The 56339-nt window shown below is 67.7% G+C and carries 49 protein-coding genes and 1 pseudogene (2 of these 50 running past the window's edge); 22 read left to right on the plus strand and 28 right to left on the minus strand.

The features are described from left to right. Positions 1-468, minus strand: partial view of a sodium-extruding oxaloacetate decarboxylase subunit alpha gene (gene oadA, locus PHLH3_RS29885; protein WP_213627338.1) — the 5' end (the start) only. 1353 nt of this gene lie to the left of the window's left edge; 468 of the gene's 1821 nt are visible here — the first part of the coding sequence; its start codon is at positions 466-468; the stop codon falls past the left edge of the window. Between the two features lie 16 nt (positions 469-484). Beyond that, entirely contained in the window at positions 485-1900 is a 1416-nt protein-coding gene (locus PHLH3_RS29890; RefSeq protein ID WP_213627339.1) for an acetyl-CoA carboxylase biotin carboxylase subunit, read from the minus strand. Positions 1901-2101: 201 nt separating this feature from the next. Between PHLH3_RS29890 and PHLH3_RS29895 the strand changes: the two genes are divergently transcribed. Further along, complete coding sequence (locus tag PHLH3_RS29895; protein WP_111259375.1) at positions 2102-3049, plus strand: LysR family transcriptional regulator; 948 nt, start codon at positions 2102-2104, stop codon at positions 3047-3049. On the opposite strand, the gene PHLH3_RS29900 is transcribed toward PHLH3_RS29895, so the two are convergent. The 5 genes from PHLH3_RS29900 to PHLH3_RS29920 form a co-directional block, all read right to left on the minus strand. Then, the gene (locus PHLH3_RS29900; RefSeq protein ID WP_173178172.1) at positions 2991-3215 is read right to left on the minus strand and encodes a transcriptional regulator; all 225 of its coding nucleotides are present in this window, start codon (positions 3213-3215) and stop codon (positions 2991-2993) included. The two genes, PHLH3_RS29895 and PHLH3_RS29900, sit on opposite strands and share 59 nt — an antisense overlap. A gap of 112 nt (positions 3216-3327) precedes the next feature. Continuing rightward, the gene (locus PHLH3_RS29905; RefSeq protein WP_213627341.1) at positions 3328-4617 is read right to left on the minus strand and encodes an FAD-dependent oxidoreductase; all 1290 of its coding nucleotides are present in this window, start codon (positions 4615-4617) and stop codon (positions 3328-3330) included. Continuing rightward, positions 4614-5357: an amino acid ABC transporter ATP-binding protein gene (locus tag PHLH3_RS29910; protein ID WP_213627343.1), complete on the minus strand. Its 744-nt coding sequence runs from the start codon at positions 5355-5357 to the stop codon at positions 4614-4616. Before PHLH3_RS29910 ends, PHLH3_RS29905 begins: the two co-directional genes overlap by 4 nt. After that, a complete protein-coding gene (locus PHLH3_RS29915) occupies positions 5354-6010 on the minus strand; it encodes an amino acid ABC transporter permease (protein WP_213627345.1) in 657 nt (218 codons plus the stop codon). Before PHLH3_RS29915 ends, PHLH3_RS29910 begins: the two co-directional genes overlap by 4 nt. Before the next feature lie 61 nt (positions 6011-6071). Beyond that, complete coding sequence (locus PHLH3_RS29920) at positions 6072-6830, minus strand: ABC transporter substrate-binding protein (protein WP_213627346.1); 759 nt, start codon at positions 6828-6830, stop codon at positions 6072-6074. A gap of 172 nt (positions 6831-7002) precedes the next feature. Between PHLH3_RS29920 and PHLH3_RS29925 the strand changes: the two genes are divergently transcribed. Further along, positions 7003-7779: an IclR family transcriptional regulator gene (locus PHLH3_RS29925; RefSeq protein ID WP_213627347.1), complete on the plus strand. Its 777-nt coding sequence runs from the start codon at positions 7003-7005 to the stop codon at positions 7777-7779. 33 nt (positions 7780-7812) lie between these two features. Here PHLH3_RS29925 and hexR read toward each other — a convergent pair whose 3' ends face one another. After that, positions 7813-8679, minus strand: coding sequence for a transcriptional regulator HexR (gene hexR, locus PHLH3_RS29930; RefSeq protein WP_111259177.1), 867 nt, complete (start codon positions 8677-8679; stop codon positions 7813-7815). A 173-nt stretch (positions 8680-8852) separates the two neighbouring features. Between hexR and zwf the strand changes: the two genes are divergently transcribed. Then, positions 8853-10274, plus strand: coding sequence for a glucose-6-phosphate dehydrogenase (gene zwf / locus PHLH3_RS29935; protein ID WP_244863108.1), 1422 nt, complete (start codon positions 8853-8855; stop codon positions 10272-10274). A 390-nt stretch (positions 10275-10664) separates the two neighbouring features. Further along, on the plus strand, positions 10665-12023 hold the full coding sequence (gene yegQ, locus PHLH3_RS29940) for a tRNA 5-hydroxyuridine modification protein YegQ (protein ID WP_213627349.1): 1359 nt from the start codon (positions 10665-10667) through the stop codon (positions 12021-12023). Here yegQ and PHLH3_RS29945 read toward each other — a convergent pair. Next, entirely contained in the window at positions 11992-14877 is a 2886-nt protein-coding gene (locus tag PHLH3_RS29945) for an EAL domain-containing protein (protein ID WP_213627350.1), read from the minus strand. The genes yegQ and PHLH3_RS29945 overlap by 32 nt on opposite strands. 199 nt (positions 14878-15076) lie before the next feature. On the opposite strand from PHLH3_RS29945, the gene uvrD reads away from it, so the two are divergent. The 3 genes from uvrD to PHLH3_RS29960 all read left to right on the plus strand — a co-directional run bounded on the left by uvrD (position 15077) and on the right by PHLH3_RS29960 (position 20224). Continuing rightward, complete coding sequence (gene uvrD / locus PHLH3_RS29950; RefSeq protein ID WP_173178163.1) at positions 15077-17260, plus strand: DNA helicase II; 2184 nt, start codon at positions 15077-15079, stop codon at positions 17258-17260. Positions 17261-17369: 109 nt separating this feature from the next. Further along, positions 17370-19157, plus strand: coding sequence for a hypothetical protein (locus PHLH3_RS29955; RefSeq protein WP_213627351.1), 1788 nt, complete (start codon positions 17370-17372; stop codon positions 19155-19157). A 224-nt stretch (positions 19158-19381) separates the two neighbouring features. Continuing rightward, the gene (locus PHLH3_RS29960; protein ID WP_213627352.1) at positions 19382-20224 is read left to right on the plus strand and encodes a TIM44-like domain-containing protein; all 843 of its coding nucleotides are present in this window, start codon (positions 19382-19384) and stop codon (positions 20222-20224) included. A gap of 238 nt (positions 20225-20462) precedes the next feature. Here the strand turns inward: PHLH3_RS29960 and PHLH3_RS29965 are convergent, their stop codons facing one another. Continuing rightward, the gene (locus PHLH3_RS29965) at positions 20463-20921 is read right to left on the minus strand and encodes a GNAT family N-acetyltransferase (protein WP_213627353.1); all 459 of its coding nucleotides are present in this window, start codon (positions 20919-20921) and stop codon (positions 20463-20465) included. Between the two features lie 136 nt (positions 20922-21057). On the opposite strand from PHLH3_RS29965, the gene PHLH3_RS29970 reads away from it, so the two are divergent. Continuing rightward, positions 21058-21465: an SMI1/KNR4 family protein gene (locus PHLH3_RS29970; protein ID WP_111259185.1), complete on the plus strand. Its 408-nt coding sequence runs from the start codon at positions 21058-21060 to the stop codon at positions 21463-21465. 15 nt (positions 21466-21480) lie between these two features. Here PHLH3_RS29970 and PHLH3_RS29975 read toward each other — a convergent pair whose 3' ends face one another. Both PHLH3_RS29975 and PHLH3_RS29980 read right to left on the minus strand, forming a co-directional pair. Beyond that, positions 21481-23244: a cation:proton antiporter gene (locus PHLH3_RS29975; protein ID WP_213627354.1), complete on the minus strand. Its 1764-nt coding sequence runs from the start codon at positions 23242-23244 to the stop codon at positions 21481-21483. A 215-nt stretch (positions 23245-23459) separates the two neighbouring features. Continuing rightward, positions 23460-24125, minus strand: a complete 666-nt coding sequence (locus PHLH3_RS29980; RefSeq protein ID WP_213627355.1) for a GntR family transcriptional regulator — start codon at positions 24123-24125, stop codon at positions 23460-23462. A 282-nt stretch (positions 24126-24407) separates the two neighbouring features. On the opposite strand from PHLH3_RS29980, the gene PHLH3_RS29985 reads away from it, so the two are divergent. The 4 genes from PHLH3_RS29985 to ybaL all read left to right on the plus strand — a co-directional run bounded on the left by PHLH3_RS29985 (position 24408) and on the right by ybaL (position 29820). Beyond that, positions 24408-25799, plus strand: coding sequence for an aspartate aminotransferase family protein (locus tag PHLH3_RS29985; RefSeq protein ID WP_213627356.1), 1392 nt, complete (start codon positions 24408-24410; stop codon positions 25797-25799). 14 nt (positions 25800-25813) lie between these two features. Beyond that, positions 25814-27181: a glutamine synthetase family protein gene (locus PHLH3_RS29990; RefSeq protein ID WP_213627357.1), complete on the plus strand. Its 1368-nt coding sequence runs from the start codon at positions 25814-25816 to the stop codon at positions 27179-27181. 268 nt (positions 27182-27449) lie between these two features. Beyond that, positions 27450-27959, plus strand: a complete 510-nt coding sequence (locus tag PHLH3_RS29995; RefSeq protein WP_213627358.1) for an acyl-CoA thioesterase — start codon at positions 27450-27452, stop codon at positions 27957-27959. A gap of 169 nt (positions 27960-28128) precedes the next feature. Continuing rightward, complete coding sequence (gene ybaL, locus PHLH3_RS30000) at positions 28129-29820, plus strand: YbaL family putative K(+) efflux transporter (protein WP_213627359.1); 1692 nt, start codon at positions 28129-28131, stop codon at positions 29818-29820. Positions 29821-29835: 15 nt separating this feature from the next. Here the strand turns inward: ybaL and PHLH3_RS30005 are convergent, their stop codons facing one another. The 4 genes from PHLH3_RS30005 to pdxY all read right to left on the minus strand — a co-directional run bounded on the left by PHLH3_RS30005 (position 29836) and on the right by pdxY (position 33292). Beyond that, on the minus strand, positions 29836-30348 hold the full coding sequence (locus PHLH3_RS30005; protein WP_213627360.1) for a copper chaperone PCu(A)C: 513 nt from the start codon (positions 30346-30348) through the stop codon (positions 29836-29838). Positions 30349-30419: 71 nt separating this feature from the next. Continuing rightward, positions 30420-31799 carry a PepSY domain-containing protein gene (locus PHLH3_RS30010; RefSeq protein WP_213627361.1) on the minus strand — a complete coding sequence of 460 codons (1380 nt, stop codon included), beginning with the start codon at positions 31797-31799 and terminating at the stop codon, positions 30420-30422. 121 nt (positions 31800-31920) lie between these two features. Further along, the gene (locus PHLH3_RS30015; protein ID WP_244862959.1) at positions 31921-32304 is read right to left on the minus strand and encodes a DUF2946 domain-containing protein; all 384 of its coding nucleotides are present in this window, start codon (positions 32302-32304) and stop codon (positions 31921-31923) included. A 118-nt stretch (positions 32305-32422) separates the two neighbouring features. Beyond that, on the minus strand, positions 32423-33292 hold the full coding sequence (gene pdxY / locus PHLH3_RS30020) for a pyridoxal kinase PdxY (protein ID WP_213627363.1): 870 nt from the start codon (positions 33290-33292) through the stop codon (positions 32423-32425). 105 nt (positions 33293-33397) lie between these two features. Here pdxY and PHLH3_RS30025 point away from each other — a divergent pair, with 105 nt between their 5' ends. Both PHLH3_RS30025 and PHLH3_RS30030 read left to right on the plus strand, forming a co-directional pair. Then, positions 33398-34936: a sensor domain-containing diguanylate cyclase gene (locus PHLH3_RS30025; RefSeq protein WP_213627364.1), complete on the plus strand. Its 1539-nt coding sequence runs from the start codon at positions 33398-33400 to the stop codon at positions 34934-34936. A gap of 47 nt (positions 34937-34983) precedes the next feature. Next, positions 34984-35388 carry a DUF3301 domain-containing protein gene (locus tag PHLH3_RS30030; RefSeq protein WP_111259376.1) on the plus strand — a complete coding sequence of 135 codons (405 nt, stop codon included), beginning with the start codon at positions 34984-34986 and terminating at the stop codon, positions 35386-35388. Between the two features lie 44 nt (positions 35389-35432). On the opposite strand, the gene PHLH3_RS30035 is transcribed toward PHLH3_RS30030, so the two are convergent. The 3 genes from PHLH3_RS30035 to PHLH3_RS30045 form a co-directional block, all read right to left on the minus strand. Then, positions 35433-35795 carry a hypothetical protein gene (locus PHLH3_RS30035; RefSeq protein ID WP_213627365.1) on the minus strand — a complete coding sequence of 121 codons (363 nt, stop codon included), beginning with the start codon at positions 35793-35795 and terminating at the stop codon, positions 35433-35435. Beyond that, positions 35792-36667 carry an alpha/beta hydrolase gene (locus tag PHLH3_RS30040; RefSeq protein ID WP_213627366.1) on the minus strand — a complete coding sequence of 292 codons (876 nt, stop codon included), beginning with the start codon at positions 36665-36667 and terminating at the stop codon, positions 35792-35794. Before PHLH3_RS30040 ends, PHLH3_RS30035 begins: the two co-directional genes overlap by 4 nt. Before the next feature lie 67 nt (positions 36668-36734). Continuing rightward, positions 36735-37526 (minus strand): alpha/beta fold hydrolase, encoded by a 792-nt coding sequence (locus PHLH3_RS30045; RefSeq protein WP_213627367.1) that lies wholly within the window; start codon positions 37524-37526, stop codon positions 36735-36737. A gap of 184 nt (positions 37527-37710) precedes the next feature. Here PHLH3_RS30045 and PHLH3_RS30050 point away from each other — a divergent pair, with 184 nt between their 5' ends. Continuing rightward, on the plus strand, positions 37711-38358 hold the full coding sequence (locus tag PHLH3_RS30050) for a TetR/AcrR family transcriptional regulator (RefSeq protein ID WP_213627368.1): 648 nt from the start codon (positions 37711-37713) through the stop codon (positions 38356-38358). Here the strand turns inward: PHLH3_RS30050 and PHLH3_RS30055 are convergent. The 3 genes and pseudogenes from PHLH3_RS30055 to PHLH3_RS30780 form a co-directional block, all read right to left on the minus strand. Continuing rightward, positions 38321-39682, minus strand: coding sequence for a DUF1329 domain-containing protein (locus PHLH3_RS30055; protein ID WP_213627369.1), 1362 nt, complete (start codon positions 39680-39682; stop codon positions 38321-38323). The two genes, PHLH3_RS30050 and PHLH3_RS30055, sit on opposite strands and share 38 nt — an antisense overlap. Positions 39683-39698: 16 nt before the next feature. Next, positions 39699-40760: a DUF1302 family protein gene (locus tag PHLH3_RS30775; protein WP_348529853.1), complete on the minus strand. Its 1062-nt coding sequence runs from the start codon at positions 40758-40760 to the stop codon at positions 39699-39701. Then, positions 40643-41446 (minus strand): annotated as a pseudogene (locus tag PHLH3_RS30780) (DUF1302 family protein); the annotation flags it as partial. The gene PHLH3_RS30775 and the pseudogene PHLH3_RS30780, both read right to left, overlap by 118 nt. A 327-nt stretch (positions 41447-41773) precedes the next feature. On the opposite strand from PHLH3_RS30780, the gene PHLH3_RS30070 reads away from it, so the two are divergent. The 4 genes from PHLH3_RS30070 to PHLH3_RS30085 all read left to right on the plus strand — a co-directional run bounded on the left by PHLH3_RS30070 (position 41774) and on the right by PHLH3_RS30085 (position 48502). After that, positions 41774-42610 carry a plasmid partitioning protein gene (locus tag PHLH3_RS30070; RefSeq protein ID WP_213627371.1) on the plus strand — a complete coding sequence of 279 codons (837 nt, stop codon included), beginning with the start codon at positions 41774-41776 and terminating at the stop codon, positions 42608-42610. A gap of 70 nt (positions 42611-42680) precedes the next feature. Beyond that, on the plus strand, positions 42681-44441 hold the full coding sequence (locus tag PHLH3_RS30075) for an ATP-binding protein (RefSeq protein WP_244862960.1): 1761 nt from the start codon (positions 42681-42683) through the stop codon (positions 44439-44441). Continuing rightward, on the plus strand, positions 44438-45778 hold the full coding sequence (locus PHLH3_RS30080) for a sigma-54 dependent transcriptional regulator (RefSeq protein WP_213627372.1): 1341 nt from the start codon (positions 44438-44440) through the stop codon (positions 45776-45778). Before PHLH3_RS30075 ends, PHLH3_RS30080 begins: the two co-directional genes overlap by 4 nt. Positions 45779-47194: 1416 nt before the next feature. Further along, positions 47195-48502 carry an MFS transporter gene (locus PHLH3_RS30085; protein ID WP_173178140.1) on the plus strand — a complete coding sequence of 436 codons (1308 nt, stop codon included), beginning with the start codon at positions 47195-47197 and terminating at the stop codon, positions 48500-48502. Positions 48503-48592: 90 nt separating this feature from the next. On the opposite strand, the gene PHLH3_RS30090 is transcribed toward PHLH3_RS30085, so the two are convergent. After that, positions 48593-49558 (minus strand): CobW-like GTP-binding protein, encoded by a 966-nt coding sequence (locus tag PHLH3_RS30090; protein WP_213627373.1) that lies wholly within the window; start codon positions 49556-49558, stop codon positions 48593-48595. A gap of 82 nt (positions 49559-49640) precedes the next feature. Between PHLH3_RS30090 and PHLH3_RS30095 the strand changes: the two genes are divergently transcribed. Further along, positions 49641-50027: an NADH:ubiquinone oxidoreductase gene (locus PHLH3_RS30095; RefSeq protein WP_213627374.1), complete on the plus strand. Its 387-nt coding sequence runs from the start codon at positions 49641-49643 to the stop codon at positions 50025-50027. Between the two features lie 123 nt (positions 50028-50150). On the opposite strand, the gene PHLH3_RS30100 is transcribed toward PHLH3_RS30095, so the two are convergent. The 3 genes from PHLH3_RS30100 to dksA are packed head-to-tail and all read right to left on the minus strand — an operon-like array spanning position 50151 to position 52468. Further along, positions 50151-50795 (minus strand): DUF1826 domain-containing protein, encoded by a 645-nt coding sequence (locus PHLH3_RS30100; RefSeq protein ID WP_213627375.1) that lies wholly within the window; start codon positions 50793-50795, stop codon positions 50151-50153. Beyond that, positions 50795-52000, minus strand: a complete 1206-nt coding sequence (zigA, locus tag PHLH3_RS30105) for a zinc metallochaperone GTPase ZigA (RefSeq protein WP_213627376.1) — start codon at positions 51998-52000, stop codon at positions 50795-50797. Before zigA ends, PHLH3_RS30100 begins: the two co-directional genes overlap by 1 nt. A gap of 48 nt (positions 52001-52048) precedes the next feature. Continuing rightward, positions 52049-52468 carry an RNA polymerase-binding protein DksA gene (dksA, locus tag PHLH3_RS30110; RefSeq protein ID WP_213627377.1) on the minus strand — a complete coding sequence of 140 codons (420 nt, stop codon included), beginning with the start codon at positions 52466-52468 and terminating at the stop codon, positions 52049-52051. Between the two features lie 70 nt (positions 52469-52538). Here dksA and folE2 point away from each other — a divergent pair, with 70 nt between their 5' ends. Next, positions 52539-53426: a GTP cyclohydrolase FolE2 gene (gene folE2 / locus PHLH3_RS30115; protein WP_213627378.1), complete on the plus strand. Its 888-nt coding sequence runs from the start codon at positions 52539-52541 to the stop codon at positions 53424-53426. Between the two features lie 10 nt (positions 53427-53436). Further along, positions 53437-54090, plus strand: coding sequence for a hypothetical protein (locus PHLH3_RS30120; RefSeq protein WP_213627379.1), 654 nt, complete (start codon positions 53437-53439; stop codon positions 54088-54090). A 146-nt stretch (positions 54091-54236) separates the two neighbouring features. Here the strand turns inward: PHLH3_RS30120 and glmS are convergent, their stop codons facing one another. Continuing rightward, the gene (gene glmS / locus PHLH3_RS30125) at positions 54237-56069 is read right to left on the minus strand and encodes a glutamine--fructose-6-phosphate transaminase (isomerizing) (protein ID WP_213627380.1); all 1833 of its coding nucleotides are present in this window, start codon (positions 56067-56069) and stop codon (positions 54237-54239) included. Positions 56070-56081: 12 nt separating this feature from the next. Beyond that, on the minus strand, positions 56082-56339 hold the end of the coding sequence (locus PHLH3_RS30130; protein ID WP_213627382.1) for a DeoR family transcriptional regulator. It continues 513 nt past the right edge of the window; 258 of the gene's 771 nt are visible here — the last part of the coding sequence; its start codon lies off the right edge, out of view — the gene reads right to left on this strand; it ends in the stop codon at positions 56082-56084.

The raw sequence follows: 56339 nt of genomic DNA on the forward strand, positions 1-56339 counted from the left end.
CACCGGGCTGGTGGTGTACGCGATGGTGCCCTGGGCGTGCTTGCCAGCGGCCTTCACCGCTTCGATGGAGACGCGCAGGTTACGCACGTCGTTCATGGCGTCGAAGATGCGGAACACGTCGATGCCGTTGACCGCCGCCTTGGCCACGAAGGCGCGGACCACATCGTCGCTGTAGTGGCGGTAGCCCAGCAGGTTCTGCCCGCGCAGGAGCATCTGCAGGCGGGTGTTGGGCAACGCGGCCTTGAGCTTGCGCAGGCGCTCCCACGGGTCTTCCTTGAGGAAGCGCACGCAGGCGTCGAAGGTGGCGCCGCCCCAGACTTCCAGCGACCAGTAGCCGACCTGGTCGAGCTTGTCGCAGATGGGGAGCATGTCTTCGGTGCGCATGCGGGTGGCCAGCAGGGACTGGTGCGCGTCACGCAGGATGGTGTCGGTGACGCTGATCTTCTTGGTTTCGAGGGTCTTGCTCATGTTCTGCATCCTTCCCTTACAGGCCCGCGTGGGCGGCAATGGCGGTCGCGATGGCGATGGCCAGGTGCGACGGGTTGCGCTTGATCGAATACTGGGTCAGCTCCGGGTGGCTCTCGACGAAGCTGGTGTTGAACTGGCCGCTGCGGAACTCGGGATCGCGGAGGATTTCCTGGTAGTAGGCGGCGGTGGTCTTGACCCCCTGCACGCGCATGTCGTCGAGCGCACGCAGGCCGCGGTCCAGCGCCTCCTCCCAGGTCAGTGCCCAGACGATCAGCTTCAGGCACATGGAGTCGTAGAAGGGCGGGATGGTGTAGCCGGTGTAGATCGCCGTGTCGGTCCGCACGCCGGGGCCGCCGGGGGCGTAGTAGCGGGTGATCTTGCCGAACGAGGGCAGGAAGTTGTTCTTCGGGTCCTCGGCGTTGATGCGGAACTGCAGGGCGAAACCGCGATGGATGATGTCTTCCTGCTTGACCGAGAGCGGCAGGCCGGAGGCGATGCGGATCTGCTCGCGGACGATGTCGATGCCGGTGATTTCCTCGGTGATGGTGTGTTCCACCTGCACCCGGGTGTTCATCTCCATGAAGTACACCTCGCCCTCGGCGAGCAGGAACTCCACGGTGCCGGCGTTCTCGTAGCCCACCGCCTTGGCGGCGCGCACGGAGAGGTCGCCGATGTAGGCGCGCTGCTCGGGGGTGAGCTGCGGGCTGGGGGCGATCTCGATGAGCTTCTGGTTGCGGCGCTGGATCGAGCAGTCACGCTCGAACAGGTGCACGGTGTTGCCGAAGCTGTCGGCCAGCACCTGGGCCTCGATGTGCTTGGGGTTGACGATGCATTTTTCCAGGAACACCTCGGCGGAACCGAAGGCCTTGGTGGCCTCGGAGATCACCCGCGGGTAGGCCTGCTCCAGCTCGGCGCGCGAGTTGCAGCGGCGGATGCCGCGACCGCCACCGCCGGAGGTGGCCTTGAGCATCACCGGGTAGCCGATGCGCTCGCCTTCGCGCAGGGCCTCATCGAGGTCCGCCACGTTGCCTTCGGTGCCCGGGGTGACCGGCACGCCGGCCTTGATCATGCTGCGGCGGGCTTCGGTCTTGTCGCCCATGCGGCGGATGACTTCCGCCGACGGACCGATGAAGCGGATGCCGCGCTCGGCGCAGATATCGGCCAGCTCGGCGTTCTCGGAGAGGAAGCCGTAGCCGGGGTGCAACGCGTCGCAACCGGTCTCCACGGCCAGGTTCACCAGCTTGCGCGGGTTGAGGTAGCCGGCCAGCGGGTCCGCGCCGATGCTGTGGGCCTCGTCGGCACGCTTGACGTGCAGGGCGTGGCGGTCGGCGTCGGAGTAGACGGCCACCGAGCGGATGCCCATCTCGGCGCAGGCGCGCACGATGCGGACGGCGATCTCACCCCGGTTGGCGATGAGGATTTTCTTGATCACGAGCGTTCCCTCGACCAAGTGGGCAGGCGAACGGCAGGCCGTTCGGCGAGTGACCGCCGATGCTGTAGCGGTGCGTGATTAACCTACGCCCAGCCCTGGGATAACCCAAATCAATAATTATTGGGGTATCCATTAGGAAAGCCTTATAGTCGGCGCCGCGATCCCCCTTTTCCGAGGCTTCCACCTATGCGCAAGACCCTGCTGCGCATGACGCTGCGCCAGCTCCAGGTGTTCCGTGCCGTGTTCGAGAGCCGCTCGTACAGCCGAGCGGCGGAAGAGATGGCGCTGACCCAGCCGGCCGTCAGCCTGCAGATCCGCCAGCTCGAGGAGCTGGTGGGCCAGCCTTTGTTCGAATACGTCGGCAAGAAGCTCTACCAGACCGATGCCGCCGAGGCGCTGTACGTGGCCAGCAGCGACATCTTCCAGCGCCTGGCCAGCCTCGACATGCAGCTCTCGGACCTGCAGGGCTCGCTGCAGGGCCAGCTCAACCTGGCGGTGGAATCCAGCGCCAAGTACTTCGTGCCGCACCTGTTCGCCGCCTTCAAGCAGCACCACCCGGACGTCAGCCTGCACCTGACGGTGGTCAACCGCGCCCAGGTGATCAAGCGCCTGGCGGACAACCGCGACGACCTGGTGATCATGTCCCTGGTGCCCCAGGACATGGCCCTGGAGTTCCTGCCGTTCCTCAACAATCCGATCATCGCCGTGGCGCCGCCGGATCACCCGCTGTGCCACGCGCGCAGCCTGACGCTGAAGGACCTGGAGCCCTTCCCGCTGCTGATCCGCGAAGCCGGCTCGGGCACCCGCAAGGCCTGCGAGGAATACTTCCAGCAGAAGCGCGCGCACTTCGCCCAGACCCAGGAAGTCGCCTCCCTGGATGCCCTGCGCGAATGCGTCGTGGCCGGGCTCGGCCTGGGCCTGCTGCCCCGCCACGCGGTCAGCCTGGAGCTGGCCACCGGCGTGCTGCGCGAGCTGCCGGTGGAAGAGCTGCCCCTCTACCGCAGCTGGTGCGTGGTCCACGCCAAGGGCAAGCGGCTGTCACCGGTCGCCCAGGCGTTGATGGCCTTTATCCGCGAAGAACGCGCCCAGATCAGCACGCTTTCCCAGAGGTTCGACGGCGCTCTGCCGTTGACGACAACAGGTAGTTGATCGCGATCAGGTCGGGGTAGCCATCCAGGTCCGCCAGCAGGCGGCGCTGTTCGGCACGCTCCTCGATGGCGCGGCGGAACTGCATCCGGCGCTGGTCTTCGAGCTTGCGCCGGGTCTTGCTGTCGATGGCCGGCTCGTCAAAACGCTGTGCATGGTGTCGAGGCATGTCAGGTCTCCCAGGACGAAGTGCGGGGAGCACCAGCATCGGCCAGCGGCATGACGCTTTGAGGGCAGGGTCGTGAAACTCCGATGACCGTCCTGCGACAGCCACCGGCCGTTCAGAGCAGGGCGTCGAGCAGGCGGTACCAGGCGATCCCCGCGCCCAGGTAGAGGCGCTGCAAGCCGTGCAGGGGAATGCGCCGCACCGGCGTGATCGGGAAGGGGAAGTCCCCGCCCTGCCCCGCCAGGCGCGCCGCCATGTGCCGCCCCAGGCTGGTGGCCAGGGCGATGCCGCGACCGTTGTAGCCCAGCAGCATCGACAGCCCCGGCGCCGGTTCGTGGACATGGGGCAGGAAGTCCTGGGTCAGCGCCACGCGCCCGCTCCAGCGGTATTCGATGGGCACCCCGGCGAGCTGCGGGAAGAGCCCGGTGAGCGAGCGCTCCAGATGCGCCCAGTCGGCAGCCTCACGCGGCTCCGGGAAGGGCCCGCGCCCGCCCAGCAGGAGCCGCCCCTGGGCGTCCTGCTTGAAATACAGCAGCAGGCGCCGCGCATCCGAACAGACCTCGCCGCCCGGCAACACGCTGTGGCGCAGGTGCGCCGGCAACGGCTGGGTGGCGACGATGAAACTGTTGGCGGCGATCAGCGTCTGCCGCAGGCCGGGCCAGAGGTCATCGGTGTAGCCGTTGCCGGCCAGCAGCACGCGCTCGGCACTGATGCTCGCGCCACGGGCTGTGGATAACTGCCAGCGCGATCCTTCGCGGCGCAGCCCGGTGACCCGGCTGTGGCCATGGATCGCCGCGCCCCGCTGCACCGCCGCCCGCGCCAGCCCACGGGCGTAGCTCAGGGGCTGGACGCTGCCGGCACGCGGGTCGACCCAGGCGCCGAGGTAGTTGACGCTGCCGATGCGCCGGGCGACGGCCGGCTCGTCCAGCAGCTCCACCTCGACGCCGCGCGCGCGCCACTGCCCGGCGCGCTGCTCCAGGCCGCGCATGGCCACGGTCGAGGCGGCCGGCTGGATCCAGCCCTTGCGGGTGGCGTCGCAGTCGATGCCGAGCCGCTCGATCAGCGCGAACACCTCGTCGGCGGCACCGCCGGCGGCCTGGATCATCGCCTCGCCACGGGCCACGCCGAACTTGGCGATCAGCTGCTCGGGGTCGAACTTGAGGCCGGGGATCACCTGCCCGCCGTTGCGCCCGGAGGCGCCCCAGCCGGGTTCGCCGGCGTCCAGCACGCAAACGTCGATGCCCGCCTCGGCCAGGTGCAGCGCTGCGACCAGCCCGGTGTAGCCGGCGCCGACGATGGCGACATCGACCTGCCGGTCTTCCTCCAGCGCCGGCGTGGCGATGCCGGGCGTGGCAGTGGCGGCCCAGAGCGAGGACGGCAGCGCGGGTGCGAGGGGCGCGTTCATGCCGGCACCTCGCCGCTGTTCAGCAGGCGCTTGAGGAAGTCCTGGGTGCGCGGGTGGCTCGGCGCGCTCAGCACCTCGCGGGCCGGGCCCTGTTCGACGATGCGGCCGCTGTGGAGGAAGCAGACCTTGTCCGCCACATCGCGGGCGAAGCCCATCTCGTGGGTGACCACGATCATGGTCATGCCTTCGTCGGCGAGGCGCCGCATCACCGCCAGCACCTCGCCCACCAGCTCGGGGTCCAGGGCGGATGTGGGCTCGTCGAAGAGGATCGCCCTGGGCTTCATCGCCAGGGCGCGGGCGATGGCCACGCGCTGTTGCTGGCCGCCTGAGAGCTCGTCCGGGTAGGCGTTCATGCGGTGCGCGAGGCCGACCTTCTCCAGCAGCGCCTCGGCCTGGCGGCGGGCTTCGCGGGGGTCTTCCTTCTTCACGTAGATCGGCCCCTCCATCACGTTTTCCACAGCCGTGCGATGGGGGAACAGGTTGAAGCGCTGGAACACCATGGCCACCTGGGTGCGGATCTCATGGATGCTGTCGTGGTGGCGGTTCACCGGCTGGCCGCTGACCAGGATCTCGCCCCGGTCGTGGGTCTCCAGGCCGTTGATGCACCGCAGCAGGGTGGACTTGCCGGAGCCCGAGGGGCCGATCAGGCAGACCACCTCGCCGCTCTCGATGCTCAGGTCGATGCCTTCGAGCACCGCCAGGCTGCCGAAGCTCTTGTGCAGTTGCTTGATCTCGATCATGCCTTGCTCCTCTTGCCGATTCGCGCTTCCAGCCGGCGCAGGCCGTAGGACAGCGGCAGGCTCAGCGCCAGGTAGAGCAGCGCCACCAGGGTGTAGACGGTCATGTTCTCGAAGGTCGAGGAGGCGATCAGCTGGCCGGCGCGGGTCATCTCCGCCACTGTGATGGTGGAGACCAGCGAGGAGTCCTTGAGCATCATCACCAGGGTGTTGCCGTAGGGCGGCAGGGCGATGCGGAAGGCCTGGGGCAGCACCACCCGGCGCATCACCATGGCGCCGCGCATGCCGAGGGACTCGGCTGCCTCGATCTGCCCCTGGTGGATGGCCTGGATGCCGGCGCGGAAGTTCTCCGCCTGGTAGGCCGAATAGGCGATGCCCAGGCCGATGACGCCGGCCTGGAAGGCGCTGAGCTGGATGCCGAAATCCGGCAGCACGAAATAGATGTAGAAGAGCTGCACGATGATCGGCAGGCCACGGATGACGTTGACCACGCCGATGGCGAACAGCGAGATGGCGCGGACCTTCGACACCATCATCAGGGCGAAGACCAGGCCGATGATGGAACTGAGCAGGAAGGACCCGGCCGTGACCTGCACGGTGACCACCGCCCCTTTCAACAGAATGGGGAGGAAGTCCAGAGCGTTCTGGAGAAACATGGAGGCTACCCGTGGATGGGTTCAGGGAAAGGCCCGCCAGGCCGGCGGGCCGCGAGCGCGGTCAGTCGAGCTTCCACTTCGCGATGATGCGGTCCAGCGAGCCATCGGCCTTGATCGCGGCGATGCCCCTGTTGACCCGCTCCAGGGTCGCGGCATCGCCCTTGCGCACGATCAGGCAGACATCACCCATGATCACCGGCTGGTAGCCCTGCACCAGGCGCACCTTGTCCTGGGTGCCCTGGGCCAGCTGGTAGGCGAGGATCGGGCGGTCGGCGAAGCCGGCCTTGATCCGCCCCAGCGTCAGGTCGCGCATCAGGTCGGCGATGGAGTCGTAGCCGCGCACTTCCTTGAAGATGCCGCGCTTGTTCAGCTCGTCGATGAACACGGTGCCGACCTGGGCGCCCACCACCTCGCCCGCGAGGTCCTCCATGCGCGTGTAGGCGGTGGCGTCGTCGGCCCGGACGATCAGGCCCTCGCCGTAGCTGAACACCGGGTCGGAGTACTGCACCACCTTCTCCCGCGCGGGGGTGCGCAGCATGGCGGCGGAGATGACGTCGATCTTGTTCGCCGTCAGCGAGGGGATCAGGGCGGCGAAGGTGGTCTGCTGGATCTGAACCTCGAAGCCGCCGGCCTTGGCCACGGCCTGGGCGGCGTCGACCATCATCCCCTGGATGCTCTGGCTCTTGACGTCGAGGAAGGTGAAGGGCACGCCGGTGGCGGTGGCGCCGACCCGGTAGCTCTCGGCGCTGGCGGCCAAGGACGTGGCGAGGCCGGCGACCAATGCGCAGGCGCAGGTGAAGGCACGAAGGCGAGGATGCATGGCGAATCTCCCATTGGACGCTGTTTATTGTCGTTGTGCGCTATGGATGGCCTCGGCTGAATCGGCAGGAGGCGTTTTCTCGACTATAAACAATTTACAAAAATCGTAAAGAGATTTATAAATATCGAATATCGATATTCAGAGCAGCCAAACTCCGCTGAAAGGACGCGACATGAGCGATAACAACAATTCACTGTTCAACCAGTCGCTGGAGAAAGGCCTGGCCGTGCTGCGTGCCTTCAACGCCCGGCAACGCACCATGAACCTGGCCGAGGTGGCCGAGGCGGCGGGTATCAACAAGAGTTCGGCGCAGCGCATGATCCACACCCTCGAAACGCTCGGCTACGTGCGCAAGCACCCGCAGACCAAGCGCTTCCAGCTCACGCCCAGGGTGATGGAGATCGGCTACAACTACCTGGCCGCCGACACCCTGGTGGACGTGGCCAACCCCTTCCTCGCCGAACTGGCGCAGATCACCGGGGAAACCACCAACCTCACCGAGCCCGACGGCCTGGAGATGGTCTACGTGGCGCGCTTCGTGGCGCCCAAGTTCATCCCCATCCACATGCCCATCGGCAGCCGCATCCCCATGTACTGCACCGGCTCCGGCCGCGCCTACCTGAGCGCCCTGGACGATGACGAAGTGCATGCGGCACTGGCGGCCAGCGAGCTGAAGCGCCACACGCAGCAGACCCTGACCGGCCCGGAGGAAATCTTCGCGCAGATCGAGGCGACCCGGCGCAAGGGCTACGCGATCAACAACGAGGAACTGTTCCTCGGCGACATGACCATCGCCGCGCCCATCCTCGGCAGCCAGGGCCAGCCGGTGGCCGCCGTGCACGTGGTGGCGCCGACCAGCCGCTGGAGCATGGAGGAGGCGGAACGCAAGCTGGCGCCTGCGGTGATCGAGTGCGCGCGGGCGATCCGCACCTCGATCAGGACCCTCTGAGCGCCGTGTGGCACCCGGGGCGTGGACGGTCGATCAGTCTTCCATCGCCTTGATCGACTTGGGCGACAGGCGCAGGCTGCGCAAGCTGCGCTTCACGCTCTTGAGGTGGTTGACCAGGCTCGGGCCACGGGCCATGGCGACGCCCATCGCCAGCACGTCGATCACCACCAGGTGGGCGATGCGCGAGGTCAGCGGGGTGTAGATCTCGGTGTCTTCCTGCACGTCGATGGCCAGGTTCACCGTGGCCAGGTCCGCCAGCGGCGTCTGGCTCGGGCACAGGGTGATCAGCGTGGCGCCGGCCTCGCGCACCAGGTTGGCGGTGATCAGCAGGTCCTTGGAGCGGCCCGACTGGGAAATGCAGATGGCCACGTCGGTGGGCTTGAGCGTCACCGCCGACATCGCCTGCATGTGCGGGTCGGAATAGGCGGCGGCGGTCAGCAGGAGGCGGAAGAACTTGTGTTGGGCATCGGCCGCCACCGCACCGGAGGCACCGAAGCCGTAGAACTCCACGCGCTGGGCCTGGGCGCAGGCGGCGATGGCGCGTTGCAGGGCCTGGGGGTCAAGCTTCTCGCGCACGTCCATCAGGGTGTGCAGCGTGGTGTCGAAGATCTTCAGGCTGAAGTCGGCGACCGAGTCGTCCTCGTGGATCGCGAACTGGCCGAAGCTCGCGCCGGCGGCGAGGCTCTGCGCCAGTTTCAACTTGAGGTCCTGGAAGCCGCCGCAGCCGATGGCGCGGCAGAAACGCACGATGGTGGGTTCGCTGACGCCGACGCTCTGCGCGAGGTCCGCCATGGAGCTGTGCATGACTGCGGCGGGATCGAGCAGGACGTGGTCGGCGACCTTCAGTTCCGACTTGCGCAGCAGGTGGCGCGACTGGGCGATGTGTTGCAGCAGATTCACAGGGCAGGCTCTTCGAAGTGGGGGATACGCCTCACGGCTCGATCAACGCGTGGGGACAACTCGGTTATGATCGACGGCCGTCGGGCTGTAGTGACCTTGTAGTTATACTACATGACCCGCTTTTCCGCCCAGGTAAACCACGCAGGAGTGCACCCTTGACCCAGCCCTGTGACATGTTGGTCTTCGGCGGTACCGGCGACCTCGCCCTGCACAAGCTGCTCCCGGCGCTCTACCACCTGCATCGCGATGGGCGCCTGCATCCGCAGCTGCGCATCCTCGCCATCGCCCGCAATCCCCTCGACGCCCCGCAGTACCGGGCCCTCGCCGAGCGCCACTGCCGCGCCCAGGTGGCCCGCGCCGACTTCACCAACGAGGCCTGGGCGGGGTTCGCCGCGCGGCTCGACTACTTCGTCATGGACGTCTCCCAGAGCGCCGACTTCGGCCGCCTGGCCCGCCACCTGGGGCCGGGCGAGGATCGCGGCCGCGTCTACTACCTGGCCATCGCCCCGCGCCTGTTCGAGGACATCGCCCGGCACCTGCAGATCGCCGGCCTCGCCGGGCCCCAGGCGCGCATCGTGCTGGAGAAGCCCATCGGCCACTCCCTGGAATCGGCCCTGGCGATCAACGCCGCCATCGGCGCGGTGTTCGACGAGCGCCAGGTCTTCCGCATCGACCACTACCTGGGCAAGGAGACGGTGCAGAACCTCATGGCCCTGCGCTTCGCCAACGCCCTGTTCGAGCCGGTGTGGCGCGCCGGGCACATCGACCATGTGCAGATCAGCGTGTGCGAGACCCTGGGCGTGGAGAACCGTGGCAGCTACTACGACCACGCCGGCGCCATGCGCGACATGGTGCAGAACCACCTGCTGCAGCTGCTCTGCCTGGTGGCCATGGAGGCGCCGGTGCGCTTCGACGCCGACGCGGTGCGCACCGAGAAGGTGAAGATCCTCGAGGCCCTCAAGCCCATCTCCGGGCTCGACGTGCAGGACAAGACCGTGCGCGGCCAGTACGCCGCCGGCAAGATCGGCGGCCAGGAAGTGCCCGCCTACTACTTCGAGAAGAACGTCGACAACGACAGCGACACCGAGACCTTCGTCGCCGTGCAGGCGGAGATCGACAACTGGCGCTGGGCCGGCGTGCCCTTCTACCTGCGCACCGGCAAGCGCCTGGCGCGCAAGTACTCGGAGATCGTCATCCAGTTCAAGCCGGTGCCGCACCGCCTGTTCAACGGCGGCGAGGCCAACCGCCTGCTGATCCGCCTGCAGCCCGAGGAGCGCATCAGCCTGCAGCTGATGGCCAAGAACCCCGGCAAGGGCATGCGCCTGGAGCCGGTGGAACTGGACCTGAACCTGGCCCAGGCCTTCAGCCAGCGCCGCTGGGACGCCTACGAGCGCCTGCTGCTGGACGTGATCGAGGGCGACTCGACGCTGTTCATGCGCCGCGACGAGGTGGAGGCCGCCTGGCGCTGGGTCGACCCGATCCTCGAAGGCTGGCACGAGTACTACCAGAGCCCGCGCAGCTATCCCGCCGGCTCCACCGGCCCCGAGCAGGCCCACAGCCTGCTGGAGCTGCAGGGCCGGGAGTGGAACGACTGAGGCGAATGGAGCCGCCTCCAAGGGAGTGGTTGCGGGAAGAAGGGCGGGCGAATGAATTCGCCCCTACGAAAGCGCGGCCGCCCCAAAGCCCCGTAGGTTGGCGCCGAGACCCGTAGGATGGGTAGAGCGCAGCGAAACCCATCATTGGGATATCGGGCATTGCACCCCATCGCCCATGAATTCGCTGCCGGGCGTGACTCCGCCTGGTGGATAAAAGAGCGTTATCCACTCTACGCAACGGGATAGTCCGTGCAGGTGGGAGCGGTTTCAGTTCCCACGCCGTCACCCCCACCGAAACACCAACGGCCCGCGCCGTCATTGCTCCAGCGCAATACCCGCGCCGCGCGGCTTGCCTAGAATCGGCGGTTTTTCGCGCAACGAGCCTCGCCCATGTCCAGCCGCCAAGCCCCCGAACTGCTCTGCCCCGCCGGCACCCTCAAGGCCATGCGCCATGCCTTCGCCTACGGCGCCGATGCCGTGTACGCCGGGCAGCCGCGCTACAGCCTGCGCGTGCGCAACAACGAGTTCGACCACGCGACCCTGGCCGCAGGCATCGCCGAGGCCCACGCCCAGGGCAAGCGCTTCTACGTGGTGGTGAACATCGCGCCGCACAACGCCAAGCTCAGGACCTTCCTCAAGGACCTGGCCCCGGTGGTGGCGATGGCGCCGGACGCGCTGATCATGTCCGACCCGGGGCTGATCATGCTGGTGCGCGAGCACTTCCCGCAGGTGCCGGTGCATCTCTCGGTGCAGGCCAACACGGTGAACTGGGCGAGCGTGAGGTTCTGGCAGGCCCAGGGGCTGACCCGGGTCATCCTGTCCCGCGAGCTGTCGCTGGAGGAGATCGGCGAGATCCGCCGCGAGGTGCCGGAGATGGAGCTGGAGGTGTTCGTCCACGGTGCGCTGTGCATGGCCTACTCCGGCCGCTGCCTGCTGTCCGGCTACATCAACCACCGCGACCCCAACCAGGGCACCTGCACCAATGCCTGCCGCTGGCAGTACAAGGCCGGCGAGGCCCGCGAGGACTCGCTCGGCGACCTGGTGCACCGCTGCACGCCGCAGCCGACCCTGGGCGAGGGCGCACCCAGCGAACGCCTGTTCCTGCTGGAGGATGGCAGCCGCCCGGGCGAATACATGCCCGCCTTCGAGGACGAGCACGGCACCTACATCATGAACTCCAAGGACCTGCGCGCCGTGCAGCACGTGGGCCGCCTGCTGGAGATGGGCGTGCACTCGCTGAAGATCGAGGGTCGCACCAAGTCGCACTTCTACGTGGCGCGTACCGCCCAGGCCTACCGCCAGGCCATCGACGACGCCCTCGCCGGTCGTCCCTTCGAGCCGCGCCTGCTGGAGCGCCTGGACTCCCTGGCCAACCGCGGCTACACCGAGGGCTTTCTGCGGCGCCACACCCACGACCACTACCAGAACTACGAGCACGGCAGCTCGCGGCCCTCGCGCCAGCAGTTCGTCGGCGAGCTGACCGGCGTGCGCCGGGGCGAGCTGGCGCAAGTGCGGGTGAAGAACCGCTTCGAGGTGGGTGATCGCCTGGAACTGATGACCCCGTCGGGCAACCTGGGCTTCATCCTCCATGGCCTGGAGACCGAGGCCGGCGAGCGCCGCGATGTCGCGCCCGGCGACGGCCACGTGCTCTACATCCCGCTGCCCGCCGACCTCGACCTGGAGTACGCCCTGCTGCTGCGCGACCTGCCGGAGGCGGTCAGCGCCACAGCGCCGTCGCCTGCTCCTTGAGCAGCGCGGCGAACACCGGCGCCTCCACCGGCGGGCTGATCAGGTAGCCCTGAATCTCGTCGCAGCCCTGGGTCTTGAGGAAGTCCATCTGCGCCTGGGTCTCCACGCCCTCGGCCACCACCTTGAGTTCCAGGCCGTGGGCCATGGCGATGATGGCGCGGGTGATGGCGGCGTCCTCGCCCCCGGAGGACAGGTCGCGGATGAAGGTCTGGTCGATCTTCACGTAGTCCACCGGGAAGCGCTTGAGGTAGCTCAGGGACGAGTAGCCGGTGCCGAAGTCGTCGATCGCCAGCTTCACCCCCAGCTCGCGCAGCTGGCGGAAGGTGGCGATGACGTGCTCGACGTTCTCCAGCAGGTGGCTCTCGGTCAGCTCCAGTTCCAGCAGCCGCGGCGACAGGCCGGTCTCGTCGAGCACCTGGCGCACCAGGCTGGTGAGGTTGCCCTGGCGCAGCTGGTGGCCGGAGAGGTTCACCGAGACGCGGATGTCCGCCAGCCCCTGGCGCTGCCACTCGCGCGCCTGCAGGCAGGCCTGGCGCAGCACGAACTCGCCGATGGGCGCGATCAGCCCGGTCTCCTCGGCCAGGCCGATGAAGTCCCCCGGCGGCACCAGCCCCAGTTGCGGATGGCGCCAGCGCACCAGCGCCTCGGCGGCGTTGAGGCTGTCGTCGGCCAGGCACAGCTTGGGCTGGTAGAAGACCTCCAGCTGGCCTTCCTCGATGGCCTTGCGCAGCTGGGTCTCCATCTGCAGGCGTTCGAGGGTGCAGGCCTGGAGGTTGTCGGTGAAGAACTGGAAGGTGTTGCCGCCCAGGTGCTTGGCGTGCTGCATGGCCATGTTGGCCTGGCTGATCAGGGTGGAGATCTCGCGGGCGTTGTCCGGCAACAGGCTGATGCCCAGGGAGGCGCTGACCACCAGTTCCTCGCCGCCCACCGTCATCGGCGTGCGCAGCTTGGTCAGCAGGCGGCTGGCGGTGCGCGCCAGGCTGGAGAGGCTGCCGTAGGCGTCGAGGATCACCGCGAATTCGTCGCCGGACAGCCGGGCGATGGTGTCCGCCTCGGGCGCGGCCTGGGCCAGGCGCCGGCTCATCTGCCGCAGCAGCTGGTCGGCCACTTCATGGCCGAGGCTGTCGTTGAGCACCTTGAAGCGATCCAGGTCGATGTGCAGCAGGGCCAGGCTGCGACCGCTCTGGCGCGCGCGCTGGCTGGCCTCGTGCAGGCGGTCCTTGAACAGGGTGCGGTTGGCCAGGCCGGTGAGTTCGTCGTAGTGCGACAGGTAGCGCAGGCGCTCCTCGGCATCGCGGCGTGCGGAGAGGTCGGCGAAGAAGCCGACGATGTGGCTGGCGTTGCCCCGGGCGTCGCGTACCACGTTGAGCTGCAGCCACTGCGGGTAGAGCTCGCCGTTCTTGCGGGTGTCCACCAGTTCGCCCTGCCAGCTGCCGCTCTGCTCCAGCTCCTGGCGGATCAGGTGGTACTGGCGGCGGCTCTCGCGGGTGCTGTTGATTTCCACCACCGTGCGGCCGAGCACCTCGTCGCGGCGGTAGCCGGTGACTTCGCTGAAGGCCTGGTTGACCGCCAGCAGGCGGTATTCCGGGTCGAGGATGACGATGCCCTCGCTGGCCGCCTCGAAGACCATGGCCGAAAGGCGCTGCTGCTCCTCGGCCTGCTTGCGCTCGGTGACGTCGCGGCGGGTGCCGAGCATGCGCAGCACCTTGCCCTGCTCGTCACGCTCCACCACGCGGCCGCGGTCCTCGACCCAGAGCCAGCGGCCGTCGGCGTGGCGCACCCGGTAGTCGATGGCGTAGCCGTCGCTGCGGCCCTTGAGGTGGTCGACCAGGGCCCGGCGCAGCAGCGGCAGGTCGTCCGGGTGCAGGCGCGGCTTGAGGTCGCTGAGCACGCGGGTGACGTCGTCCATCTCGATGCCGAAGATCTCCCGCAGGTGCGAGTGGTGCACCTCGTCGGTCTCCAGGTTCCAGTCCCACAGCCCCAGCTCGCTGGCCTCCAGGGCCAGGGCCAGGCGCGCCTCGCTCTTGGCCAGGGCGTGGCTGGCGTCGGCCAGTTCCAGGGTGCGCTGGGCGACGCGGATCTCCAGGTCGTTGTGGGCGGCGCGCAGCTCGCGCTCGGCGCGCCGGCGCTGCTCCACTTCCCGCGCCAGCTCGCTGTTGAGCCCCTCGGCGCGGACCTTGGCGTGCTCCAGATTGTCGATCAGCGCCTGGTTGTGGAAACGCTGGATCAGGCTGCGCTGCACCAGGCGGTTGACCTGCCAGGCCACCACCATCAGCGCGGCCAGGAGGATCAGGCTGAGCAGGCCCCAGCCGCGCTGCAACGGCTCGCCGCTGGCCAGCAGCCAGGACACGGTGGGCACCAGGCACGGCAGGGCGAAGGTGAGGAAGGCTTGCAGGCTCACCGCATAGGCGACGCTGGCGGAGAGGATGGCGGCGGCGATCAGCCCGTAGACCAGCGCCTGCTGCAGGAAGGCATCGCCCGGCACCAGGAAGATCACCGGGAAGGCCAGGGTCAGGCCGGAGGCGGCGGCACCGAGAAGGAAGGTGCGGTGCCACTGGGGCTGGGCCTGGCGCGAGGGCAGCGCGGCCTTGAAGGCGGCCACCTGGGTCAGGCGCAGCACCGCCAGCAGCACCAGCCACACCAGCCAGCCGCCCAGCAGCAGGCCGTTGGCGGGCTCCCACAGCAGGTAGGCGCAGGCCAGGCCGTTGAGCAGCATGAATAGAGTGGGGGTTTGCGAGCCCTGGTAGAGCAGGCGCGTGCGCTCCACGGCCAGGTCCGTTGCGAAGTGCTGGCTGAGGGCGCGGCTGTCGCCGCCGGGCAGGTCGATCTGGGCTTCGTTGGGTGTCGCGGTCATAGGCGATTTTCTTGTAATGGTTGCCTAGGCGTCGGCGGAGCTTACCCGAGCGGAACGTGCCGCCAAAGCTTTATGTGCCGTGTTTCACGGATGCGCCGCCCAACTTTCGGCGGGCCTTCCGGGCGCGGCTCGCGAACCGTCTGGCTGACCACGCGGTCATCGGTTTGCCCTCGCCTGGGCCGGTCAATAGAATGCCGCGATGCATGACGATCTCTCTCTCCTCCTGAACTCCCTGAACGATGCCCAACGCCAGGCCGTAGCCGCCTCGCTGGGGCGTCAACTGGTCCTCGCCGGTGCCGGCTCGGGCAAGACCCGCGTGCTGGTGCACCGCATCGCCTGGCTGATCCAGGTGGAGCAGGCTTCGCCGCACTCGATCCTGTCGGTGACCTTCACCAACAAGGCCGCCGCCGAGATGCGCCACCGCATCGAGCAGCTCCTGGGCATCAACCCGGCGGGCATGTGGGTCGGCACCTTCCACGGCCTGGCCCACCGCCTGCTGCGCGCGCACTGGCAGGAAGCCGGCCTGGCCGAGAACTTCCAGATCCTCGACAGCGACGACCAGCAGCGCCTGGTCAAGCGGGTGATCCGCGAGCTGGGCCTGGACGAGCAGCGCTGGCCGGCGCGCCAGGCGCAGTGGTTCATCAACGGGCAGAAGGACGAAGGCCTGCGCCCGCAACACATCCAGGCCGGGGGCGACCTGTTCCTCGGCACCATGCTGAAGATCTACGAAGCCTACGAGGCCGCCTGCGCGCGCACCGGGGTCATCGACTTCTCCGAACTGCTGCTGCGCGCCCTCGACCTGTGGCGCGACAAGCCCGGCCTGCTGGCCCACTACCAGCGGCGCTTCCGCCACATCCTGGTGGACGAGTTCCAGGACACCAACGCCGTGCAGTACGCCTGGCTGCGCCTGCTCGCCCAGGGCGGCGACAGCCTCATGGTGGTGGGTGACGACGATCAGTCGATCTACGGCTGGCGCGGCGCGCGCATCGAGAACATCCAGCAGTTCTCCAGCGACTTCGCCGACGCCGAGACCATCCGCCTGGAGCAGAACTACCGCTCCACCGCCGGCATCCTCAAGGCCGCCAACGCCCTGATCGCCAACAACCAGGGGCGCCTGGGCAAGGAGCTGTGGACCGAAGGCGAGGACGGCGAGCCGCTGGGCCTGTACGCCGCCTTCAACGAGCACGACGAAGCCCGCTACGTGGTGGAGAGCATCGAGAGCGCGCTGAAGGACGGCATGGCGCGCAGCGAGATCGCCATCCTCTACCGCTCCAACGCCCAGTCGCGGGTGCTGGAGGAGGCGCTGCTGCGGGAGAAGATCCCCTACCGCATCTATGGCGGCCAGCGCTTCTTCGAGCGCGCCGAGATCAAGAACGCCATGGCCTACCTGCGCCTGCTCGACGGTCGTGGCAACGACGCCGCCCTGGAGCGGGTGATCAACGTCCCCGCCCGGGGCATCGGCGAGAAGACCGTGGAAAGCATCCGCGAATTCGCCCGCGCCCAGGACGTCTCCATGTGGGAGGCGATCCGCCTGCTTCTGGCCAACAAGGGCCTGCCGGGCCGCGCCGCCGGCGCCCTGGCGGTGTTCATCGAGCTGATCGAGAACCTCGCCGCCAAGGTCATGGAGATGCCCCTGCACCTGATGACCCAGACCGTCATCGAGCAGACCGGGCTGATCACCTACCACAAGGAAGAGAAAGGCGAGAAAGGCCAGGCCCGGGTGGAGAACCTCGAGGAACTGGTCAGCGCCGCCCGCGCCTTCGAGAACGGCGAGGACGATGTCGAACTCACCCCGCTGCAGGCCTTCCTCAGCCATGCCTCGCTGGAAGCCGGCGATACCCAGGCCGATGCCTTCGAGGACAGCGTGCAGCTGATGACCCTGCACAGCGCCAAGGGCCTGGAGTTCCCCCTGGTGTTCCTGGTGGGCATGGAAGAAGGCCTGTTCCCGCACAAGATGAGCCTGGAGGAGTCCGGCCGCCTGGAAGAGGAGCGCCGCCTGGCCTACGTCGGCGTCACCCGCGCCATGCAGCGCCTGGTGCTGACCTACGCGGAAACCCGCCGCCTCTATGGCAGCGAGACCTACAACAAGGTTTCGCGCTTCGTCCGCGAGATCCCCCCGCAACTGATCCGCGAAGTGCGCCTTGGCAACAGCATCAGCCGCCCGGTGGCCGGCGGTGCACGCAGCGGCGGCTCGATGTTCTCCGGCGCGGAGATCCCGCAGACCGACTTCAACCTCGGCCAGCGCGTGCAGCACGCGCTGTTCGGCGAAGGCACCATCCTCAACTTCGAGGGCTCCGGCGCCCAGGCGCGGGTGCAGGTGAAGTTCGAAAGCGAAGGCAGCAAGTGGCTGATGCTCGCCTACGCCAAGCTCCAGGCCCTCTGACCGAACCCGGGCCCCGCTGCCATGGCGGAGCCCGGCACAACGCGCACTTGGCAGTTATCCACAGCCACGGCAGGATGGCCGCTCCCCTCCTTCTTGCGGAAACACGGACGTGCGCCTTCCCCTGCTGCTGCTCAGCCTGATCATCGCCACCGGCATCGAGGCCGCCCCCGGCTTCGAGGTGAAGCGCGAAACCGACAGCTACCGCGACTGGAACACCGGTCAGCGTCGCGAGCGCACCGAGACCTCCCTGCGCCTGGACGGCGAAACCCTGTCGATGAAGGCCCTCTCGCGCCTGCTGGCACCCGGCGGCGAGACCCTCTACCCGACGCTCTGGGACGCCCGCGTCAACGGCCCCGACCAGGTGCTGATCCTCTTCAACCGTGGCAGCGGCCAGGACTTCGAACTGGCCCGCCTGTACCGCAAGAACGGCGGCAAGCCGCAGGCCGAGGTGTTGCTGCGCGACCTCCCCTACAACTGGTTCAACGACGCCCGCCGCAAAGGCTGGGTGAGCGTGGGCGGCGCGGACCGCTTGTACCTGGTGCAACTGCAACCGCTGCGCATCGTCGATGCAGGCCCCGGCGCGCTGCTGGATGTGCGCGGCGAGGTGGCCCTGCTCGCCGACCCGGGCTGGAACAAGCGCCCGCCGGCCTTCCTCGCGGTGGACATGCAGCGTGGCCGCGAAGTCGCCCGCCTGGAGTTGGACCCTGCCTGCTTCGTGCTGCCCGATCTGGAGTTCAGCCATCCGCTGATCTATTCCGCGCTGGGCAGCTCCACCCCCGGGCGCCTGCGCTTCCAGGATGGCCCCGCCTGGTTCGACCGCAACCTGGAGCTGGTCACCACGCCCGCACCGGCCCTGCGCCTGCGCCCGACCCAGCAACTGCCGCGACCCGACCCGGTACGTTGGGGCGTGACCCTGCGCGAGGTGGACGCCGGTCCGCAGCCGCGCACGCCGGAAACCCTCGACTACGCCTCCAGCCCCGAGCCCGACGACTTCGTCGATACCCTCGACCTGGTCCCCGGGCAATGCCAGGCCATCAACCCCAATCCTCCGCTGCATGCCGGCCAGGCGCCCTACCCCAGCAGCCAGGTGCCAACCGACGACCTGTGCCTGGGCGAGCCGCTGCCCGGCGTGCCGGACACCCTGCGCCAGGAGCGTTGCGTACTGCCGGCACGCACCCGCGTGCTGGTCGGGAGTCCGCGCTGGTCGCTGGAGGAGGTGCGCTATGCCTATCGTCCCGGCGGCACGGGGGCGGCCATCGAACAGACCGTCTACCAGCTGCGCGAGGGCGACGTGGTGAACCGCTACATCGCCAGCAGCAATGGCTATGCCGAGGCCCTGGCGATCCGCGAGGTGCTGCCCACCGGCCAAGGCGAGGCCCTGTTGAAAACCCGCGGTGACGGCGCCTACGAACTGCTGCGCGCCTCGACCGAGGCCGACGGCAAGCTGCGCCTGGGCTACCTCGACATGCTGCCCTACCCCGCCAGCCCCTTCGACTCCAGCCGCCCGGGCTGGGTCTACCTGCGCAAGCCGGGCCTGCTGGTGCGCCTTGCGCCCTTCGCCCATGAGCAGACCGGCGAGAACCTGCTGGATATCCGCGGCGAGACCCTGCTCTACGCCTATGGCGACAGCGAGAAAGACCGCCTGACCCTGGGCCAGCGAACCTTCGGCAGCGACCGCGCCGACGACTCGCCCCTGCCGGGCCTGGTACTGAACGCCAGATGCCGGCGGGAGGACGACCCCTACTGGGAATTCACCCTGCCACCGGTCAACGCGACGCTGGAGCAATCCGCCGCCTGGTTCGCCCGCAACTTCGACTACCAGCCCGGCGCCAAGGGCGCCATCCGCCTGCGCACCGACCACCAGCTGCGCGCCCGCCCGGGCTGCGCCGCCCGCTAGCTCGGCCGTGGGAGCGGCTTCAGCCGCGAAGCGCTCGCCGGATGGCCTTCAGGGGCCGGCAGCAACATCGCGAATGAATTCGCTCCCACGGGAAGTGCGCCGGCCCCGGCGGCACACGCCCCTCAGCGCAGCCGTAAAAAATCCCGATACATTCTGCCGCTAGCCATCGCAGGCGCGACTGGGCAGCATGGCGCGCGTGGACCCCTAACCAAGAGATGCCTCTGATGCGCCGATTCCTCAGTATCGCCCTGGCCCTTTGCGTCGGCCTGACGCTCAGCCTGGATGCCAACGCCAAGCGTATGGGCGGTGGCAAGACCTTCGGCTCCGCGCCGACCCACCAGACCCGCCAGGCGCAGCCCAACACCCCTGCCGCCACCCCGACCGCACCCGGTCGCCAGCCCGCTGCCGCCAGCGGTGCCTCGCGCTGGCTCGGCCCGCTGGCCGGCCTCGCCGCCGGTGGCCTGCTCGCCTCCATGTTCATGGGCGACGGCTTCCAGGGCATGCAGATCTTCGACTTCCTGATCATCGCCCTGATCGCCTTCGTCATCTTCCGCTTCATCGCCGCCCGCAAGCGCCAGCAGCAGGGCCAGCCCGCCATGGCCGGGGCGCCGTTCCAGCGCGAGATGCCGCAGCAGCAGGCGCCGATCTTCGGCAGCGCCGCCGCCCCGGCCCCGGTGGCACAACGCGCGTTCAACGCTCCGAGCTGGTTCAACGAAGAGCGTTTCATCGAAGCCGGCCGCGAGCACTTCATGTCCCTGCAACAGCACTGGGACGCGGCCGAGATGGACAAGATCGCCGAGTTCGTCACCCCGCAGATGCTCAGCTTCCTGAAGGAGGAGCGCGCCAGCCTGGGCGACGGCTTCCAGTCCACCTACATCGACAACCTGCAGGTGCAGCTGGACGGCATCGACGAGCTGGCCGACAAGACCGTCGCCACCCTGACCTTCAACGGCGTGTCGAAGACCTCGCGCTTCGACCAGGGCGAAGTGTTCAGCGAAAGCTGGCGCATGGAGCGTGCCAACGGCGACAACCAGCCCTGGCTGGTGGCGGGCATCCGCCAGAACTGATCACGCCTCGCGCAATGAAGAAACCCCGGGCATGCCCGGGGTTTTCTTTTGTGGTGTTCGCTCAGCCTCTGAGCCGAACGAGAGGGTGGATGACGCTCTTTCATCCACCACACCCTGCGTGGGCCGCGACCGGAATCTGTGGGTCGGGTGCAACCCGGCGTTCGTGGCAGGCGGCAGCAGGGACCGCTAGCGGTCCTTGGCGAATTAATTCGCCCCTACTGGGCGATATCCACCGGTATCAAACCGCCGCCTTGCGCATGCCGACATGGGGGATGTCGTCCTCCAGGTAGACCTCGGTCACCGGCACGAAGCCGTAGCGCCCGTAGTAGTTCTGCAGGTGCGCCTGGGCCGAGAGGTACACCGGCAGGCCCGGCCAGCGTCGCTGGCAATCCTCGAGGGCGCGCTCCATCAACTGGTGGCCCAGGCCGGTGCCGCGCGCGGCCTCGGCGATCACCACGCGGCCGATCACCACCTCGCCCTGGTTGTGCTGCGGGTCCAGCAGGCGCAGGTAGGCCACCAGCGCATCGCCATCGCGTGCCATCAGGTGGCAGCTGTCGCCCACCAGGTCCAGGCCGTCCACTTCCAGGTAGGGGCACTTCTGCTCGACCACGAACACCTGGGTGCGCAGGGCGAGGATGTCGTAGAGCGTCTGCTTGTCGAGTTCGCTGTGGTGGCTGCAGGCCCAGGTGATCGGCATGGGGGCTCCGTCGTGGTTTGGGTAAGGGGGCAGTATGCAATGCACCACCACCGGACGAGCGGTCCGCTCGCGGTTTTTTTCTTCCGGGCGCCAGCTACTGTATAAAGCGCATCCCAATGCACGAGGACCTGTCGCCGTGGAAGAAGTCATCGAACAGCTGCGCGAACTCAACGAACCCGTACCGGTCCCGCTGGAGCTGCCGGACGACGAGCTGCTTGTGGAGATCGAGGAGCAGTTGCTGATCAACCTGCCCTTCGAGCTGCGCGAGTTCCTGCTCAAGGTCAGCGATGTGGTCTACGGCCGCCTGGAGCCGGTGACCGCCACCGACCCGCAGTCCCACACCTACCTGCCGGAAGTGGCCTCGGTGGCCTGGGACCTGGGCGTGCCCCGCGACCTGGTGCCGATCTGCCAGGACGGCCGCGACTACTACGTGGTCGACCTGGAAGGCGAAGTGCTGCTCTGGTCCGGCGAAGAGGGCGACATGACCGATGAGAGCTGGGACTCCGTCTGGCACTGGGCGCGCGACGTCTGGCTGGAGAGCTGAGCGCCCTCCCGCCCCTCAGTGGTGGCCCTGGTCGCGGCTCTGCTCCAGGGTCTCCAGCAGCGCGATCTGCATGCGCGAGTGCACGCGGATCAGCCAGCGCCACAGCAACGCGATGACCCCGGCCGCCAGCAGCGCGATCAGCAGCAGCAGCTCCAGGGTCGGCAGGATGCTCGCCGACAGCGCCATGAGCAGCAGCATGATCACCCCCAGCGACAGCGCCGGGATCACCTCGGCGATCACCTTGCGCACCCGCGCGGTATGCCGCCCGGCCTTCTCCGGCGTCACGCCCATCTCCGCCAGCAGCATCGACAGCGCCTTGAGCTTGCGGTACGCGGCGATCAGGAAGGGCAGCGACAGCAGTAGCGCGGCGCCCCAGACCATGGCCTTCTGCAGGTTCTGCTGGGCCACCCAGTCGCTCAGGTACTCGCCCAGGGTGCCGGCGAAATAGGCGCCGGAAAGGAAGATCGCCACCACCAGCGCGATGTTCACCCCCACCTGCAGGAGGATCTTGCGGATCATCCCCGCCAGCACCGCGCCCTGCCCCTGGGGCTGGATGCTGCGCAACCAGTCGCCATAGAGGTTGAACACCCGCGCGATGGGCGCCGGCACGATGCCGGCGAGCGTCTGTGACAGCGGATCGGCTGCGCGGATCAGGTAGGGCGTGAGCAGCGTGGTGATGGCCGAGACCGCCACCGCCACCGGGTAGAGGAAGTCGCTGGTGACCTGCAGGGTCATGCCCAGCGCGGCGATGATGAAGGAGAACTCGCCGATCTGCGAAAGGCCCATGCCGACGCGCAGCGAGGTGCGCCCGTCATTGCCGGCGATGAACGCGCCGATGCCGCAGGAGACCATCTTGCCCAGCACCACGGCGACGGTGATCACCGCGATGGGCCAGGCGTATTCCAGCAGGATCGCCGGGTCGATCATCAGGCCGATGGCGACGAAGAAGATGGCGCTGAACATGTCGCGTACCGGCTCCACCAGGCGCTCGATCTGCGCCAACTGGCGCGACTCGGCGATGATCGCGCCGATCAGGAAGGCCCCCAGCACCATGCTGTATTCCAGCTTCACCACCAGTAGGCAGAAGCCGAAGCACAGCCCCAGCACCGTCACCAGCAGCATCTCGTTGCTCTCGAACTTCGCCACGTAGGCCAGCAGGCGCGGCACCAGCAGGATGCCGATGACCAGCGCGACGACCATGAACAGGCTGAGCTTGCCCACCGTGGCGAACACCTGGCCGGTCTCCACCGAGCCGGACAGGGCGATGCCCGAAAGCAGCGCGATGATGCCGATGCCGAGGATGTCCTCGACTATAAGCACGCCGAAGATCAGTTGGGCGAAGCGCTCGTTCTTCATCTTCAGGTCGCTCAGCGCCTTGATGATGATGGTGGTCGAGGAAATGGCCAGGATGGCGCCGAGGAACAGCGAATCCATGGTGCTCCAGCCGAAGAAGCTGCCGATCTCGTAGCCGATCCAGATCATCAGCACGATTTCCAGGAAGGCGGCGATGAAGGCCGTGGCCCCCACCTTGAACAGCTTGCGCAGGCTGAACTCCAGGCCCAGGCAGAACATCAGGAAGATCACCCCCAGCTCGGCGAGGATCTTGATCGTCTCTTCCTCGTGGATCAGGGCGAAGGGCGGCGTGTGCGGGCCGATGAGGAAGCCGGCGATGATGTAGCCCAGCACGACCGGCTGCTTGAAGCGGTGGCAGAGGATGGTGACCAGGCCGGCCACCAGCATGATCACGGCCATGTCCTGGATGAAACTTATGGCATGCATGGCGCACCGGCTCCTTCTTGCTGGTCAGTGCGCAGGACACAGTGCCGCGCCCGGGGTTGCTCGCTTGGCTCCTTGGGAGCCCCTGTATGAAATAGGGAAGTTCCTAGTCAGAACTTTCGGCAGAGTAACACCGGGCACCGCACCGTCATTTTCGGCGAAACAAACCGAAACAGCTTTGCCGGGCCGCGAGGGGAAGCAGCCGCATCAGCCGCCTTTCAGCCCCCGCTCCTGGCGTGGGCGGTCTCCAGCTCCAGCAGGTTCATCAGGAAGTTGCCGAAATAGGTCATGTCCTGCTCGATCGCCACCCGCGCCCCCTTGGCGTCACCGGCGAGCAGCGCCGCGAAGGCGTCCTCGTGGAAGTCGTTGAGGCGCAGGGACAGGTCGGCCTCGGTGAACAGCTGGTTGAAGAAGGGGCCGACCTGCAGCCACAGCGACTCGATCATGCGCAGCAGCGTGGGGTTGGCGCAGGCGCGGTAGAGCGTCATGTGGAACAGGCTGTTGTCGTCCAGGTAGCCCTGCACGTCGCGCCGCTCCAGGGCCCGCTCCATGTTCTCGACGCAGCGTCGCAGCTGCTCGATGTCCTCCCCGGTGAGCCGTGGCGTGGCGGTCTCCACGGCCAGCCCTTCGAGGGACAGGCGCACCAGGAAGATCTGCTGGAAGCGTTCGCGGGTCATGATCGGCACCCGCAGCGAGCGCTGCGGCTCGCCTTCCAGGGCACCCTCGGCCACCAGGCGCTGCAACGCCGCACGGACCGGCATCGGGCTGGTGCCCCATTCGGCGGCAAGGTCGCGGATCTTGAGGCGCTCGCCGGGCTGGAAACGCCCTGCCAGCAAGCCTTCACGTAGTCGTAGGTAAAGCTGTTCCTGCAGGTTGTCGGCCATGGGTCACTCCTGGCTGGCCGGTGGTGCCGGCAGTTGGGCGAGGGTCAGGCTGCAGTTGCGCATGGTGGTGGATCTCCTGGGTCGACGGATGGCCGGGCCTGTGGATAACTGCCCCGGCGCGCTGCAAGCGCAGCGACCGCCTGGGGACAAGACCGACGGGCCTGCCGATAGTGTGATCACAAAAGCAGTTCGATCATAGGCTTTTGCCAGAAACAGTCCAGCTATTGACATATCTGTGATCACAAAACAGGATGTGCGGAAATTCGAACGAGGTGTTCAAACATGACCGCCAGTGGCATTGCAGAATCCGCCGTTGAAACCTTCGCCGCCGCCGAGCGCGCCCGTTTCATCGCCCAGAACCCCAAATCCCTGGCGCTCGCCGAGCGTGCCCGCCACTCGCTGTTCGGCGGCGTGCCCATGCACTGGATGAGCGACTGGTCGACGCCCTGCCCGCTGTTCGTCGAGCGCGCCCAGGGCGCGCGCTTCCACGACGTCGACGGCCACGAGTACGTGGACTTCTGCCTCGGTGACACCGGCAGCATGTTCGGCCACTCCCCCGCGCCCATCGCCCGTGCCATCGCCGAGCAGGGCGCGCGCGGGCTCACCACCATGCTCCCGGGCGAGGACGCCGTGGTAGCCGGCGAACTGCTGGCCGAGCGCTTCGGCCTGCCCTACTGGCAGGTGGCGACCACCGCCACCGACGCCAACCGCTTCGTCATCCGCTGGGTGCGCGCCATCACCGGGCGCAAGGTGCTGCTGGTGTTCGACGGCTGCTACCACGGCACCGTCGACGACGTCATGGTGCGCCACCGCGAGGGCCGCACCGTGCACCGCAGCGGCCTGATCGGCCAGGCGCGCAACCTGGCCAAGACCAGCCGCGCCGTGCCCTTCAACGACCTCGACGCGCTGGAAAAGGCCCTGGCGCAGAACGATGTCGCCGCCGTGCTCTGCGAACCGGCGATGACCAACATCGGCATGGTCCTGCCCGATGCCGGCTACCTGGAGAAGCTCCGCGAGCTGACCCGCCGCCACGGCACCCTGCTGATCATCGACGAGACCCACACCATCTCCACCGGCCCCGGCGGCTGCACCCGCGCCTGGAACCTGCAGCCGGATTTCATCACCCTCGGCAAGCCCATCGCCGGCGGCGTGCCCTGCTCCGTCTACGGCTGCACCGCCGAGATGGCCCAGGCCATGAAGCTGGCCCGCAAGCACGCCAGCGAACAGTCCGGCGGCCACGGCCACAGCGGCATGGGCACCACCCTCTCGGCCAACGCCCTGGCCATGCACTGCATGCGCGCCAACCTGGAACAGGTGATGACCCCGGCCGCCTATGACCACATGCTGCCCCTGGCGGCACGCCTGGCCGAAGGCTTCCGTGGACTTATCCACAAGCACCACCTGGCGTGGTCGGTGACCGAGCTGGGCGCCCGCTGCGAGTTCCAGTTCTGCGCCACCTCGCCGCGCACCGGTGCCGAGGCCGAAGCGGCCTTCCACGACAGCCTGCAGATGGCCCTGCACCTCTACCTGATCAACCGGGGCATCCTCATCACCCCGTTCCACAACATGACCCTGTGCTGCCCGGACACCACCGAGGCCGATGTCGACCGCCTGATCACCACCCTCGACCAGGCCCTGGGCGAGCTCCTGGCCATCCCCGGCGCCCGACTCTGACTGCGAGAAAATCCATGCGATTCGCCGATCCCCAGGAAGCCCGCGACTTCCTCGACCGCCACCCCGAAGTCCGCAGCATCGAACTGATGCTGTTCGACGCCAACGGCATCCCGCGCGGCAAGCTGCTGCACCGCGACGAGCTGCTGGCCATCTACGAGAATGGCCGACCGCTGCCCAGCTCCATCCTCTCGCTGACCATCCAGGGCGAGGACGTGGAAGCCAGTGGCCTGGTCTGGGAAGTGGCCGACGCCGACTGCTGGACCTACCCGGTGCCCGGCTCGCTGGCCCTGCAACCCTGGCGCAGCAGCCCCACCGCCCAGGTGCAGGTGAGCATGCACCCGACCCAGGGCCTGCCCGCCACGCCCGGTGACCCGCGCCACGTGCTGGCCCGCGCCATCGACCGGCTCAAGGCCGACGGCTACCACCCGGTGATGGCGGTGGAGCTGGAGTTCTACCTGCTGGACAAGGCCCGCGACGCCAACGGCCGCCCGCAGCCGGCGCTGCAGGCCAATGGCGTGCGCCCGCAGGCGCCGCAGGTCTACGGCGTGTACGAACTGGAGCAGCTGCAGCCCTTCCTCGACGACCTCTACACCGCCTGCGAGGCCCAGGGCCTGCCGCTGCGCACCGCCATCTCCGAATACGCCCCCGGCCAGCTGGAGCTGACCCTGGAACACCGCTTCGACGCGCTCCAGGCCATCGACGAAGGCGTGCGCTACAAGCGCCTGGTCAAGGGCGTGGCCAACAAGCACGGCCTGGTGGCCTGCTTCATGGCCAAGCCCTTCGGCGACCTGGCCGGCAGCGGCATGCACCTGCACGTCAGCCTGGCCGACGAGGCGGGCAACAACCTGATGGCCAGCGAGGACCCGCACGGCACCCCGCTGCTGCGCCACGCCATCGGCGGGATGATGGCGACCCTCGACGACGCCCTGGCGATCTTCTGCCCCAACGCCAACTCCTACCGGCGCTTCCAGGCCAACAGCTACGCGCCGCTGGCCAAGAGCTGGGGGGTGAACAACCGCACCGTGTCCTTCCGCGTCCCCGGCGGCCCGGCCCAGAGCCGGCACGTCGAGCACCGCATCTGCGGCGCCGACGCCAACCCCTACCTGGCCGCCGCCGCGATGCTGGCGGGCATCCACAAAGGCATCCGCGAGCAGATCGACCCGGGCGAAGCCATCACCGGCAACGGTTACGAACAGGCCCGCGAGACCCTCGCCACCGACTGGCTCACCGCCCTGCGCACCCTGGAGCGCTCGGCCTGGGCGAAGGAGGCCCTGGGCGAAGGCTTCCTCGACATCTTCCTCGCCATCAAATGGGAAGAGTTCCGCCAGTTCGTCAGCGAGGTAGGCGAGCAGGACTGGCGCTGGTACCTGACCCACGCCTGATGCGTGGGGTTGTGGACAAGTTGCTTATCCACAACCCCACCAGCCGCAAACCGCAACTCGTAGGATGGGTAGAGCGGAGCGAAACCCATCAATTCCGAGTACCGGCATGACTTCGGCGTCGGGCGGGCAGCATGGGTTTCGCGGGGCTCTACCCATCCTACGGGGCGGAGTGCGGCTGGGTGTTTATCCACAGGCGGTGCCCCTGTGCTCCGTGCCTGTCTCGCTGCGTCTACAGTTTCACTTCCCAGCCCCGAGACAGAGCCCTTCCATGGAACCCGGCAACGCGCAACTGACGATGACCGTCCTCATGACCCCGGACATGGCCAACTTCTCCGGCAACGTCCACGGCGGCACCCTGCTCAAGTACCTCGACGAGGTGGCCTACGCCTGCGCCAGCCGCTATGCCGGGCGCTACGTGGTGACCCTATCGGTGGACCAGGTGGTGTTCCGCGAGCCGGTGCACGTGGGCGAGCTGGTGACCTTCCTCGCCTCGGTGAACTACACCGGCACCACGTCCATGGAGATCGGCATCAAGGTGGTGACCGAGAACATCCGCGAGCGCTCGGTACGCCACACCAACAGCTGCTTCTTCACCATGGTGGCGCTGGATGACGACCGCAAGGCGGCTCCCGTGCCGCCGCGCCAGCCGGAGACAGCCGAGGAAAAGCGGCGCTTCCTGCAGGGCCAGCAGCGCCGGCAGATCCGCCAGGAAATGGAGCGCCGCTACCGTGAGCTGCGCGAGAACGGCACCGAACCGTCGCTACATCCTGAAAAATAATCTGACGGACTTTTCATACAATCACCGTCAGCCAACGGGTAACCTGACGCACGCGGCGGCAGCCGCGTTCGCCACGGGCCAGGCCCCGTGAACCACCTTCGAACCGTCCTCCGCAGCGTTGCGCGCATCGTTGCGGCCTGGATGTTCCCTGCGTGCAAGGAGCCGCCGCATGCCCCACCACACACCGCTGATCGCGACCCTCTCCGCCGGCCTGGTGCTGGCCTTCCTGCTCGGCAGCCTGGCCAACCGCCTGCGCATCTCGCCGCTGGTGGGCTACCTGCTGGCCGGCGTTCTCGCGGGGCCCTTCACCCCGGGTTTCGTCGCCGACCAGGCGCTGTCCCAGGAGATCGCCGAGCTGGGGGTGATCCTGCTGATGTTCGGCGTCGGCCTGCACTTCTCCCTCAAGGACCTGATGTCGGTGAAGAACATCGCCATCCCAGGCGCCGTGGTGCAGATCGCCGTGGCCACCCTGCTGGGCATGGGCCTGGCCTGGGGGCTCGGCTGGTCGCTGGGCGGCGGGCTGGTGTTCGGCCTGGCGCTGTCGGTGGCGAGCACCGTGGTGCTGCTGCGGGCCCTGGAGGAACGCCAGCTGCTCGATACCCAGCGCGGCCGCATCGCCGTCGGCTGGCTGATAGTCGAGGACCTGGTGATGGTGCTGACCCTGGTCCTGCTGCCGGCGCTCTCGGGCATGCTCGGCGGCAAAGCCCATGGCGGTGGCGAGATCAGCCTCGGCGTCGAACTGCTGCTGACCCTGGGCAAGGTCACCGCCTTCGTGGTGCTGATGCTGGTGGTCGGCCGCCGCCTGATCCCCTGGGTGCTGGCCAAGGTCGCCGGCACCGGCTCGCGGGAGCTGTTCACCCTCGCCGTGCTGGCCATCGCCATGGGCATCGCCTACGGCTCGGCCATCCTCTTCGACGTGTCCTTCGCCCTGGGCGCCTTCTTCGCCGGCATGGTGCTCAACGAGTCGGAGCTCAGCCATGACGCCGCCGAGAAGACCCTGCCCCTGCGCGACGCCTTCGCGGTGCTGTTCTTCGTCTCGGTGGGCATGCTCTTCGACCCGCTGATCCTGATCCGCGAGCCGCTGCCGGTGCTGGCCACCTTCCTTGTGATCGTGCTCGGCAAGTCGGTGGCGGCCTATGTCATCGTGCGTGCCTTCGGCCACCCCAAGAGCACCGCCCTGACCATCTCCGCCAGCCTGGCGCAGATCGGCGAGTTCAGCTTCATCCTCATCGGCCTGGGGCTGGACCTGGAGCTGATGCCGCAGACCGGCCGCGACCTGTTGCTGGCCGGCGCCATCCTCTCGATCCTGGTCAACCCGCTGCTGTTCATCGCCATCGGCCGCTGGCAGGCACGCCAGGACCGCAAGGCGGCGGAGCTGCTGCCGGAGCAGGCAGCAGTCGAGGACGTGCCGCCGGCGATCGAGGAACACGACCACGCCATCCTCATCGGCTATGGCCGCGTCGGCCGCAAGATCGCCCTGCGCCTGCGCGAGGCCGGCACGCCGCTGGTGGTGATCGAGGACAGCCGCGCGGGGCTGGATGAATTGCGTGAGGCGGGCATCAGCGCGGTACTGGGCAACGCGGCGCGACCCGAGGTGCTGGAGCTGGCGCAGCTGGCGCGGGCGCGCTGGCTGCTGCTGGCGATCCCCAATGGTTTCGAGGCCGGGCAGATCGCCCAGCAGGCCCGCGCGGTGAACCCGCAGCTGACCATCATCGCCCGCGCCCACTTCGACGCCGAGGTGGAGCATCTGGAACAGAACGGCGCGGACCTGGTGATCATGGGCGAGCGCGAGATCGCCCGCGCCATGATCGATCGCGTCGCCGCCGACCAGGCCACCCCGGACGCACCGGTCGCGGCCTGACGACGGCGCGAGCCGTCACTCGGCGTGCTGGTGCGCGCCGTGGTCCATGTGCTCCATGTGCTGCATCTGCCCGTCGGCCTTGGCGGGCGCTTCCTTCTGCACGGCGATCTCCACCTGCAGGTCGCCGGCCTTCTCGAAGTGCAGGGTGAGCGGGAAGCGCTCGCCATCCTTCAGCGGCTGCTTCAGGCCGAACAGCATCAGGTGGTAGCCGCCCTGCTCCAGGCGCACCTCGCCACCGGCGGGGATGGCCAGGCCGCCCTGCACCTGCTGCATCTTCATCATGCCGTTGACGTGGGCGTGCTCGTGGATCTCGGCCTTGTTCGCGCGCGGGGTGTCGGCGCCCAGCAGGCGGTCCGGCGTGTCGCCGCCGTTGTGCACCACCAGGTAGGCCGCGCCGTTGGGCGAGACCGGCGGCACTTCCAGGGCCCAGGGGTGTTCGATGTGCAGCTTGCCCAGCTCGTATTCATGGGCCTGGGCGAAGGGGACGAAGCCCAGCAGGGCGATCAGGGTCAGCAGTGTCTTGCGCATGTTCAACTCCATCAATCGATAAGCAGATTGGGCGCCCGCCATGCGAGCGCCGATGAAAACCCGTGGCGGGATCAGCCCGCCATCACCCTGCCGCCGCCGAAGCGCGACAGCACCAGCCGGTCCAGGGCCCAGACCAGCACCAGGGACAGGCCCACCAGGGGGAAGGCCACGCCCAGCACCAGCATGATCACCACCGCGCCACGCCACAGCGGCAGGCCGTGGGGCAGCGGCGGCACGCCGAGGCGGCCGCTGGGCCGGCGCTTCCACCAGAGCACCAGGCCGCTGATCGCGCTGAGCAGGATCATCAGGCACACGGCGAACATCAGCAGCTGGTTGGCCAGGCCGAAGAGACGGCCCTCGTGCAGCATCACGCCGGTCTCCACGCTCCGGGCGACGAGCCCGTAGTCCCGCCAGCGCACATCGGCCAGCACCTTGCCGCTGTAGCGGTCCAGGTGCAAGGTCGCGTCGTTGCGCGGGTCGTCGGCGAACACGGCGATGCTGAACACACCCGTGGGCGTGGTCGGCAGGGTGATCCCGTAGCCCGGCACCACACCGCGCTCGCGGGCGGTGTCGACCACCTGCTGCAGCGGGATGCTCGGCGTATCGGTTGCCGCTGCCCGATCGTGCCCGGCGTGGGCACGGTGGGCGGCATGGGCGTCGGACTCCGGCAGCGGCGTGTTCTCCACCGCCCAGGGCACGGTCTGGTCACTGGCGCTGTTGAGGCTGCGCGCCAGCTCGCCGGACTTCGGCACCTCGTTCCACATGGCGGCGGGGAAGCGGTTCCACACATCGGCGAAGCTCGCGCCCCAGAAACCGGTCCAGGTCATGCCGGTGAGCAGCATGAACAGCAGCAGCAGGCTGCCCCAGAAGCCGGTGACGCCGTGCAGGTCGCGCCAGAACAGGCGCCCGCGCGCGGACAGGCGCGGCCACAGCACGCCGGCGCCGGACCGCCCTCGCGGCCACCAGAGGTAGAGCCCCGACACCACCAGGACGATGCCCCAGCCGGCGGCCAGCTCGATCAGCCGGTCGCCGACCGTGCCGATCATCAGCTCGCCGTGCAGGGCGCGGGTGGCCGCCTGCAGGTTCCAGAAGGCGTCCTGGGTGCCCAGCACCTTGCCGCTGTAGGGGTCGAGGAACAGGTTCAGGTTGCGGCCGGCGTCGGCGATGACGAACTGGGCACTGTGCCCGGCATCCACCGGCGGCAGGTACTGGCTGACGCTGGCCTGTGGATAAGCCTCGCGCACCCGCTGCAGCTGGGCGTCGGCGTCCAGCGCGTGGTGGCCCGGCTGCACCCGCAGCAGGTCGGCGTACATCAGCGCGTCGAGCTGCGGCTTGAACAGGTAGATGCTGCCGGTGACCGACAACAGGATCATGAAGGGGATGACGAAGAGGCCGGCGTAGAAATGCCAGCGCCAGGCCAGGTTGTAGAACGAGACAGCAGGTTTGCTCATGGTCGTGCTCGCCTAGAAAGCGCCTCTCTGGGTTCGCGCGCAGCGACGTGGCTGGCGCGGCGGAGGCTTGGCGCCAGCCGACGCGCCCAGGGAAGGCGGCAAGGATGGCGCGGTGCGTGGATCAGGCGAGGGAGACGGGCGGCGCGCGGGAACGTGAGCCGGGGAAGATCGCCGAGCCGGCATGGCCCGAGTCGACCGGGGCCAGGCGAGGTGCCCGGGCGAGGTCCGCCAGGGCGGAGGCCACCAGCGGTGCAGAACTCAGCGCCGGGCAATTGAGCAGCAGGGTGCAGTAGCCGCACTTGGCCCAGGCCGCCTCGTGGCCCGGCTGGCCCGGCGCCTTCTGCGGGGCGCCGTGCTCGGTGGAGCAGGCCAGCTCGCCCATCCAGGCCGGCACGCCCTGGTGGTCCATGGCACGGGCCTGGGACAGCAACGGACCGGCGAACACCAGCAGCATGGCCAGAAGGCCAAGCCAGGCGCCGCTGCGGATTGTCGTGTGTCGAGCCACTGCTGCCGTCCCGGAATCGAGGGGGTGAAGAGCGGGCGCCATGCTAGCCGCACGCCGCCACGGGTTGAAGCATAGCGGCTGAGTCAGATGGCCGCAGTGGGCGGCGGCAAAGTCCCGCTCAACCCAGGCGCCGTGCCTCGAACTTCACCCGGGGATGGGCGATGCGGTCCTGGGCGCGTACCAGTTCCAGCTCGTAGCTGCCGCACGCCTGGGTCTCCAGCAGCACCTCGTGCACGGCGGCGGCGCTGAATTCGAAGGCGCCGAGCAGGTCGTCGCCCAGCAGCAGGCGCGCCAGGAACACCCCGGAGGTGAGGTCGCCCACGCCCACCGGCTGACGCGGGAAGGCCAGCAGCGGGCGGCGCAGGAGCCAGGTGCCCTCGGCGCTGGCCAGCAGCATCTCGAAGTCCTCGGCGGCGCGGCCCGGGTAGTCCAGGTGCTTGACCAGCACGGCCTTCGGCCCGCGCGCAAGCAGCGCCCGGGCCATGCCCACGCAATCCTCCAGCGAGGTGGGGCGGCGGTCGGCGAAGCTGTTCAGCTCCAGCTGGTTGGGGCACAGCAGGTCGGCCACGGCGGCGGCTTCCTCGAGGAGGAAGGTGCTGACTTCCGGCGCCACGATGCAGCCTTTCTCCGGGTGGCCCATCACCGGGTCGCAGAGGTACAGGGCACGCGGGTTGGCCCGCTTGATGCGCGCCACCACCTCGAGGATCTCGCGCCCCTGGGCCGCGCTGCCGAGGTAGCCCGAGAGCACCGCGTCGCAATTGCCCAGTTCGCCGATGGCGGCGATGCCTTCCACCAGCGTCGGCACCTGGTTGGGCGGCAGCACCTCGCCCGTCCACTGCCCGTACTGGGTGTGGTTGGAGAACTGCACGGTGTTCAGCGGCCAGACATTGACCCCGAGACGCTCGACGGGAAACACCGCCGCGCGGTTGCCGGCGTGGCCGAAGACCACATGGGACTGGATGCTGAGGAGATGGGGCGTTCGCGACATTGGGTGGACCCTGGGCTCGACGGGTGGGAGGACGGGCCTGGCTTACGGCGACAGGCTCACTACCATGATGGCAAGATTCTCCCATCCTCCGCCGCAAGAGCCACCATGGAATCCCTGTATTTTTCGCCGATGCTGCTGGGCCTCAACCTGATGCTCGGCAGCGCCGTCGCCTGCACCGGCCTGTGGTACTTCTCGCGGCCCTACCGCGGCCCGGGCCTGTGGATGGCCGGGGCCTGGCTGCTGATTTTCGGCATCCTCGCCTTCTTCGTCTTCGTCGCCACCGGCAACCGCCCGCTGAACGTGCTCGGCAACGCCACGCAACTGGCGGGCGAGGCGGTGCTGATGCTCGGGGTGTTCCGCTTCCTCGGCCGCCCGCTGCCCTGGTGGACGGTACCGGTCAGCGCCGGGCTGATGGCCGCCGCCAACAGCTGGCACTGGTGGGTGGCGCCGCTGAACAGCGAATTGCTCATCGCGCTGTACGCCGGCATCGGCGGCCTCCTGCCGCTGCAGGCCGCCAACGCCCTGCTGCGCTACCCGCGGGAGCCGGAGCTGCGCAGTGTCTGCCGCTGCGTCGGCATCGTCCTGCTCGGCTATGCGCTGGTCACGTTGCTGCGGGGCGCCATCGCCGTGCACGACTGGCTCAATGCCGTCGAGCACGCCGACGTGACCCGCTCCATGGCCTACCTGTTGCCCTACAACTTCGGCATTCCGCTCTGGGTCATCGCGCTGCTCGGCCTGGCGCTGATGACCATGCGCCGCATCCTTCTCGACAGCCAGCGCAACGCCCGCCACGCCGAGGCCAGCGCGCAGCGTTTCGAACGGCTGATGGGGGTGACCAGCGCCGGCGTCCTGGTGCTGCAGGACGGGCGCATCCACGATAGCAACCCGACGCTCGAGGCGCTCTTCGACCAACCGCGCGAAGCACTGCAGCGGCAGGCGCCCGAGCAGTTGTTCGTCGAGGCCGAGCGGGCGCGCATCGGCCAGTTGCTCGCCCGTGGGGACGGCGCCCCCGCCGACGCGCTCGCGCTGCGCCGTGATGGCTCGACCTTCCCGGCCGAGCTGGCGGTCACCAACCTCGACGGCAGCGGCCAGCAGCTCATGGAGGTGCGCGACGTCAGCCACCGCAAGGCCCTGGAGGAGCAGTTGCGCCTGCAGGCCACCACCGATCCGCTGACCGGCGCCCTCAACCGCCGCGCCTTCCAGGCCCGCGCCGAACAGGAACTGCAACGCGCGCGGCGCCAGGAACAGCCCCTGTGCCTGGCGATGCTCGACCTCGACCACTTCAAGCGCATCAACGACACCCACGGCCACGCCAGCGGCGACCTGGTGCTCTGCGCGTTCAGCCAGCTGTGCCAGCGCGAGGCACGCAGCACCGACCTGTTCGCGCGCTTCGGCGGCGAGGAGTTCGTCTTCCTGCTGCCCGACACGACCCTCGAGGCCGCCCGCGCCTTCCTCGATCGCCTGCGCGAAGCGGTCGAGCACCTGCGCATCGACGCCAGCGGCACCGCCCTGAGCGTCAGCGTCAGCATCGGCCTGGCCGGCAGCCCGCCGAACGGCGATCTCCTGCACGTGCAGGCGGCCGCCGACGCGGCCCTCTATCGCGCCAAGCAATACGGTCGCAACCGTGTCGAACTGGCCCGATGAAATCGCCAAGGATGGGTTAAGCTTCTGGGCATTCCAGGGGAGTGATCATGATCAGTCTGGGCGATGTCTTCCTGTTCCTGCTCTTCGCCGCCGGTGCCGCCTGGCTCTGGCGCGGCCACGGCATTCGCGAGCGCGCACTGGCGCTGGTGAAGCAATACTGCACGCGTTTCGACGTGGAGCTGCTCGACGGCAACGTCGCCCTGCAGCGCCTCGCCATCGTCCGCGACGCCAGGGGCCATCGGCGCCTGGCGCGGATCTACGGTTTCGAATTCACCGTCACCGGCGAGCAACGCCTCACGGGGACCATCCAGATGTTCGGCAACCACGGTGGCCGCATCGAGCTGGATGCCCACCCCTTCCAGCCGCCCGTCGCCTCCGAAGGCAACGTCATCCAGATCAGCGACTGGCGGCGCAGCCACCCGCGCCCGGACGAGCAGCGCCACGTCGAATGACGCTGCGGTTGTCCACAGCGCGAGCCTGTGGATAAACCTCGCGATCAGGTGCCTTCGACCAGCCTCTGGATAACCTGCCACTGCTCGCGGTTGGCATAGGTCATCATCCAGCGCATCAGCCGGCAGCGCCCACGGAACAAGCGGCTGGCACGCCGCGCACGGTTATGCCGGCAACGCTCGAAGAGCCATTCGGGATCGAAGCCGCTCCACTCCCCCGCCACGCTCCAGGCGTTCAACCAGAGCACCGGTGCCACCTCGTAGAGGTAGATGGCCTCCAGCTCGGCCGGGGGCAGGGCGCTGGCGCGCAGCGTGTCGGCGATCACGCGCAGGTCGGCCTCATCCCGTTGCGTGTCCAGCCACAGCCCGGACAGCGCCAGCCAGACCCGCTCCCGCGCCGCGTCGCTCATCGCTGCAGGAGGAAATCGGCCGCGCGCTCGGCGGCGGCGTCGGGGAACTCCTGCATGAAGCAGTGCCCGCCCTCCACCACCTGGGCGCCGACGTGGGGGTTGAGGGCGCTGATCCGCGCCACCGAGCGGGCGACGAAGGGATAGCTCGCCTGGCCATGGAAGATCCGCGTCGGCGTGACGATGCGTGTCAGCGACGGCCACAGGCGCTTGGGGCAGGAGCTGAAGATCTCCGCCTCGCGGCTGGGCCGGCATTTCAGCTCCACACCGCCATCCACGTCCTTCAGCGCGTGCTCCACGTAGGCGCCGAGGGCCGCGTCCGTCCAGCCCTTGAAGATGCCGCGCCCGTGCAGCGCGGCGAAGGCGGCCGGGCGATCGGTCCAGTGGTTGCGCCGGGCCCGGGCGCGCTTGGCCATGGTGGTGCGGCGATGCAGGCCGAGCACTTCGGAGAAGGCCATGACGCCGATCATCGCCGGGGTGAAGAGCACCGGGTCGAGCAGCACCGCGCGCTGGAACAGCTCGGGGTGGCGCGCCAGCACCAGGCTGGTGAGCACGCCGCCGAAGCTGTGGCCGAGGGCGAAGCGGGGGGCATCGCCGAAGATGCCGCGCCCGGCCTCGAAGGCTTCCACCGCCAGCTCGGCGTTGCGGTTCCAGCCGAGGAAACGCCCGCCGTGGTCGCTGTCGCCATGCCCCTGCACATCACACAGCCAGAGGTCGAAGTCCTCGCTCAGGGCTTCCAGCAGCGGCGTGTAGGCACGGCCGCAGAAACCATTGCCGTGGAGGAAATGCAGCAGCGGCTTGCCGCTGGGCTGGCTGTGCCAGCCGCGCAGGGTGAAGCCGGCGGAACTCGGGTGGGACCAGGCGGACAACAGCATCGCAACGCACTCGAAGGAAAGAGCGTGCAGTTTATCCGCCGGGCCGCCTCCGGCGCAGCCGTTGCCTTCAGATGGCCGCGTGTTCGCGGACGAAGGCGTCCAGCAGGCGGTTCAGCGCCTCGGGCTGGTCCAGCGGCGTGGCGTGGCCGGAATCGGCTATCACCTCCAGGCGTGCGTTGCGCAACTGGGCGACGTAGGCCGCCTTGGCCGCCACCGGGGTGTAGTCGCGGTCACCGCTGATCACCAGCAGCGGAGTGTTCGCCCGGCGGGCCCCGGGCAACGCCGACCAACCCGGGATGGCGCCCATCGCGTGCAGGTAGGAGCGCCGGTCGTTGCCGGCGATGCGTGCCATCACCCGCTTGCGCAGCGCCGCCTGCTCCGGCTTGGGGAACAGCCTGCCGGCCAGCAGCCGCGCCATCCCCGCCGGGCCGAACAACCGCACCAGGGCGAAGCGCAGCGCCACCTGCCAACGCGCCTGCCAGCTGTCCAGGGGGAAGCACGGCGAGCTGTTGATGACCGCCGCCGCGCGCACCAGGTGCGGGTGCTCGGCGAGCAGCTGGAAGGTGATCATGCCGCCCATGGAGATGCCCACCAGGATGCACGGCTCCAGGTCCATGGCGACGATGAACTCGGCCACGTCGGCGGCCAGCTCGCCCATGCTCACCGGTGCCCGCAGCGGCTCACTGGCGCCGTGGCCACGCAGGTCCAGGGCGTACACGCGAAAGTGCCGCGACAGCGCCTCGACCTGGGGCTGCCAGTCCTCCAGGGACGATCCCAGGCCATGCACCAGCAGCACGGCGGCCCCTTCTCCCTGGCGGATATAGTTGAAACGCCCGCCGGACAAGTTGATCTGTTCCATGGTCGATTTAATTCCCTTTCGAATAATCATCGGCCAATAAAAAGGCGCCGTTCCTTATTAAACGGACCGATGAAAAGTTGGTTGATCGGATAACTTCCGAGGCGCCCGATGAACAAGTTTCCGGTGTTTGCCTTTGCCCTTCCAAACCTCCTAGAATCGCCCAGCGCCGACTCGAGAAACCACCATGTACAGCATTGCCAGTCCGACCCAGGCACGCAGCAGAAAGGCCCTGGAACGCTACCTCAACGTCGCCGCCGAACTGCTCGCCAACGACAGTTTCGAAGAAACCGGCATTTCCCAGATCGCCCAGCTCGCCGAGTCCTCGGTGGGCACTTTCTATCGCCTGCTCGGTGACAAGGACGTGCTGCTCTATGCCGTCCACGAGCGCTTCGTCCTGCAGAGCCGGGACGCCGTCGACAGCGTCATCGCCCACCTCGACGGCCTGCCGCTGACCACGCAGATCGAGGGTTTCATCGAAGGCGTGACGCGTCTTTTCGATGGCAGCGAGGGCCTGCTCCGCGCCCTGATCCGGCGCAGCTCGATGGACGTGCAGTTCCGCGAGCGCTTCCACCAGCTCAATGCCTACATCGGCCAGGCCTTCTGCCGCATCGTCCTCGCCCACCCGCAGCAGATCGGCCACCGGCACCCGCAACAGGCCGCCGACCTGACGGCCCACATGCTGCTCGCCAGTCTCAATTACCTGACCATGGTCGGCACCCTCGGTGTCACCCCCGGGAAGTTGTCCCGGGGGAACTTTCCCACCTCGTCTGCAATTACCTGGAAGTTCGCCGGGTTTAACGCCGGCTGTCCCGCCTTAGTTGTGCCGGGGTGAAGTCGGACGCTTTCAGCGCTATATCGAATTCATCCGCCGGTTCTTCGTTGGACAATATGCCGATTACATAACGACCGCCGATCAGGTCATATACGGCGTCGCCCTTGGTCCATACCAGCGGCTGGTCGTAGAGGTTGAGGGTGTAGGACTCGCCGACCCGCCACAGCTGGTCGCGGTTGTCGTAGTGGTCCACCAGGAGGATCTGGTAGCTGTCCTCGTCGAAATAGAGGTCGCGCTGCTTGTACTGGTGGCGCTGGCCGTCCTTGAGGGTGGCGCGCACGTGCCAGACACGGTGCAGTTCGTAGCGCAGCAGGTCGGGATTGACGTGGCCGGCCTGGACGATGTCCGCGTACTTGCTGCTGCGCGAGGCGAAGCGGTAGCTGTTGTAGGGCACGTAGAGCTCTTCCTTGCCCACCAGCTTCCAGTCGTACTTGTCCGGCGCACCGGAGAACATGTCGAAGTTGTCGGTGGTGCGCAGCCCCTCCGAGGCGGTGCCGGGAGAGTCGTAGGCCACGTTCGGCGTGCGCCGCACACGGCGCTGCCCGGCGGCGTAGAGCCAGGCCAGGCGCGGCTCCTTCACCTGGTTGACGGTCTCGTGCACCAGCAGCTCGGTGCCGGCCAGGCGTGCCGGCGCCAGCACCGACTGGCGGAAGTAGAACAGCACGTTGCCGTTGTCCTTGCCGGGATCGCCGGCATCCTGGTTGAACAGGAACAGGTCCTCGATGCGGGTCATGAAGTAGTCGCCGCTGGCGTGGGGCACCGCCTGGGCGTAGTAGCGCTTGACGCTGTTGCCACGGAACCGCACCAGGTGGTTCCACAGCACTTCGAGCCCCGACTGGGGGATGGGAAACGGCGTGGCGACCTTGAAGTCGGCGATGCCGTTGCCGTTCTCGATCAGCCGCGCACGGGTGGCGTTGCCCTTGATCGCGGCGTACACCGCCTCGGGGTAGGAGGCCGAGCGCCGGGTCGGGTAGACCACCAGCTTCCAGCTGTCCGGGTAGCGCTTGAGCATGGCCAGCTGGCCGGGGCTGAGGTGGGACCGGTACTGCTCGGCGTTCCGCGCGGTGATGCTGAACAGCGGCTGGTCGGCGGCGAAGGGGTCCTTGTAGCCGGAGGCCTTGTCGTAGGCCGTGGCATCGCGGGCCAGGCCGCCGTCCCAGGCGGGAATGGTGCCGGCGGCGTTGCCGGCCTTCTCCGCACCCAGCGGGGTCAGGTCGGCGCCCAGGCGCGCGGCCTGGTCGGCCCCCACCTGGGCCAGGGCGAACGGCGCGGCCAACAGCAGCGCGGTGAGCAGGCCGCTGTGGATAAGTCCTGATCTGTGCATGGCGTCGAATCCCTTCTCAGAAGCTGTACTTGATGTTGAAGCTGACGAAGTCGCGATCGCTGCGCTTGTTCGATACGCCACCGCCGCTGTAGCCGACGTAGCGGGTGCCCACGGTCAGCGATTCCTTGTAGATGGCGTCGATCCCCGCCGACCAGCTCTGCGCCTCCTCGTCCAGGCCGTTGGTGAGCTGGGGCGCCACGCCGTTGATGCTGTACTGGTAGCCGAACGACGGCACCAGGTTCACCAGGTTGAGCACGTTGGTGTAGGTCAGCTGCAGGCTGGCCTGGGCGCCGGTGGCGGTGCTGGTGGCCTCGTAGTAGTCGACGTCGGATTCCAGGCCCTGTACGCGGCTGGCCACGAGTTCGGTGAACAGGGTCGCCGAGTCGGCGCCGAACACCCCGGTGAAGTTGTAGATGGCGGCCAGCGAGGCCTGGTACATGTCCTTCTCGCGGTAGCCGTCCAGGTGGGTGCCCACCGGCAGGCCGGCGGGGTTGAACAGGGCGTCGGGCAGGTACTCGTTGAGGCCGAGGGCGATGGGCGTGTCCGGGCGGTAGCTCAGCTCGCCGGCCAGCGACAGGCCGTTGAAGATGCTCTCGCCGCCGATGGAGGTGTTGAAGCTGATGCCGAACAGGTCGCGCTTCTCCAGGTACTCGGCGTAGTAGCGCGAGCTGCTGGCGTTGGGCAGGGTGCCGACGATGGGCAGCGTCACCGGCTGGCCGACGGTCAGCCCGAGCATGGGCACCTGCATGTTGTAGCGCAGGTAGTAGAAGCCCAGTTCGGTGTCGTTCAGTTCCGGCACGTACCAGCGCAGGGCGAGGCCGTACTGCGCGGCGTCATCGCCGTCGATGTCCTGGGCGCGGGGATGAAGGTGGTGGGCAGGTAGGCCTTGAGCAGGTTGTTCAGGCCGCCCGGCGCCAGGGCATCGGCGTAGGCCTGGGCCAGCGCCGGGTTGTCGAAGGCGCGGCCGCCGGCCACCGCTTCCTGCAGGGGCGAGACGGACAGGTAGTTGCAGCCCTCGCCTATCACGTCGAGGGTCGAGTAGTAGGTGCCGCAGGGGTCGATCTTCGAGGCTTCCCAGGCCTTGCCCGGTTGCCAGTAGCCCTCGACGCTGAGGTTGTCGCGCAGCTCGAAGGAGGCGTAGGCCATGAAGGTCGGCATGTACGCCTCCTTCACCTCGGAGCCCGGTGCGCGCAGGGCGTTGATATCCACGGGGTTCGTGGCGCCGATGCCATTCTGGTAGAACAGCCCCTCGCCCCAATTGATCACCTGGCGCCCGAGCCGCGCGTTCAGGGCGCGGTCATTCACCGTCCAGCTGCCGTAGACGAAGGCGTCCAGCAGGTCGGCGCTGGAGCCGGCTTCATCGAGGCCGGCATGGCTGATCTGGCGGTGGCGGCGCTCGTCGTCCTTCAGCTCGAAGTCATAGAACGCGCGGCCCCGGACGAACACGCCGAAGCGGTCCTGGTAGCGCAGGTCGAGCTCGGACACCGCCTTGACCACTTCGGAGAAGAGATCGCCACGGCGGAAGTTGAGGTCGCCGTCATCGGAGTTGATCAGCCCGGCGTTGTCACCGGTACCGCCGTTGGCGCGGGCGATCAGCTTGCTGTCCTGACCCTCCACGCGGTAGCTGAGCCCGTAGGACAGGGTGGTGTCGAGCGAGGTGGTCCAGTCTCCGGAACGCACCTGAAACGCCTGTGCGCCACCCAGGGGCAACGCGCCGAGCAACGCCAGGCCGGCTGCTGCCAGGCCTCTTCCTTGATTTGCCACGATGATCTCCAGCTGTTGTTTTTATCGGAATCGGAACATCGGTTCCGAAATAATCTAATCCGGCACCCAACGGCTGACAAGACGGCCACCGCATTATTTTTTATCCACAGCTCCGCCACCTCAGTCGGGTTCGCCCGGCGTGCCGGACCGGCCTGTGGGCTGACCAGCGAAGCACGCGCCGTCCGTCGCTTTTCAGAAGCTGTCCACAGGCTCTGCAACGGCCCTCCTCCACAGCGCGCTGGACGAATATCGAACAGCCCTATTGACGGAATCGGAATTTCTGTTTCGATTTAAAAGCGGTCGAACAACAACAATAGGAGACCCGTCATGCCCCTTCGTACCCTGCTCTGCGGCCTGCTGCTGGCCGCCTGCCTGGGCCAGCACGCCCTGGCCGCCTCACGCTGCAGCGAACGCCCCCGCACCCTGCTACGCCCTGCCGAAGTGAGCTGCACCTACCAGAGCACCTGGCTGGATTCCGGCCTGGTCGGCCAGCGCAAGATCATCTACCAGACACCGCTGGGCGCCCCTCCGGCCGGCGGCTGGCCGGTGGTGCTGGTCTACCAGGGCTCGTTCTTCCCGCTCAACGACTTCAGCTACCACGGCAACCTGCCCTTCGGTGGCTACTACGAGGGCAAGCTGGTGCAGGCCCTGCTGGACAACGGCTATGCGGTGATCGCCCCCAGCGCGCCGGCGGACCTGTTCTGGCAGACCAACATCCCCGGCCTCGCCCAGGCCTATGAGCTGAGCACCGACTACGATTTTCTCGGCAACGTCCTCGCCGCCATCGCCAGCGGCCACTTCGGCCCGCTCAACGCCCAGCGCCAGTACGCCACCGGCATCTCCAGCGGCGGCTACAACACCAGCCGCATGGCCGTGTCCTTCCCCGGCAGGTTCCGCGCCCTGGCGGTGCAGTCCGGCTCCTACGCCACCTGCAGCGGCCCGCTCTGCGTGGTGCCCGACCAGCTCCCCGCCGACCACCCGCCGACGCTGTTCCTGCACGGCTTCGTCGACGCCGTGGTGCCCTGGTGGAGCATGGACCTGTACTACGACCGCCTGCTCCACCAGGGCATCGAGACCGCGCGCTACACCGAGCCCCTGGGCGGCCACGAATGGTTCGCCGCATCGCCGGGCAAGGTGCTCGCCTGGTTCAACGCCCACCCCTGAGCCACCGCGGACGCAGCCCGGGCCGGGTCATGCTATCGTCGCCGCCTGTCGCGACACCCGGACCCCGCCCGTGCTGCCCCGTTCCCTGCGCATCGCCCTGCTGACCCTGCTGCTCTTCGCCGGCCTGCTGCTGTCGATGCACCTGGCCGGCCGCCATGCCGAGCACCAGGCCCTGCGCGAGGAAGGCCAGCAGGCCGGCGCCCAGCTGGGCCTCTACGCCGACGCCCTGCGTACCCTGATCGACCGCTACCGTGCCCTGCCCGCCGTGCTCGCCCTGGACCCGGAGCTGCGCGACGCCTTGCAGCAACCGCTGACGCCCGACCTGCAACAGCGCCTCAACCTCAAGCTGGAGCGCATCAATGGCGCCGCCCACTCCTCCACCCTGGAGCTGATGCGCAGCGACGGCCTGGCCATCGCCGCCAGCAACTGGCGCCTGCCTACCAGCTACGTGGGCCACAACTACGGCTTCCGCCCCTACTTCCTGCAGACCCGCACCCATGGCACCGGGCGCTTCTACGCGGTGGGCGTGGTCAGCGGCATCCCCGGCTACTTCCTCTCCCACGCCATCCTCGACGCAGCCGGCAACTTCCTCGGCGCCATCGTGGTGAAGCTCGAATTCCCCGAGATCGAGCAGCAATGGCGCGAGCGCCCGGACACCATCCTGGTGAGCGACGCCAAGGGCATCGTCTTCATCGCCAACCAGCCGCAATGGCGCTACCGCGAGCTGGCGCCGATCGATGCCGCGCAGCGCGCCGAGCTGGCCTCCACCCGCCAGTACGACAAGAAGCCGCTGACGCCGCTGGTGCACCGTACCCTCGATGACTTCGGCGACGGCAGCCGCCTGGTCCGGGTGCAGGGGCCCGACGGCGAGGCCGACTACCTGTGGGAATCCCAGGCACTGCCCAGCGAAGGCTGGACCCTGCACCTGCTGCATCGCCCGCAGAACGTCGCCGGCACCGCCCGCGACGCCAGCCTGGCCGCCGGCGGGCTGTGGCTGGCGCTGTTCTTCCTCGCCCTGTTCCTGCACCAGCGCTGGCGCCTGGCACGCCTGCGCCGGCAGAGCCACGACGAACTCGAACGCCTGGTGGAACAGCGTACCGCCGCCCTGCGCACCGCCCAGGACGGCCTGGTGCAGGCGGCCAAGCTGGCGGCCCTGGGGCAGATGTCCGCCGCCCTCGCCCACGAGATCAACCAGCCGCTGACCGCCCTGCACATGCACCTGGGCAGCCTGCGCCTGATGCTCGACAACGGGCAGCTGGAACAGGCGCGCAATGCCCTCGGCCGCCACGACGAACTGCTGCAGCGCATGGCCGCACTCACCACCCACCTGAAGACCTACGCCCGGCAGAGCCCTGGCGGCCTGCGCGAGACCCTGGAGCTCGGCAGCGTGGTGGACAAGGCCCTGCAACTGCTGGCGCCGCGCCTGCGCGACGGCGCCGTGCACATCGAGCAGCACCCGCGCCAGCCGGCCTGGGTGCGCGGCGATGCCATCCGCCTGGAACAGGTGCTGGTCAACCTGCTGCGCAACGCCCTCGACGCGGTCGCCGAACAGACCGCGCCGCGCATCGAGATCGCCCTGCTGCGTGAGGGCGGGCACTGGTGCCTGGAAGTCGCCGACAACGGCGGCGGCATCCCCGAAGACACCCTGGCCCAGGTGTTCGACCCCTTCTTCACCACCAAGCCGGTGGGCGAGGGGCTCGGCCTCGGCCTCGCGGTTTCCTACGCCATCGTCCATGAACTGGGTGGCCGGCTCAGCGCCGGCAATCGCGGCGCCGGCGCGGTGTTCCGCCTGTGCCTGCCCATCTTCGAGCCTGCCGAGGAGCAGCCATGACCCCGAACCTGATCTTCGTCGACGACGAGGCCGCGATCCGCGAAGCGGTGCGCGAGTGGCTGGAGCTCTCGGGCTTCACCGTGCGCCTCTGCGCCAGTGCGGCGGAATGCCTGGACGGGCTCGACGCCGACTTCCATGGCGTGGTGATCAGCGACCTGCGCATGCCCGGCATGGATGGCATGGCGCTGCTGGAAGCGGTCCAGGCGCTGGATCGCGAGCTGCCCTTCCTGCTGGTCACCGGCCACGGCGACGTGCCCCAGGCCGTGGAAGCCATGCGCCTGGGCGCCTATGACTTCATCGAGAAGCCCTTCACCCCCGAACGCCTGCTGGGCAGCCTGCACCGTGCCCTGGACAAGCGCCGCCTGACCCAGGAGAACCGCCGCCTGCGCCGCCAGGTGGACGACCGCGCCCGCCTCGATGGGCAACTGATGGGCTTCTCCCGTCCCATGGAACAGCTGCGCCGCCAGGTGCTGGACCTGGCGCAGACGCCGGTGAACATCCTCCTGCGCGGCGAAACCGGCAGCGGCAAGGAACTGGTCGCCCGCTGCCTGCACGACTTCGGCCCGCGCGCCGGCAAGCCCTTCGTGGCGCTGAACTGCGCGGCCATCCCGGAGAACCTGTTCGAGAGCGAACTGTTCGGCCACGAAAGCGGCGCTTTCACCGGCGCCCAGGGCAAGCGCATCGGCAAGCTGGAACACGCCGATGGCGGCACCCTGTTCCTCGACGAGATCGAGAGCATGCCCCTGGCCCAGCAGGTGAAGCTGCTGCGCGTACTGCAGGAGCAGCAACTGGAACGCCTGGGTTCGAACCAGAGCATCCGCGTCGATCTGCGAGTGATCGCCGCCACCAAGCCGGACCTCAAGGAAGAAGTGCGCGCCGGGCGCTTCCGCGAGGACCTGCTCTACCGCCTCAACGTCGCCGAGCTGCAGCTGCCCGCCCTGCGTGAACGCCGCGAGGACGTGCCACTGCTGTTCGAGCATTTCGCCGCCCTGGCCGGCGAGCGCCTCGGCCGCCCGGTGCCGAGCCTGACGCCCGCCGAACTGGCGCAACTGCTGGCCCACGACTGGCCGGGCAACGTGCGCGAACTGGTCAACGCCGCGGAGCGCCATGTCCTGGGGTTATCCACAGCGGCCCGCAACCCGGACGGCGCCGCCCCCTCCCTCGCCGAATTGATGGAAACCTATGAGGCCCAGTGCCTGCGCCAGGCCCTGGCCCGTTGCAAGGGCGATATCAAGGCGGTGATGGCCCTGCTGCAGCTGCCCCGCCGCACCCTCAACGAGAAGATGCAGCGCCACGGCCTGGCCCGGGGCGAGTTCCTGCCGGGGGATGAGGACTGAGGCCGGTCAAAAGCTGAGCACACCGGTTAAACCCTTGTGCCCTCTGGATCACAGCTAACTATCCACAGGCCGCGCACAGTTGGCTCCACAGACATTGTGGGCAACTGGGGATGAATCCGTGCGCCTGGGGATTTCTTCGCGAATACATCGCGCCTACGGACGCATTCTCCCCTGTAGGAGCGGTTTCAACCGCGAATGGGCGGCACTGGTCGAAATCTGAGCACACCGTTCAAAGCCCTGTGGTTACTGGCCCACGTATATCTATCCACAGACCGCGCACAGTTGGCTCCACAGCAATTGTGGGCAACTGGGGATGAGTACGCGCGCCTGGGGATTTCTCGCGAATGAATTCGGTCCTACGGGCGCATCATCGTCTGCGGGAGCGGTTTCAACCGCGAATGGGCGGCACTGGTCGAAATCTGAGCACACCATTCAAAGCCCCGTGGTTACTCGCCCATATCGATCTATCCACAGAGCGCGCACAGTTGGCTCCACAGCCATTGTGGGCAACTGTGGGTGAATACGCGCGCCTGGGGATTTCTCGCGAATGAACTCGCTCCTATGGGTGCTTCCTCGTCTGTGGGGGCGGTTTCAACCGCGAATGGGCGGCACTGGTCGAAATCTGAACACACCATTCAAAGCCCCTTGGTTACTGGCCCATATAAATCTATCCACAGACCGTGCACAGTTGGCTCCACAGCCATTGTGGGCAACTGGGGATGAGTACGTACGCCTGGGGATTTCTCGCGAATGAATTCGCTCCTATGGGTGCTTCCTCGTCTGTGGGGGCGGTTTCAACCGCGAATGGGCGGCACTGGTCGAAATCTGAACACACCATTCAAAGCCCCTTGGTTACTGGCCCATATAAATCTATCCACAGACCGTGCACAGTTGGCTCCACAGCAATTGTGGGCAACTGGGGATGAGTACGCACGCCTGGGGATTTCTCGCGAATGAACTCGCTCCTACGGGCGCTTCCTCGTCTGTGGGAGCGGTTTCAACCGCGAATAGGCGGCAGTGGTCGAAATCTGAGCACACTCCTGAACGCACCGCCGCAAGGGGCTCCCAGCAATCTATCCACAGGCCGCTAACAGTCGGCTCCACAGTAATTGTGAGCAATGCAGAGGCCAGTTCATTCGCCCGGGAAAGGCACTGTGGATACTTCAGTTCCCTTGGCGGCGCTACGCTCCGCTTGGCGAATGAATTCCCCCCTACCTGGCCATCAACGGATAGGCGGAATTCCGCTCATGGCCCCTCCGCGATAAGCGCCAATCCGCGCACAAATGCCCGGTTAAATCCCCTCGAGCCCTCTATTCCGGTGCTTTCCGGCACTGGCACAGCTCCTGCTATGTGCCCGCACCCCAAGCGCGGCGAAGGCCGTGCCTAACAACAACAACTATGAATAGAGGAAACACGATGGAAAGCACCAGCACCCTGACTGCCTCAGCAGCACCCCGCACGACATCCCAACGCATCAAGTCCATTTTCAGCGGCTCGGTGGGCAACCTGGTCGAGTGGTACGACTGGTACGTCTATGCCGCCTTCTCGCTGTACTTCGCCAAGGCCTTCTTCCCCCAGGGCGATTTGACCGCCCAGCTCCTGAACACCGCCGCGATCTTCGCCGTAGGCTTTTTGATGCGCCCGATCGGCGGCTGGCTGATGGGCATCTACGCCGACCGCAAGGGGCGCAAGGCCGCCCTGCTGGCCTCGGTCCTGCTGATGTGCTTCGGCTCGCTGATCATCGCGCTGACGCCCAGCTATGAAACCATCGGCATCGCCGCGCCCATCCTGCTGGTGGTCGCCCGCCTTCTGCAGGGCCTGTCGGTCGGTGGCGAATACGGCACCTCGGCCACCTACCTGTCGGAGATGGCGACCAAGGAGCGTCGCGGGTTCTTCTCCAGCTTCCAGTACGTGACCCTGATTTCCGGCCAGCTCATCGCGCTGGCGGTGCTGATCCTGCTGCAGCAAACCCTGTCCACCGAACAGCTGGAAAGCTGGGGCTGGCGCGTCCCCTTCTTCATCGGCGCACTGTGCGCGGTGGTGGCAATGTTCCTGCGTCGCGGCATGGAAGAGACCGAGTCCTTCACCAAGAAGAAGGACAAGCCCAAGGAAAGCCTGCTGCGCACCCTGATGCGCCACCCCAAGGAAGTGTTCACCGTGATCGGCCTGACCATGGGCGGCACCCTGGCCTTCTACACCTACACCACCTACATGCAGAAGTACCTGGTCAACACCGTGGGCATGAGCAAGAACGACTCGACCATGATCTCGGCCGCCACGCTGTTCCTGTTCATGCTGCTGCAGCCCCTGGTGGGTGCGCTCTCGGACAAGATCGGCCGCCGTCCGATCCTGATCGCCTTCGGGGTGATGGGCACGCTGTTCACCTACCCGATCCTCAGCACCCTGCACACCATCGAGACCTGGTGGGGCGCGTTCTTCCTGATCATGGCGGCGCTGATCATCGTCAGCGGCTACACCTCGATCAATGCCGTGGTGAAGGCCGAACTCTTCCCCACCGAGATCCGCGCCCTGGGCGTGGGCCTGCCCTACGCACTGACGGTTTCCATCTTCGGCGGCACCGCCGAGTACGTGGCGCTGTGGTTCAAGAGCATCGGCATGGAGAGCGGCTTCTACTGGTACGTGACCGGCTGCATCGCCTGCTCGCTGCTGGTGTACGTGTTCATGAAGGACACCCGCACCCACTCGCGGATGAACCAGGATTGATCCCTTGAGCCCAAGTGGCTCTGGCTGCGCTAACCCGTAGCCGTTTTATTCCCGACGACGGGCCCGCGAGGGCCCGTTTTCTTTGGTGGATCAGGAAAGGCGGCAGGCCTCGAATCCAGCCTTGAGCGCATCCTCGTCCTGGGGTGTGGCGAAGATCAGTTCCAGCCGCGAGTCCTTGCGCCACTCGCTGGCCTGCCAGTGGAAGGGCGCGCCATCCAGGGCATTGCCGGAGAGCCAGCCCGCGTTGCTGTGGATAACCAGCTTGGCGCGGCGCCAGGGCAGGCTCGCCAGCCACAGCTGCACGCGCATCAGCTCGAAGGCCTGCGAGGGGTGCCAGCGCCAGCCGATGCTCCAGCCGTCCGCCGCCCCTTGTGCCTGGACGAGGGGCTGTCGGGGGTTTATCCACAGTGCGGCCGGAGCCGCCTGGCCACCGGGGAGGGCCGGGTTATCCACAGTGGCGCCCGCCTTGGCGTCGAGCCCCGGCAGTTCGGCCAGGGGCAGGCGGCCCTGTACCGTCCAACTCTGGGGCAGGGACGGCAATTGCGCCGCCAGGCGCTGGCGGGTGGCCTCGTCGAGGTTCTCGGCCTTGTTCAGCACCAGCAGGCCGGCGCCCTCCAGGGCATCACGCTGGCTGTCGGGCAGTGCCTCGCCACGGGCCAGGGCGGCGGCATCCAGCACCAGCAGGCTCGGCTGCAACGCCAGCACGCCTTCCCAGGGCGGCTCGCGCAATTGGCGCATCAGCTCGGCGGGGTGGCCGAGGCCAGAAGGCTCGATGAACAACCGATCCGGCCGCGCCTTGCGCAGCAGGCGCCCAAGCCCGACCTGGAAGGGCGCGCCGTTGACGCAGCACAGGCAGCCACCGGCCACTTCGGCCAGGGCGATGCCGTCGTCGCCGGTCTCCAGCAATGCGGCGTCCAGGCCGACCAGGCCGAATTCGTTGATCAGCACGGCCCAGCGCTCGTCGCTCGGGCGCTGCGCCAGGAGGTGGCGGATGAGGCTGGTCTTGCCGGCGCCGAGGGGGCCGGCCACCAGGTGGGTGGGGATATGGGCAAGCATCGCGCTATGGTGCTGCGTCACGGGTTCGGAATAAAGCCTCGTGCTAGAGTCGCGCCCATTATTTTCCCGAGGTCCTGCGTTCATGCGTCTCTGCCTACTGCCCCTGCTGCTGGTCCTGTCCGCCGATGCGCTGGCCGAGGCCTGCATCGTCCACAGCCAGAGCGACACGCTCGATGTGAAGGTCTGCCAGCAGAACCGCAGCATCCCTGAGCAGCTGTTCCGCGACGGCTTCTGCAAGCCGGAGATGCCCGGGCAGAAGGTGGAGGTGAGCTACGCCGACCAGTGCCCGAGTGGCGCGTTCGGGGTGTGCAGCAACGCCCAGGTGAGCAACATCGCCTACCGCCAGGACATCCACTACTACGGCGTGGCCACCGACGCGCGCTACCTCAAGCCCTTCTGCGAGGGGCCGAGCAAGGGCACCTGGGAAGGCCCGTCGTCATCAGCCGGTAACAGCCAGGGTGTGCAATAGCCTTGGGTACCTCGCCCGTACCGGCATGGCCGGCAGGGCCTCGGTGATACAGGGCCGCCTCCGGGTGGCCCTTTTTTTATCCGGCTCCCTGGCAGGGCTGTGCCTGGCTCGGTCGCTGCCGGATCAGGCCAGCCAATCCAGGGTCAGCAGCAGGCGCGCATCGCCGGGCATGACGTCCGGCGACCTGTGGATAACCCCTCGCCCCTCATTGCCGATCCACTTCTCGCCCTTGAACAACGCCACATGACCCGCGCCCATGGCCTGCCCGGCCGGCGCAGCCTTGGGCTCGGCAGCCGCATCGCCCAGGCGGTTGCGAGGCATCTGCCCCTCTCGCAGCCATTGGCTGCCGGCACCGGCATAGGTGGTGATCAGCCGCAACGGCACATGGTCGACGTGGTAGCGCGGGCACATGGCGCGGTCCAGTCGACGCAGGCGCAGGCCGACGCGGCGGGCATCCAGCAGGCAGGCGAAGGCGCGTACCAGCCAGGCCACGTCGGCGATGAAGTCGGCGCGGCCTTCGATGTCGTGGAAGCGCCGCGCCAGGTCGCCCAGGTCGAGCGGCGCCTCCGGGTCCGCCAGCTCCAGGGTCAGGGATTCGCTCAGCGGCTCCCCGACCTGCAGCAGGCAGCGGGCGTAGTCGGCGATGCGCGGGGGCAGCGGGCGTTCCCACACGGCGAGATTGACCTCCTCCCGCAAGGCTTCGCCGAGAACCGCCGGGGTGTCGCCGATTGCCGCACGGGGCGGGAGGCGCAGCGCCAAGGCCTGCATCAGGCGACCTCCCCTACCAGGCCGTCGAAGGGGTCGACCAGGCGCGACCAGCCCTCGGTCCCCAGGGCCATCTCTGCGGCATCCAGCAGGCACGCGTCCAGTTCGGCATGCAGGCGCTCGAAGTCGATGCCCTGGCCGATGAAGACCAGCTCCTGGCGGCAATCACCCACCTCCGCGTCCCAGTGCTTCATCACCGCGCGCAGGCCGTCTTCATCGGTGGGCCACTGCTCGCGCGGCACGAAGCGCCACCAGCGCCCGGCATGCCCGTAGCGCATCAGCCCGCCGGCCTGGGACCAGCTGCCCGCCTCGCGCCAGGCGCTGGCCAGCCAGAAGAAGCCCTTGGAGCGCAACAACCGGCCGTTGCTCCACTCGCGATTGAGGAACGCGTGGAAGCGCTGCGGGTGGAAGGGCCGACGCGCCCGGTAGGCGGTGGAGGCGATGCCGTAGGCCTCGGTTTCCGGCACGTGCTCGCCACGCAGCTCCTTGAGCCAGCCGGGCGCCTCGGCGGCGCGGTCGAAGTCGAAGCGACCGGTGTCGAGGATCTTCTCCAGCGGCACCCGGCCCATGCTCATGGGCAGGATCTCGGCCTGGGTGTTGAGGCGCGCGAGGATGGCCGTGAGCTCCTCGCGCTCGGCCTGGCTGATCAGGTCGATCTTGCTGATGAGGATGACGTCGGCGAACTCCACCTGTTCGATCAGCAGGTCGGTGATGGAGCGCTCGTCCTCCTCGCCCAGCGTCTCGCCACGACTGGCGAGGCTTTGCGCCTCGTGGAAGTCGCGCAGGAAGTTGACGCCATCGACCACGGTGACCAGCGTATCCAGCCGCGCCAGGTCGGACAGGCTCTGGCCCTGCTCGTCGCGGAAGGTGAAGGTTTCGGCCACCGGCAGGGGCTCGGAGATGCCGGTGGACTCGATCAGCAGGTAGTCGAAGCGCCCTTCGCCGGCCAGGCGGCTGACTTCTTCCAGAAGGTCCTCGCGCAGGGTGCAGCAGATGCAGCCGTTGCTCATCTCCACCAGGCGCTCTTCGGCACGGTTGAGGCTGACGTCGCGCTGTACCTCGCTGGCGTCGATGTTGATTTCGCTCATGTCGTTGACGATCACGGCGACGCGCAGGTTCTCGCGGTTCTTCAGCACGTGGTTGAGCAGGGTGCTCTTGCCGGCGCCGAGGAAGCCGGAAAGCAGGGTGACGGGGAGTCGGGCGGTCATGGGGTTCTCCGGTTCAGGCTGGGCGGCTCGGGCGGCCGCTCTGGGGTGTCAGGCGTCGCGCCGGTGGCGCTCGCGTTGTTCCTGGCGTTCCTTGGCCTCGATGCACAGCTCGGCGGTGGGGCGCAGCAGCAGCCGGCGCAGGCCGATGGGCTCGCCGGTCTCGCGGCACCAGCCGTATTCGCCACGGGCCAGCCGCTCGAGGGCGCTGTCGATCTTGTCCAGCAGCTTCTTTTCCCGCTCAAGGCGCCGCAGTTGCCACTGGCGCTGTTCCTCGCGGCTGGCGATATCGGCGTCGTCGCTGGCCGGCTGCACCTCGCGCAGTTCATCGATTTCCTCGTCTATGCGGCTGCGCAGGTCATCGCGCTCGGTCAGCAGCAAGGCACGGAAATACGCCTGCTGGGCGTCGTCCATGTAGTGCTGGGCAGGTTGGGCGAGCAGTTCCTGCTCGCTGAAGGGAAGATCGGGCATGGGGAAGTTCGCTTGATTTTTAAGTGTTATAACATAACATATCTAACCGAACTCAAGCCCCGGATTGCCGATGAACGTCCAGAACCTGCCCGACGTAGCCACACAGAACGCGCCCTGCCTCGGGCCCCTCGACTGGGTGGGCATGAGCGACATCGCCCTGCCCTTGATCCTCGGTGGCCAGCAGGTACAGGCGCGGGTGGATATTGGCGTGAGCCTCGATGACAGCGGCGCGCGAGGCATCCATATGTCCCGGCTATACCTGGCGCTGGGTGAGGAGCTGGGCGGCAGGCCGGCGACGCTGCCCGTGCTGCGCCAGCTGCTGCAACGCTGCCTGGACAGCCATGAAGGCCTGTCGCGAAGCGCCTCCCTGGAGCTGCGTGGCGAGTTGCTGCTGCAGCGACCGGCGCTGGTGAGCGCGCTTTCCGGCTACAAGGCCTATCCCTTCGAGATCGCCGCACGCCTGGATCCATGGGGGTTTCACGTGGAACTGCAAGCGCAGGTCGGCTACTCGTCCACCTGTCCCTGCTCGGCGGCGCTGTCGCGGCAGGCGACCCAGCAAGCCTTCGCCCGCCACTTCACCGATCGCCTGGCGTCCTTCGAAGACGTGCATGAGTGGCTCGGCAGCCAGGCGGGCATGCCGGCGACGCCCCACAGCCAGCGCAGCCAGGCCCACCTGCATGTGCGCGTCGCGGGCGAGGAGCTGCCGCTGGTGGCGCTGCTGGACGAAGCGGAAGCAGCCCTGGGTACCGCCCTGCAGACCGCCGTGAAACGTGCCGACGAGCAAGCCTTCGCAATAGCCAATGGCCGCAACCTGTTGTTCTGCGAAGACGCCGCGCGTCGCCTGGGCCACGCCTTGCAACGCCAACCTTGGGCAGCGGCCTACCGATTACGCGTGGTGCATGCGGAGAGCCTGCATGCGCACGATGCGGTGGCCTGTGCAAGCTGGCAGTGGGAATAGCGAAAGAGGCATGCGGCTCAAATTCGAGCCATTTGAAAAAATCCCACCGGCAGGCGGCGCATCACAACCTATGCGCCTCAGTGTTGGCTATGCTCCTGAGCGAACCTTTAACGTGGTGCACAGGATGCGCACATCTTCTCGCCAGACGCCCCAAGCGATGCATGGAAAACCTGCATTGAAGCTTCGCTACCGTCTGCTCGCCATCGCCTTGCTAGGCGGAGCGTTGACAGCCTTCTGGATGCAACCGGACTTGCTCGTCGTGGCGGCCATGTTAGTGCTTGCTGGAGTAATTCAGCACCACGCCGACTTGCGCCATTTCAGGCGCATGGCCGAATTGCGGCATGGAGAATCCATTTGCCAGTTCGCCCGCTCATTTCCACGCCGTGAAGTCGACACCTCTGTAGTCCGAGCAGTTTACGAAGAACTGCACGCCTACTTGGGCGGCACAGTGCCCATACGAGTGGGTGATCATCTGGACAGAGACCTGCGCGTGGACAGTGAAGATTTGGACCTTGATCTGATAGAGGCCATGGCTGCGCGCTGTGGCCGCACCCTAGAAGACTGCGAGCTCAACCCATGGTTCGGCAAGGTCGATCATGTACAGGACTTGGTGCGTTTCCTCGAGCACCAGCCCAGCTTGCCGGCTCTTGCGAGAACGCAATGATGTCTCTCGGGAGACTGGAGCAGCAGTGCCATGAGTTTTCCGCCCCGGAGAGCCAGGCCCCGGAAGGGGTCAGGAAGACCTGAGTTTTCTCAAGGCTTCTTGACCCGCTCCCCATCGATGCATACCTGGACTGCATCAGCCGGGAATCACTCCACAGTGACGGACTTCGCCAGGTTGCGCGGCTGGTCGACGTCGGTGCCCTTGAGCACGGCGACGTAGTAGGACAGCAGCTGCAGCGGCAGGGTGTAGAGGATCGGTGCCAGGGTATCGAGGATGTGCGGCATGGCCACCACGTGGGTGCCCTCGCCGTTGTCGATGCCGGCTTCACGGTCGGCGAAGACGATCAGCTGGCCGCCACGGGCGCGGACTTCCTGGAGGTTGGACTTGAGCTTCTCCACCAGCTCGTTGTTCGGCGCGACGGTGACCACCGGCATGTCGCTGTCCACCAGGGCCAGGGGGCCGTGCTTGAGCTCACCGGCCGGGTAGGCCTCGGCGTGGATGTAGGAGATCTCCTTGAGCTTGAGTGCGCCTTCCATCGCCACCGGGTACTGGGCGCCGCGGCCGAGGAACAGGGTGTGGTGCTTCTCGGCGAACAGTTCGGCGACCTTTTCCACGGTCTTGTCCATGGCCAGGGCCTCGCCCAGGTGGGTCGGCAGGCGACGCAGGGCTTCCACCAGCTCCGCCTCGCGGTCCTTGTCCAGGCTGCCACGCACCTGGCCGAGGCTCAGGGTGAGCAGCAGCAGGGACACCAGCTGGGTGGTGAAGGCCTTGGTGGAGGCGACACCGATCTCCGGGCCGGCCAGGGTCAGCAGGGTGAGGTCGGACTCGCGCACCAGGGAGCTGGTGCCGACGTTGCAGATGGCCAGGCTGGCGAGGTAGCCCAGCGCGTTGGCATTGCGCAGGGCGGCCAGGGTGTCGGCGGTCTCGCCGGACTGGGAAATGGTCACGAACAGGGTGTCGGGCTGCACCACGACCTTGCGGTAGCGGAACTCGCTGGCCACTTCGACCTGGCAGGGGATGCCGGCGAGGTCTTCGAGCCAGTAACGGGCGACCATGCCGGCGTGGTAGCTGGTGCCGCAGGCGACGATCTGCACGTTGCGCACCTTGGCGAACAGTTCGGCGGCTTGCGGGCCGAAGGCCTGGACCAGCACATGGTCGGTGCCCAGGCGGCCTTCGAGGGTGCGTTGCACGACCTTGGGCTGCTCGTGGATTTCCTTGAGCATGAAGTGGCGATACTCGCCCTTGTCGGCGGCCTCGGCGCCTTCGTGGTACTGCACGGCCTCGCGTTGCACCGCGTTGCCTTGCTGGTCCCAGACCTGGACGCTGTCGCGGCGGATCTCGGCGATATCGCCCTCCTCCAGGTACATGAAGCGGTCGGTCACCTGGCGCAGGGCCAACTGGTCGGAGGCGAGGAAGTTCTCACCCAGGCCCAGGCCAATGACCAGCGGGCTGCCGCTGCGGGCGGCGAGCAGGCGGTCGGGCTGGGCGCGGTTGATCACCGCCAGGCCGTAGGCGCCGTGCAACTGCGGGACGACGGCCTTGAGGGCGACGGCCAGGTCGCCGGTCTCCCTGAGGGTGTGGTGCAGCAGGTGGACGATGACTTCGGTGTCGGTGTCGGAGGTGAATGCGTAGCCGAGGCCCTTGAGGCGCGCACGCAGGGCTTCGTGGTTCTCGATGATGCCGTTGTGCACCAGGGCCAGGTCGCCGGAGAAGTGCGGGTGGGCGTTGTGCTCGGTGGGTGCGCCGTGGGTGGCCCAGCGGGTGTGGGCGATGCCGAGGCGGCCGGCCAGGGGCTGCTCGACCAGGGCCTGCTCCAGCTCGCTGACCTTGCCCACGCGGCGGCGGCGCTGCAGGCCACCGTCGTTGTCCAGCACGGCGACGCCTGCGCTGTCGTAGCCGCGGTACTCGAGTCGCTTGAGGCCTTCCACGAGGATGGCGGTGATGTTCCGTTCAGCCACTGCGCCGACGATGCCACACATGATGTTCTCTCCTCAGTTATCCACAGGCGCGCAGACCAGGGTGATGCCCCGCGCCTCTATCTGTTGCCGAGCGTCCTGGGGCAGGCGCTCGTCGGTGATCAGGGTATGGACGCTGCTCCAGGGCAGCTCCAGGTTGGGGATGCGCCGGCCGACCTTGTCCGCCTCGACCATGACGATCACCTCGCGGGCCACCTCGGCCATGACCCGGGACAGTCCCAGCAGCTCGTTGAAGGTGGTGGTGCCGCGCTGCAGGTCGATGCCGTCGGCACC

This window comes from Pseudomonas sp. Pc102, assembly GCF_018408275.1.
GTDB classification, from domain to species: domain Bacteria; phylum Pseudomonadota; class Gammaproteobacteria; order Pseudomonadales; family Pseudomonadaceae; genus Metapseudomonas; species Metapseudomonas tohonis.

Excerpts from the sequence above, each read along its gene's own strand:
- PHLH3_RS30090 (WP_213627373.1), bottom strand. The coding sequence starts at position 49,558 with ATGCTTGCCCATATCCCCACCCACCTGGTGGCCGGCCCCCTCGGCGCC.
- PHLH3_RS30045 (WP_213627367.1), bottom strand. The coding sequence starts at position 37,526 with ATGGAACAGATCAACTTGTCCGGCGGGCGTTTCAACTATATCCGCCAG.
- PHLH3_RS29960 (WP_213627352.1), top strand. The coding sequence starts at position 19,382 with ATGCGCCGATTCCTCAGTATCGCCCTGGCCCTTTGCGTCGGCCTGACG.
- uvrD (WP_173178163.1), top strand. The coding sequence starts at position 15,077 with ATGCATGACGATCTCTCTCTCCTCCTGAACTCCCTGAACGATGCCCAA.
- PHLH3_RS29990 (WP_213627357.1), top strand. The coding sequence starts at position 25,814 with ATGCGATTCGCCGATCCCCAGGAAGCCCGCGACTTCCTCGACCGCCAC.
- dksA (WP_213627377.1), bottom strand. The coding sequence starts at position 52,468 with ATGCCCGATCTTCCCTTCAGCGAGCAGGAACTGCTCGCCCAACCTGCC.
- pdxY (WP_213627363.1), bottom strand. The coding sequence starts at position 33,292 with ATGTCGCGAACGCCCCATCTCCTCAGCATCCAGTCCCATGTGGTCTTC.
- PHLH3_RS29905 (WP_213627341.1), bottom strand. The coding sequence starts at position 4,617 with ATGAACGCGCCCCTCGCACCCGCGCTGCCGTCCTCGCTCTGGGCCGCC.
- PHLH3_RS30030 (WP_111259376.1), top strand. The coding sequence starts at position 34,984 with ATGATCAGTCTGGGCGATGTCTTCCTGTTCCTGCTCTTCGCCGCCGGT.
- folE2 (WP_213627378.1), top strand. The coding sequence starts at position 52,539 with ATGAACGTCCAGAACCTGCCCGACGTAGCCACACAGAACGCGCCCTGC.
- PHLH3_RS29910 (WP_213627343.1), bottom strand. The coding sequence starts at position 5,357 with ATGATCGAGATCAAGCAACTGCACAAGAGCTTCGGCAGCCTGGCGGTG.
- PHLH3_RS29975 (WP_213627354.1), bottom strand. The coding sequence starts at position 23,244 with ATGCATGCCATAAGTTTCATCCAGGACATGGCCGTGATCATGCTGGTG.
- ybaL (WP_213627359.1), top strand. The coding sequence starts at position 28,129 with ATGCCCCACCACACACCGCTGATCGCGACCCTCTCCGCCGGCCTGGTG.
- PHLH3_RS30120 (WP_213627379.1), top strand. The coding sequence starts at position 53,437 with ATGCGGCTCAAATTCGAGCCATTTGAAAAAATCCCACCGGCAGGCGGC.
- PHLH3_RS30010 (WP_213627361.1), bottom strand. The coding sequence starts at position 31,799 with ATGAGCAAACCTGCTGTCTCGTTCTACAACCTGGCCTGGCGCTGGCAT.
- PHLH3_RS30080 (WP_213627372.1), top strand. The coding sequence starts at position 44,438 with ATGACCCCGAACCTGATCTTCGTCGACGACGAGGCCGCGATCCGCGAA.
- PHLH3_RS29925 (WP_213627347.1), top strand. The coding sequence starts at position 7,003 with ATGAGCGATAACAACAATTCACTGTTCAACCAGTCGCTGGAGAAAGGC.
- zigA (WP_213627376.1), bottom strand. The coding sequence starts at position 52,000 with ATGACCGCCCGACTCCCCGTCACCCTGCTTTCCGGCTTCCTCGGCGCC.
- glmS (WP_213627380.1), bottom strand. The coding sequence starts at position 56,069 with ATGTGTGGCATCGTCGGCGCAGTGGCTGAACGGAACATCACCGCCATC.
- PHLH3_RS30095 (WP_213627374.1), top strand. The coding sequence starts at position 49,641 with ATGCGTCTCTGCCTACTGCCCCTGCTGCTGGTCCTGTCCGCCGATGCG.
- PHLH3_RS30085 (WP_173178140.1), top strand. The coding sequence starts at position 47,195 with ATGGAAAGCACCAGCACCCTGACTGCCTCAGCAGCACCCCGCACGACA.
- PHLH3_RS30005 (WP_213627360.1), bottom strand. The coding sequence starts at position 30,348 with ATGCGCAAGACACTGCTGACCCTGATCGCCCTGCTGGGCTTCGTCCCC.
- PHLH3_RS30070 (WP_213627371.1), top strand. The coding sequence starts at position 41,774 with ATGCCCCTTCGTACCCTGCTCTGCGGCCTGCTGCTGGCCGCCTGCCTG.
- PHLH3_RS29915 (WP_213627345.1), bottom strand. The coding sequence starts at position 6,010 with ATGTTTCTCCAGAACGCTCTGGACTTCCTCCCCATTCTGTTGAAAGGG.
- PHLH3_RS30050 (WP_213627368.1), top strand. The coding sequence starts at position 37,711 with ATGTACAGCATTGCCAGTCCGACCCAGGCACGCAGCAGAAAGGCCCTG.
- yegQ (WP_213627349.1), top strand. The coding sequence starts at position 10,665 with ATGTCCAGCCGCCAAGCCCCCGAACTGCTCTGCCCCGCCGGCACCCTC.
- PHLH3_RS29900 (WP_173178172.1), bottom strand. The coding sequence starts at position 3,215 with ATGCCTCGACACCATGCACAGCGTTTTGACGAGCCGGCCATCGACAGC.
- PHLH3_RS30025 (WP_213627364.1), top strand. The coding sequence starts at position 33,398 with ATGGAATCCCTGTATTTTTCGCCGATGCTGCTGGGCCTCAACCTGATG.
- PHLH3_RS29985 (WP_213627356.1), top strand. The coding sequence starts at position 24,408 with ATGACCGCCAGTGGCATTGCAGAATCCGCCGTTGAAACCTTCGCCGCC.
- PHLH3_RS29980 (WP_213627355.1), bottom strand. The coding sequence starts at position 24,125 with ATGGCCGACAACCTGCAGGAACAGCTTTACCTACGACTACGTGAAGGC.
- zwf (WP_244863108.1), top strand. The coding sequence starts at position 8,853 with ATGTTGGTCTTCGGCGGTACCGGCGACCTCGCCCTGCACAAGCTGCTC.
- PHLH3_RS30055 (WP_213627369.1), bottom strand. The coding sequence starts at position 39,682 with ATGCACAGATCAGGACTTATCCACAGCGGCCTGCTCACCGCGCTGCTG.
- PHLH3_RS29995 (WP_213627358.1), top strand. The coding sequence starts at position 27,450 with ATGGAACCCGGCAACGCGCAACTGACGATGACCGTCCTCATGACCCCG.
- PHLH3_RS29920 (WP_213627346.1), bottom strand. The coding sequence starts at position 6,830 with ATGCATCCTCGCCTTCGTGCCTTCACCTGCGCCTGCGCATTGGTCGCC.
- PHLH3_RS29965 (WP_213627353.1), bottom strand. The coding sequence starts at position 20,921 with ATGCCGATCACCTGGGCCTGCAGCCACCACAGCGAACTCGACAAGCAG.
- PHLH3_RS30100 (WP_213627375.1), bottom strand. The coding sequence starts at position 50,795 with ATGCAGGCCTTGGCGCTGCGCCTCCCGCCCCGTGCGGCAATCGGCGAC.
- PHLH3_RS30035 (WP_213627365.1), bottom strand. The coding sequence starts at position 35,795 with ATGAGCGACGCGGCGCGGGAGCGGGTCTGGCTGGCGCTGTCCGGGCTG.
- PHLH3_RS29945 (WP_213627350.1), bottom strand. The coding sequence starts at position 14,877 with ATGACCGCGACACCCAACGAAGCCCAGATCGACCTGCCCGGCGGCGAC.
- PHLH3_RS30040 (WP_213627366.1), bottom strand. The coding sequence starts at position 36,667 with ATGCTGTTGTCCGCCTGGTCCCACCCGAGTTCCGCCGGCTTCACCCTG.